60 protein-coding genes and 1 tRNA gene (2 of these 61 only partly in view) are annotated in these 54,102 nt (G+C 69.0%); 34 read left to right on the top strand and 27 right to left on the bottom strand.

What is annotated here, in order from left to right:
- The 3 genes from hemE to rho all read left to right on the top strand — a co-directional run.
- Positions 1-753: the 3' portion of a uroporphyrinogen decarboxylase gene (hemE, locus tag ACO2SS_RS18195; RefSeq protein WP_423279266.1), read on the top strand. The gene continues 222 nt to the left of window position 1, outside the view; 753 of the gene's 975 nt are visible here — the last part of the coding sequence; its start codon lies beyond the left edge, outside the window; its stop codon occupies positions 751-753.
- Positions 753-1,178 (top strand): protoporphyrinogen oxidase HemJ, encoded by a 426-nt coding sequence (hemJ, locus tag ACO2SS_RS18190; protein WP_423279179.1) that lies wholly within the window; start codon positions 753-755, stop codon positions 1,176-1,178. Before hemE ends, hemJ begins: the two co-directional genes overlap by 1 nt.
- 188 nt (positions 1,179-1,366) lie before the next feature.
- Positions 1,367-2,635 carry a transcription termination factor Rho gene (rho, locus tag ACO2SS_RS18185; RefSeq protein ID WP_423279178.1) on the top strand — a complete coding sequence of 423 codons (1,269 nt, stop codon included), beginning with the start codon at positions 1,367-1,369 and terminating at the stop codon, positions 2,633-2,635.
- 36 nt (positions 2,636-2,671) lie between these two features.
- Here the strand turns inward: rho and ACO2SS_RS18180 are convergent, their stop codons facing one another.
- The 3 genes from ACO2SS_RS18180 to ACO2SS_RS18170 all read right to left on the bottom strand — a co-directional run bounded on the left by ACO2SS_RS18180 (position 2,672) and on the right by ACO2SS_RS18170 (position 5,365).
- Complete coding sequence (locus ACO2SS_RS18180) at positions 2,672-3,010, bottom strand: DUF6883 domain-containing protein (protein WP_423279177.1); 339 nt, start codon at positions 3,008-3,010, stop codon at positions 2,672-2,674.
- On the bottom strand, positions 3,007-3,441 hold the full coding sequence (locus tag ACO2SS_RS18175) for a hypothetical protein (RefSeq protein WP_423279176.1): 435 nt from the start codon (positions 3,439-3,441) through the stop codon (positions 3,007-3,009). Before ACO2SS_RS18175 ends, ACO2SS_RS18180 begins: the two co-directional genes overlap by 4 nt.
- Before the next feature lie 643 nt (positions 3,442-4,084).
- A complete protein-coding gene (locus ACO2SS_RS18170) occupies positions 4,085-5,365 on the bottom strand; it encodes a serine hydrolase domain-containing protein (RefSeq protein WP_423279175.1) in 1,281 nt (426 codons plus the stop codon).
- A gap of 136 nt (positions 5,366-5,501) precedes the next feature.
- Here ACO2SS_RS18170 and mnmE point away from each other — a divergent pair, with 136 nt between their 5' ends.
- From mnmE to ACO2SS_RS18145, 5 genes are read left to right on the top strand one after another with little or no spacing between them, the layout of a single operon-like run.
- On the top strand, positions 5,502-6,827 hold the full coding sequence (mnmE, locus tag ACO2SS_RS18165) for a tRNA uridine-5-carboxymethylaminomethyl(34) synthesis GTPase MnmE (RefSeq protein WP_423279174.1): 1,326 nt from the start codon (positions 5,502-5,504) through the stop codon (positions 6,825-6,827).
- Between the two features lie 36 nt (positions 6,828-6,863).
- The gene (gene mnmG / locus ACO2SS_RS18160) at positions 6,864-8,735 is read left to right on the top strand and encodes a tRNA uridine-5-carboxymethylaminomethyl(34) synthesis enzyme MnmG (RefSeq protein ID WP_423279173.1); all 1,872 of its coding nucleotides are present in this window, start codon (positions 6,864-6,866) and stop codon (positions 8,733-8,735) included.
- Complete coding sequence (rsmG, locus tag ACO2SS_RS18155; protein WP_423279172.1) at positions 8,728-9,378, top strand: 16S rRNA (guanine(527)-N(7))-methyltransferase RsmG; 651 nt, start codon at positions 8,728-8,730, stop codon at positions 9,376-9,378. The genes mnmG and rsmG overlap by 8 nt, the downstream gene beginning before the upstream one ends.
- 2 nt (positions 9,379-9,380) lie before the next feature.
- Positions 9,381-10,211: a ParA family protein gene (locus ACO2SS_RS18150; protein ID WP_423279265.1), complete on the top strand. Its 831-nt coding sequence runs from the start codon at positions 9,381-9,383 to the stop codon at positions 10,209-10,211.
- Between the two features lie 26 nt (positions 10,212-10,237).
- Positions 10,238-11,116 (top strand): ParB/RepB/Spo0J family partition protein, encoded by an 879-nt coding sequence (locus tag ACO2SS_RS18145; RefSeq protein ID WP_423279264.1) that lies wholly within the window; start codon positions 10,238-10,240, stop codon positions 11,114-11,116.
- A gap of 24 nt (positions 11,117-11,140) precedes the next feature.
- Here the strand turns inward: ACO2SS_RS18145 and holA are convergent, their stop codons facing one another.
- Genes holA through leuS form a run of 3 tightly spaced genes read right to left on the bottom strand, consistent with a single transcriptional unit; the run spans position 11,141 to position 15,299 of the window.
- Positions 11,141-12,172 (bottom strand): DNA polymerase III subunit delta, encoded by a 1,032-nt coding sequence (gene holA, locus ACO2SS_RS18140; RefSeq protein ID WP_423279171.1) that lies wholly within the window; start codon positions 12,170-12,172, stop codon positions 11,141-11,143.
- Between the two features lie 6 nt (positions 12,173-12,178).
- Positions 12,179-12,703, bottom strand: coding sequence for an LPS assembly lipoprotein LptE (lptE, locus tag ACO2SS_RS18135; RefSeq protein ID WP_423279170.1), 525 nt, complete (start codon positions 12,701-12,703; stop codon positions 12,179-12,181).
- Between the two features lie 7 nt (positions 12,704-12,710).
- Positions 12,711-15,299: a leucine--tRNA ligase gene (leuS, locus tag ACO2SS_RS18130; RefSeq protein ID WP_423279169.1), complete on the bottom strand. Its 2,589-nt coding sequence runs from the start codon at positions 15,297-15,299 to the stop codon at positions 12,711-12,713.
- Positions 15,300-15,844: 545 nt separating this feature from the next.
- Here leuS and ACO2SS_RS18125 point away from each other — a divergent pair.
- From ACO2SS_RS18125 to ACO2SS_RS18105, 5 genes are all read left to right on the top strand, one after another.
- Positions 15,845-16,069 (top strand): hypothetical protein, encoded by a 225-nt coding sequence (locus ACO2SS_RS18125; protein ID WP_423279168.1) that lies wholly within the window; start codon positions 15,845-15,847, stop codon positions 16,067-16,069.
- Between the two features lie 6 nt (positions 16,070-16,075).
- Positions 16,076-16,273 (top strand): hypothetical protein, encoded by a 198-nt coding sequence (locus tag ACO2SS_RS18120; RefSeq protein WP_423279272.1) that lies wholly within the window; start codon positions 16,076-16,078, stop codon positions 16,271-16,273.
- Entirely contained in the window at positions 16,183-16,980 is a 798-nt protein-coding gene (locus ACO2SS_RS18115; RefSeq protein WP_423279263.1) for a dihydrodipicolinate synthase family protein, read from the top strand. The genes ACO2SS_RS18120 and ACO2SS_RS18115 overlap by 91 nt, the downstream gene beginning before the upstream one ends.
- 564 nt (positions 16,981-17,544) lie before the next feature.
- Positions 17,545-18,222 carry a YggS family pyridoxal phosphate-dependent enzyme gene (locus tag ACO2SS_RS18110; RefSeq protein WP_423279167.1) on the top strand — a complete coding sequence of 226 codons (678 nt, stop codon included), beginning with the start codon at positions 17,545-17,547 and terminating at the stop codon, positions 18,220-18,222.
- Between the two features lie 59 nt (positions 18,223-18,281).
- Positions 18,282-18,608, top strand: coding sequence for a hypothetical protein (locus ACO2SS_RS18105; RefSeq protein ID WP_423279166.1), 327 nt, complete (start codon positions 18,282-18,284; stop codon positions 18,606-18,608).
- A gap of 6 nt (positions 18,609-18,614) precedes the next feature.
- Here ACO2SS_RS18105 and ACO2SS_RS18100 read toward each other — a convergent pair whose 3' ends face one another.
- Positions 18,615-19,058 (bottom strand): MarR family winged helix-turn-helix transcriptional regulator, encoded by a 444-nt coding sequence (locus ACO2SS_RS18100; RefSeq protein WP_423279165.1) that lies wholly within the window; start codon positions 19,056-19,058, stop codon positions 18,615-18,617.
- A gap of 71 nt (positions 19,059-19,129) precedes the next feature.
- Here ACO2SS_RS18100 and ACO2SS_RS18095 point away from each other — a divergent pair, with 71 nt between their 5' ends.
- Positions 19,130-19,861 (top strand): DUF899 domain-containing protein, encoded by a 732-nt coding sequence (locus ACO2SS_RS18095; protein WP_423279164.1) that lies wholly within the window; start codon positions 19,130-19,132, stop codon positions 19,859-19,861.
- Positions 19,862-19,955: 94 nt separating this feature from the next.
- Entirely contained in the window at positions 19,956-20,735 is a 780-nt protein-coding gene (locus tag ACO2SS_RS18090) for an SDR family NAD(P)-dependent oxidoreductase (RefSeq protein WP_423279163.1), read from the top strand.
- Positions 20,736-20,738: 3 nt separating this feature from the next.
- Here the strand turns inward: ACO2SS_RS18090 and ACO2SS_RS18085 are convergent, their stop codons facing one another.
- From ACO2SS_RS18085 to ACO2SS_RS18075, 3 genes are read right to left on the bottom strand one after another with little or no spacing between them, the layout of a single operon-like run.
- Positions 20,739-21,683: a 2-hydroxyacid dehydrogenase gene (locus ACO2SS_RS18085; protein ID WP_423279162.1), complete on the bottom strand. Its 945-nt coding sequence runs from the start codon at positions 21,681-21,683 to the stop codon at positions 20,739-20,741.
- A complete protein-coding gene (gene deoA, locus ACO2SS_RS18080; protein WP_423279161.1) occupies positions 21,680-22,996 on the bottom strand; it encodes a thymidine phosphorylase in 1,317 nt (438 codons plus the stop codon). The genes ACO2SS_RS18085 and deoA overlap by 4 nt, the downstream gene beginning before the upstream one ends.
- Entirely contained in the window at positions 22,993-23,439 is a 447-nt protein-coding gene (locus ACO2SS_RS18075; RefSeq protein ID WP_423279160.1) for a cytidine deaminase, read from the bottom strand. The genes deoA and ACO2SS_RS18075 overlap by 4 nt, the downstream gene beginning before the upstream one ends.
- Before the next feature lie 381 nt (positions 23,440-23,820).
- Between ACO2SS_RS18075 and ACO2SS_RS18070 the strand changes: the two genes are divergently transcribed.
- From ACO2SS_RS18070 to ACO2SS_RS18045, 6 genes are all read left to right on the top strand, one after another.
- Positions 23,821-23,895: transfer RNA gene (locus ACO2SS_RS18070), tRNA-Val, on the top strand.
- Positions 23,896-24,077: 182 nt separating this feature from the next.
- Complete coding sequence (locus ACO2SS_RS18065) at positions 24,078-25,757, top strand: TadE/TadG family type IV pilus assembly protein (RefSeq protein ID WP_423279159.1); 1,680 nt, start codon at positions 24,078-24,080, stop codon at positions 25,755-25,757.
- 91 nt (positions 25,758-25,848) lie between these two features.
- Entirely contained in the window at positions 25,849-27,369 is a 1,521-nt protein-coding gene (gene glpD / locus ACO2SS_RS18060; RefSeq protein WP_423279158.1) for a glycerol-3-phosphate dehydrogenase, read from the top strand.
- Between the two features lie 26 nt (positions 27,370-27,395).
- Complete coding sequence (gene glpK, locus ACO2SS_RS18055; protein WP_423279157.1) at positions 27,396-28,892, top strand: glycerol kinase GlpK; 1,497 nt, start codon at positions 27,396-27,398, stop codon at positions 28,890-28,892.
- Between the two features lie 4 nt (positions 28,893-28,896).
- Entirely contained in the window at positions 28,897-29,907 is a 1,011-nt protein-coding gene (locus ACO2SS_RS18050; RefSeq protein WP_423279156.1) for a 4-hydroxyproline epimerase, read from the top strand.
- 17 nt (positions 29,908-29,924) lie between these two features.
- On the top strand, positions 29,925-30,728 hold the full coding sequence (locus ACO2SS_RS18045) for a crotonase/enoyl-CoA hydratase family protein (protein ID WP_423279155.1): 804 nt from the start codon (positions 29,925-29,927) through the stop codon (positions 30,726-30,728).
- Here the strand turns inward: ACO2SS_RS18045 and ACO2SS_RS18040 are convergent.
- A complete protein-coding gene (locus ACO2SS_RS18040; RefSeq protein WP_423279154.1) occupies positions 30,713-31,399 on the bottom strand; it encodes an RluA family pseudouridine synthase in 687 nt (228 codons plus the stop codon). The genes ACO2SS_RS18045 and ACO2SS_RS18040 overlap by 16 nt on opposite strands.
- 46 nt (positions 31,400-31,445) lie before the next feature.
- Between ACO2SS_RS18040 and ftsY the strand changes: the two genes are divergently transcribed.
- The gene (gene ftsY / locus ACO2SS_RS18035) at positions 31,446-32,891 is read left to right on the top strand and encodes a signal recognition particle-docking protein FtsY (protein WP_423279152.1); all 1,446 of its coding nucleotides are present in this window, start codon (positions 31,446-31,448) and stop codon (positions 32,889-32,891) included.
- Here ftsY and ACO2SS_RS18030 read toward each other — a convergent pair.
- Positions 32,883-33,275: a type II toxin-antitoxin system VapC family toxin gene (locus ACO2SS_RS18030; RefSeq protein ID WP_423279151.1), complete on the bottom strand. Its 393-nt coding sequence runs from the start codon at positions 33,273-33,275 to the stop codon at positions 32,883-32,885. The two genes, ftsY and ACO2SS_RS18030, sit on opposite strands and share 9 nt — an antisense overlap.
- Positions 33,272-33,532, bottom strand: coding sequence for a type II toxin-antitoxin system VapB family antitoxin (locus ACO2SS_RS18025; RefSeq protein ID WP_423279150.1), 261 nt, complete (start codon positions 33,530-33,532; stop codon positions 33,272-33,274). Before ACO2SS_RS18025 ends, ACO2SS_RS18030 begins: the two co-directional genes overlap by 4 nt.
- A gap of 61 nt (positions 33,533-33,593) precedes the next feature.
- Here ACO2SS_RS18025 and ACO2SS_RS18020 point away from each other — a divergent pair, with 61 nt between their 5' ends.
- On the top strand, positions 33,594-34,208 hold the full coding sequence (locus ACO2SS_RS18020) for a septation protein A (RefSeq protein WP_423279149.1): 615 nt from the start codon (positions 33,594-33,596) through the stop codon (positions 34,206-34,208).
- The gene (locus tag ACO2SS_RS18015; RefSeq protein ID WP_423279148.1) at positions 34,208-34,591 is read left to right on the top strand and encodes a restriction endonuclease; all 384 of its coding nucleotides are present in this window, start codon (positions 34,208-34,210) and stop codon (positions 34,589-34,591) included. Before ACO2SS_RS18020 ends, ACO2SS_RS18015 begins: the two co-directional genes overlap by 1 nt.
- Here ACO2SS_RS18015 and ACO2SS_RS18010 read toward each other — a convergent pair whose 3' ends face one another.
- The 7 genes from ACO2SS_RS18010 to ACO2SS_RS17980 all read right to left on the bottom strand — a co-directional run bounded on the left by ACO2SS_RS18010 (position 34,592) and on the right by ACO2SS_RS17980 (position 39,775).
- The gene (locus ACO2SS_RS18010; protein ID WP_423279147.1) at positions 34,592-35,200 is read right to left on the bottom strand and encodes a DsbE family thiol:disulfide interchange protein; all 609 of its coding nucleotides are present in this window, start codon (positions 35,198-35,200) and stop codon (positions 34,592-34,594) included.
- Positions 35,193-35,369 (bottom strand): heme exporter protein CcmD, encoded by a 177-nt coding sequence (ccmD, locus tag ACO2SS_RS18005; RefSeq protein WP_423279262.1) that lies wholly within the window; start codon positions 35,367-35,369, stop codon positions 35,193-35,195. Before ccmD ends, ACO2SS_RS18010 begins: the two co-directional genes overlap by 8 nt.
- Entirely contained in the window at positions 35,369-36,109 is a 741-nt protein-coding gene (locus ACO2SS_RS18000; RefSeq protein WP_423279146.1) for a heme ABC transporter permease, read from the bottom strand. Before ACO2SS_RS18000 ends, ccmD begins: the two co-directional genes overlap by 1 nt.
- 53 nt (positions 36,110-36,162) lie before the next feature.
- On the bottom strand, positions 36,163-36,822 hold the full coding sequence (gene ccmB / locus ACO2SS_RS17995) for a heme exporter protein CcmB (protein ID WP_423279145.1): 660 nt from the start codon (positions 36,820-36,822) through the stop codon (positions 36,163-36,165).
- Positions 36,819-37,415, bottom strand: coding sequence for a heme ABC exporter ATP-binding protein CcmA (gene ccmA, locus ACO2SS_RS17990; RefSeq protein ID WP_423279144.1), 597 nt, complete (start codon positions 37,413-37,415; stop codon positions 36,819-36,821). Before ccmA ends, ccmB begins: the two co-directional genes overlap by 4 nt.
- Positions 37,416-37,484: 69 nt before the next feature.
- Complete coding sequence (locus ACO2SS_RS17985) at positions 37,485-39,023, bottom strand: permease (RefSeq protein ID WP_423279143.1); 1,539 nt, start codon at positions 39,021-39,023, stop codon at positions 37,485-37,487.
- On the bottom strand, positions 39,020-39,775 hold the full coding sequence (locus ACO2SS_RS17980; protein WP_423279142.1) for an ABC transporter ATP-binding protein: 756 nt from the start codon (positions 39,773-39,775) through the stop codon (positions 39,020-39,022). The genes ACO2SS_RS17985 and ACO2SS_RS17980 overlap by 4 nt, the downstream gene beginning before the upstream one ends.
- Before the next feature lie 340 nt (positions 39,776-40,115).
- Here ACO2SS_RS17980 and ACO2SS_RS17975 point away from each other — a divergent pair, with 340 nt between their 5' ends.
- The 5 genes from ACO2SS_RS17975 (at position 40,116) to ACO2SS_RS17955 (ending at position 45,436) form a co-directional block, all read left to right on the top strand.
- Complete coding sequence (locus ACO2SS_RS17975; protein ID WP_423279141.1) at positions 40,116-41,546, top strand: L,D-transpeptidase family protein; 1,431 nt, start codon at positions 40,116-40,118, stop codon at positions 41,544-41,546.
- A gap of 327 nt (positions 41,547-41,873) precedes the next feature.
- Positions 41,874-42,722 (top strand): TorF family putative porin, encoded by an 849-nt coding sequence (locus ACO2SS_RS17970; protein WP_423279140.1) that lies wholly within the window; start codon positions 41,874-41,876, stop codon positions 42,720-42,722.
- 158 nt (positions 42,723-42,880) lie between these two features.
- The gene (locus tag ACO2SS_RS17965) at positions 42,881-44,803 is read left to right on the top strand and encodes a propionyl-CoA synthetase (protein ID WP_423279139.1); all 1,923 of its coding nucleotides are present in this window, start codon (positions 42,881-42,883) and stop codon (positions 44,801-44,803) included.
- 61 nt (positions 44,804-44,864) lie between these two features.
- On the top strand, positions 44,865-45,077 hold the full coding sequence (locus tag ACO2SS_RS17960) for an antitoxin MazE family protein (protein ID WP_423279138.1): 213 nt from the start codon (positions 44,865-44,867) through the stop codon (positions 45,075-45,077).
- Positions 45,078-45,085: 8 nt separating this feature from the next.
- Positions 45,086-45,436: a type II toxin-antitoxin system PemK/MazF family toxin gene (locus ACO2SS_RS17955; protein WP_423279137.1), complete on the top strand. Its 351-nt coding sequence runs from the start codon at positions 45,086-45,088 to the stop codon at positions 45,434-45,436.
- Between the two features lie 10 nt (positions 45,437-45,446).
- Here ACO2SS_RS17955 and ACO2SS_RS17950 read toward each other — a convergent pair whose 3' ends face one another.
- From ACO2SS_RS17950 to ACO2SS_RS17940, 3 genes are read right to left on the bottom strand one after another with little or no spacing between them, the layout of a single operon-like run.
- A complete protein-coding gene (locus ACO2SS_RS17950) occupies positions 45,447-45,659 on the bottom strand; it encodes a DUF1902 domain-containing protein (protein ID WP_423279136.1) in 213 nt (70 codons plus the stop codon).
- Positions 45,660-45,665: 6 nt separating this feature from the next.
- A complete protein-coding gene (locus tag ACO2SS_RS17945; RefSeq protein ID WP_423279135.1) occupies positions 45,666-46,616 on the bottom strand; it encodes an aldo/keto reductase in 951 nt (316 codons plus the stop codon).
- Between the two features lie 10 nt (positions 46,617-46,626).
- The gene (locus tag ACO2SS_RS17940) at positions 46,627-47,352 is read right to left on the bottom strand and encodes a DUF1013 domain-containing protein (protein ID WP_423279134.1); all 726 of its coding nucleotides are present in this window, start codon (positions 47,350-47,352) and stop codon (positions 46,627-46,629) included.
- 167 nt (positions 47,353-47,519) lie between these two features.
- On the opposite strand from ACO2SS_RS17940, the gene ACO2SS_RS17935 reads away from it, so the two are divergent.
- Together ACO2SS_RS17935 and ACO2SS_RS17930 are read left to right on the top strand one after the other, a co-directional pair.
- Entirely contained in the window at positions 47,520-47,714 is a 195-nt protein-coding gene (locus ACO2SS_RS17935) for a DUF1192 domain-containing protein (protein ID WP_423279133.1), read from the top strand.
- Positions 47,715-48,043: 329 nt separating this feature from the next.
- Complete coding sequence (locus ACO2SS_RS17930; protein WP_423279261.1) at positions 48,044-48,589, top strand: DUF1465 family protein; 546 nt, start codon at positions 48,044-48,046, stop codon at positions 48,587-48,589.
- A gap of 18 nt (positions 48,590-48,607) precedes the next feature.
- Here the strand turns inward: ACO2SS_RS17930 and gshB are convergent, their stop codons facing one another.
- Complete coding sequence (gshB, locus tag ACO2SS_RS17925) at positions 48,608-49,555, bottom strand: glutathione synthase (protein WP_423279132.1); 948 nt, start codon at positions 49,553-49,555, stop codon at positions 48,608-48,610.
- Between the two features lie 115 nt (positions 49,556-49,670).
- Here gshB and ACO2SS_RS17920 point away from each other — a divergent pair, with 115 nt between their 5' ends.
- Together ACO2SS_RS17920 and ACO2SS_RS17915 are read left to right on the top strand one after the other, a co-directional pair.
- Positions 49,671-50,216 (top strand): phosphonopyruvate decarboxylase, encoded by a 546-nt coding sequence (locus ACO2SS_RS17920; protein WP_423279131.1) that lies wholly within the window; start codon positions 49,671-49,673, stop codon positions 50,214-50,216.
- Positions 50,217-50,221: 5 nt separating this feature from the next.
- Complete coding sequence (locus tag ACO2SS_RS17915) at positions 50,222-50,809, top strand: thiamine pyrophosphate-dependent enzyme (RefSeq protein WP_423279260.1); 588 nt, start codon at positions 50,222-50,224, stop codon at positions 50,807-50,809.
- Here ACO2SS_RS17915 and ACO2SS_RS17910 read toward each other — a convergent pair.
- Together ACO2SS_RS17910 and rsmI are read right to left on the bottom strand one after the other, a co-directional pair.
- On the bottom strand, positions 50,806-51,186 hold the full coding sequence (locus ACO2SS_RS17910) for a YraN family protein (protein WP_423279130.1): 381 nt from the start codon (positions 51,184-51,186) through the stop codon (positions 50,806-50,808). The two genes, ACO2SS_RS17915 and ACO2SS_RS17910, sit on opposite strands and share 4 nt — an antisense overlap.
- Positions 51,183-52,142 carry a 16S rRNA (cytidine(1402)-2'-O)-methyltransferase gene (rsmI, locus tag ACO2SS_RS17905; RefSeq protein WP_423279259.1) on the bottom strand — a complete coding sequence of 320 codons (960 nt, stop codon included), beginning with the start codon at positions 52,140-52,142 and terminating at the stop codon, positions 51,183-51,185. The genes ACO2SS_RS17910 and rsmI overlap by 4 nt, the downstream gene beginning before the upstream one ends.
- A gap of 128 nt (positions 52,143-52,270) precedes the next feature.
- Between rsmI and ACO2SS_RS17900 the strand changes: the two genes are divergently transcribed.
- Complete coding sequence (locus ACO2SS_RS17900; protein WP_423279129.1) at positions 52,271-53,467, top strand: penicillin-binding protein activator; 1,197 nt, start codon at positions 52,271-52,273, stop codon at positions 53,465-53,467.
- Here the strand turns inward: ACO2SS_RS17900 and ACO2SS_RS17895 are convergent.
- Positions 53,447-54,102: the 3' portion of a GGDEF domain-containing protein gene (locus tag ACO2SS_RS17895; protein WP_423279128.1), read on the bottom strand. It continues 364 nt past the right edge of the window; only the last 656 of its 1,020 coding nucleotides appear in the window; its start codon lies off the right edge, out of view — the gene reads right to left on this strand; the stop codon is at positions 53,447-53,449. The two genes, ACO2SS_RS17900 and ACO2SS_RS17895, sit on opposite strands and share 21 nt — an antisense overlap.

Here is a 54,102-nt window from a genome sequence, read left to right as displayed (position 1 = left end):
CTGTCGCCGACCACCTCGATGGAGGAGTTGAACCGCCTCGCCCCGACGATCCCGCTCGAACGCCTCGCGCCCGTTTTCGAGACGCTGCAGCGCGTCAGGGAGGGGCTGCCGAGAGAGACGGCGCTTCTCGGGTTCTGTGGCGCTCCCTGGACGGTGGCGAGCTACATGATCGCCGGCAAGGGAACGCCCGATCAGGCGCCGGCCCGGACGCTCGCCTACCGCGATCCCGAACTGATGACGGCGCTGATCGATCGGCTCGTGGAGGCCTCGACCGCCTACCTGGTCCGGCAGATCGATTCCGGGGCGGATGCCGTGCAGATCTTCGAATCCTTCGGAGCCGCCCTGCCGCCGATCCTGTTCCGTCCGCTGTCGCTCGAGCCGATCTCCCGCATCGTCGCCGGCGTGAAGGCGGCACGGCCCGAGGCTCGCGTCATCGTCTTCATCCGCGGATCGGGAGGCCATATGACGCAGCTCGGCTGGAACTGCCCCGGGGACGCGCTCGGCCTCGATTGGACGGTGGACCTCGCCCACGTGCTGCCGACCTTCCCCGAGCACCTGCCGACCCAGGGCAATCTCGATCCGCTGGCGCTCCTGGCCGGCGGCGAGGCTCTCGATCGCGGCGTCGACACGATCCTGGATGCCGTCGAGGGTCGGCCTCACATCTTCAATCTCGGCCACGGCATCCTGCCGGAGACGCCGGTCGCGCATGTCGAGCGCATGCTCGCGCGGGTCAGGGCGGCGGCATCGCGCTGATGCTCTATCCGACCCTGAAGAGCCTTCACATCATCTCGCTCGTCGCCTGGATGGCCGGGATGTTCTACCTGCCGCGCCTCTTCGTCTATCACGTGGATGCGCCGGCCGGTTCGCCGCAATCGGAGACCTTCAAGGTCATGGAGCGGCGCCTCCTGAAGGCGATCATCAACCCGGCCATGGTGTCGACCTGGGTGTTCGGGCTCTGGCTCGCCTGGGAGATCGGGGCGTTCCGGGACGGCTGGATGCACGCCAAGCTCGTCTTCGTGCTCATCCTCTCCGGGCTGCACGGCGTGCTGGTGCGGCGGATGCGGGAATTCGCGGAGGACCGCAATACGCGTTCGGCGCGCTACTACCGGATCATCAACGAAGTGCCCACGCTGTGCCTGATCGCGATCGTGGTGCTCGTCGTCTTCAAGCCGTTCTGATTTTCCCACCCGCCTAGCTCTTGAGGGCAGGCGGGAAAGGCCCTATAGACAAGCTCTCCCAACCGACAGGTCGCTACGCGTGGTGGAGCCCTCGAGGCTCGTTTCCGCGAGCGCGCACAACCGGGCAGCCCTGTCGACCCCCCGCGTGACCTCGGCCCTCCTTCTTCTACCCGCGAGAGTGTTCCCCGATGAGGGAAGTGAAACTTGAGGACCTGAAAGCCAAGTCCCCGACCGAGCTCCTGGCTTTCGCCGAGGAATGCGAAGTCGAGAACGCATCGACCATGCGCAAGCAGGAGTTGATGTTCGCGATCCTGAAGCAGCTTGCGGCGCGCGAGACGGAGATCGTCGGGCAGGGCGTGGTCGAGGTGCTGCAGGACGGGTTCGGATTTCTGCGATCGCCGGATTCGAACTACCTTCCGGGCCCGGACGACATCTATGTGTCGCCCTCGCAGATCCGCCGCTTCGGCCTGCGGACGGGTGACACGGTCGACGGACCGATTCGGGGACCGAAGGAAGGCGAGCGCTACTTCGCGCTGCTCAAGGTCAACACGATCAATTTCGAGGACCCCGAGAAGCTCAAGCACAAGGTCCATTTCGACAATCTGACGCCGCTCTACCCGGACGAGCGGATTCGCCTCGAGGTGGTCGAGGAGACGGGCAAGCGCGATTTCTCCGCCCGCATCATCGACGTCGTCTCGCCTATCGGAAAGGGCCAGCGCGCCCTCATCGTCGCCCCGCCCCGCACGGGTAAGACGGTCCTTCTCCAGAACGTCGCCAAGTCCGTCACGGCGAACCATCCCGAGTGCTACCTGATCGTGCTGCTCATCGACGAGCGGCCGGAAGAGGTCACCGACATGCAGCGTTCGGTGAAGGGCGAGGTCATCTCCTCGACCTTCGACGAGCCTGCGGCCCGCCATGTCCAGGTCGCCGAGATGGTGATCGAGAAGGCCAAGCGCCTCGTCGAGCATGGCCGCGACGTCGTGATCCTGCTCGATTCGATCACCCGCCTCGGCCGCGCCTACAACACGGTCGTGCCGTCCTCCGGCAAGGTCCTGACCGGCGGCGTGGACGCCAACGCCCTGCAGCGCCCGAAGCGCTTCTTCGGCGCGGCCCGCAACATCGAGGAAGGCGGCTCGCTCACCATCATCGCGACCGCGCTCATCGATACCGGCTCGCGCATGGACGAGGTGATCTTCGAGGAGTTCAAGGGCACCGGCAATTCGGAGATCATCCTGGACCGCAAGGTCTCGGACAAGCGCATCTTCCCGGCGCTCGACATCACGCGCTCCGGCACCCGCAAGGAAGAGCTGCTGGTCCCGGCCGACGTCCTCAAGAAGATGTACGTGCTCCGCCGCATCCTGAACCCGATGGGGACGGTCGACGCGATGGAATTCCTGCTCGACAAGCTTCGTCAAACCAAGACGAACCAGGACTTCTTCGACTCCATGAACACCTGAGGGCGGTAATCCCCCTCGGGCGTGAGGCGGAGCGCCTCACTTCGCGTATGGATACGCGGTGGCCAGCCTGATGTCCCCATCTTGGTCCTGCACCCAAGCGGTCAGGATGGTGGGGTTGCGACCATCCGGAGAGGTTATCGGCCCAACGACCTCCACGTGGCGGCCCCAGGGGTCGTGCCAGATGTCGAGGATCGGTTGAGAGTCCCCATGCTCGAGTAGAGCCTCGATCAGTTCCTCCGGTCGATCCGGATGGAACCCAAAGGCCATGAAGAAGCGGGCTTTGCCCCGGCCGTCCGGGCTCGTGAGATCGAGGAGGTAACGGGTCACCTTCTCGCGCCTGACGATCCGGCCGGCGAGAGGATGATACGGCGTCAATCTCCCGGCCGAATGGCACGCACGCGGTGTGCGTCCAGCGTAAGCAGGGCCGGGAAGGGTTCGACGAACTCCACCATGTAGGCGTCGCCCTTGGCCAACACCTCGACGATCGTTCCGGCGGAGCGGGCAGGTACCAGCCGCCCGTCCCGTGTCTGCTCAGCGGAAAGCAGCTCGACGCGGCTCAGCTCCGGAAGAACGTTGGCGCCCGCTGGAGGTGAGCCGGAGCGCCGAAACTCTGCGAGATGAGCGCCTTTGCTCGTCATGCCCCGAAGATGAGGTGGGCCGCTTGAAAGGGCAAGCGGCGGCGAGCGTTCCTGTAGACCACACCGCCATGAACCACCTGACGGGACGCATTCCGGCGTGTGGCGAAGCACGCCGGTGCGCAGGTCCGGGGGCGTATCTTCTTCCGCCAGATCGGGGGAGAAGGTCATGGCAAGGTTCGATCTGGCGAGCTTCCAGCAGGCGCGGCTTCTCCGGAGCGACGAGGAAGGCGTCTGCGTCGCCCTGTGCGACTTCTGGCTCAGGACCTTTCCCGACCAGCCTTCCGTACTCCCCCGCCACCGGATGGTGTATCTGGCGGGCCTGATCGACCAGGCGAGGTCGCACAGGCCGCCTACGGCGGATTGCGCGCGGCACTCGGCCCCGAGGATGCCCGCCAAGAGGTGGGCCGGGGACTCGCATCATACGTCTCCTGTGTCGTCGGGAAGGTAGCAACTCGGGCGGCCTCCGTCTGCGGGTTACGTTGACTCCGCCGCCCGTCGGCAGATGATCGGGGTCAGCCGATGACCTCGGCTCACGTCGGCGACGAGCCGGCGAACCCGCTCGAAGGGAGGTCCGCATGGAGCCACCCGGTCAGGACGCTGCGTTTTGACGGCTGCCGAGCGCGGACGGGCGGCAGCCTAGCAGCAACAAACCCGCGTACGACGCGCCGGGAGCGGCCTCTCGAGCCGCACAGTGAGGCATGGCTCATCCTCGCCCCTCCCGGTGCTGTCTTCCTGCCGTCAGCCTCGACAGCCTCACGGCGGTGCTCGCGCACCGCCCGGCTCTCGTGCTTCGGGCCTGTGCCATCACACGCTATCGCTCGCCGTTGTCCGACACGAGCGCGCCGTACACCATGCTGCGAAGCACGGCCCGATAATGGAGGCGCTGCTTCGGCGATTGCATCCCGAGCACCACGAACATGCCGTTCTTCGGATCGGCCCAGTAATAGGTGCCCCCTGCGCCGCCCCAATTGTACTCGCCCTTTGTGCCGAACTGGGGAGAGATCCCGTCTGCCTTGCGCACGGCGAAACCGAGCCCGAACCCATATCCGTCGCCGGGCAGATAGGCGGCTCCCGTCGGGATCGCGCCGAGATGATCGGAGGTCATGTAGTTCACGGTCGCCGGGCTGAGCAGCCGCTTTCCGTCCAGCACGCCGCCGTTGAGGAGCATCTGGGCGAAGCGGGCGTAATCGCCGACCGTCGCGACCAGGCCGCCTCCGCCGCTCTCGTAGCGGCGCTGCACCCGCGGATCGAACATGTCGACACCCGCCCCGATATTGCGGTCCGTCTTGAAGGGCTCGGCCACGCGCGCGTGCTTGGCTGTGTCCGTCACGTAGAAGGACGTGTCCTTCATGCCGAGCGGCTCCAGGATGCGGGCCTTCTGGAATTCTCCCAGCGTCTGGCCCGAAACCACCTCCACCACGCGGCCGAGCACGTCGGTCGCGTGGCTGTATTCCCATGACGAGCCCGGGGGGAACATCAGCGGCATCTTCGCCAGCCGGGCGGAGAGCTCGGCATTGTCGAAGTCGCCCTCGAGCACGCCCCGCTCGCGATAGGCCTGCTTCACGAGGCTGTCCCCGAACAAGCCATAGGTCAGCCCGGACGTGTGCCGGAGCAGGTCCTGGATCGTCATGGCCCGCCGGGGCGCGACCTCTTCGAGGATGGGCTTGCCGTCCGGTCCAGGCTTCTCGACCCCCACCTTCACGTCCTTGAACTCGGGCAGGTGCTTCGAGACCGAGTCGCTCAGCGAGAGCCTTCCCTCCTCGACCAGCATCATGGCGGCCACCGACGTGATCGGCTTCGTCATCGAGTAGATGCGGAAGATCGCGTCCTTGGTCATCGGCGCGCGCGTCTCGGGGTCGAGCGACCCGAAGGTTTCCAGATAGGCCACCTTGCCGTGCCGGCCGATCAGCAGCGTCGCACCGGGGATCTGCCCCTTCTCGACGTCGCGCCTGAGTGCATCCGATATCCGCTGCAATCGTTCCGACGATAACCCGACCTCCTCGGGCTTTGCGGTCGGCAGGCCTTGCGCCAGTGCCGGCAAGGCGGCGAACAGGGTAGCCGCCAGGGTCATCGGCAGCAGACGCTTCATCATGTAAGGCCTCCCTAAGCCGGCCCGGGCGTTGGAGCTTCGCCCTGAGCTCTCCCCGGAGTACAGCCCGGCAGCGACATCCTGTCCACCGCAGTCGCGAGCCCTTGCGGCGACCGCACCGGGAGAATTCGGGCACGCCATGGTCAATTCGGGCGATACCATCTTCGCCCTCGCCTCCGGCTTCGGCCGGGCCGGCATCGCCGTGATTCGGCTGTCCGGCCCGGGCAGCCGCGGCGCGGTCGAGACGCTGTTGGCCGGCGGGCTGCCGGCGCCGCGCCGCGCCTCGCTGCGCCGCCTCCGCGATCCGGGGACGGGCGAGCCTCTCGACCAGGCTCTGGTGCTCTGGCTCCCGGGTCCCGCAAGCTTCACGGGCGAGGACCAGGCGGAGCTTCATATCCACGGCGGTGTCGCGGTCCGTGCCGCCGTGCTGCGAGCCCTGGCCGGACTCCCCGGCCTGAGGGCCGCCGAGCCAGGAGAGTTCACCCGGCGCGCCTTCCTGTCCGGCCGCATGGACCTTTCGGCCGTCGAAGGCCTCGCCGACCTGATCGATGCCGAGACCGAGGCGCAGCGGCGCCAGGCTTTCCGCCAGCTGGAGGGCGCCCTCGCAGGCAGGGTCGCCGATTGGCGCGAGCGCCTGGTCGATGCACTCGCCCTGGCAGAGGCGGGCCTCGATTTCAGCGACGAGGCGGATGTGGCGGAGGCGGCGAGTGCCGAGGCGGCTGCGATCTTTCATGCCGTCGGGGATGAGGTCGGCATGGAACTGGCCCGCGCGGGCACGGGCGAGCGCCTGCGGGAAGGCTTCGTGGTCGTGATCGCGGGGCCGCCCAATGCCGGCAAGTCGACCCTCCTGAACGCCCTCGCCCGGCGCGAGGTCGCGATCGTCTCGCCGCATGCGGGCACGACCCGCGACGTGATCGAGGTGAGGTGCGATCTCGGCGGGCTTCCCGTCACCTTCGTCGATACGGCCGGGCTGCGCGAGGCGGCCGACCCGGTCGAGCAGGAGGGCATCGCCCGGACGCGGAAACGTGCGCGCGATGCGGATCTCGTGCTATGGCTGCTTGCCCCCGGCGGGTCGGCCGAGCCCGACGGAGAACTTGGCGCGGCGCCTGTCGTCAGGGTCGCGACGAAGCGCGATCTCGCGCCGGCACCCCCGGGTGCCGATCTCGCCGTCTCGGCATTGACCGGCGCGGGGCTCGACGCGCTGATCGCGCTGGTCCGGGAACGGGCCGAGTTGGGCCTAACCGGGGCGGGCGACGCCGTCATCACGCGGGAGCGCCATCGGCGCGCCCTGGAGGATGTGGCCGCGGCTCTTGCCCGCGCCGCGGAGGCCCAGCGTATCGGGCACGAGGAGCTGGCCGCGGAAGATCTGCGGCTCGCCGTGCGGGCTCTGGGCCGGATCACCGGCCGCGTGGACGTGGAAGAGGTCCTGGACCGGATCTTCGGCCAGTTCTGCATCGGGAAGTAGGTAGCGTTTCACGTGGAACACTGGAGTGCAGATCGATTGCGCTACGACGTCGTCGTGGTGGGCGGCGGCCATGCCGGCGCTGAGGCTGCCTCGGCCGCAGCCCGGCTCGGGGCGCGGACAGCGCTCGTCACGCATGGGCGGGCGACCGTCGGTGCAATGTCGTGCAACCCCGCGATTGGGGGTCTCGGCAAGGGGCATCTTGTCCGTGAGGTCGATGCGCTCGATGGCGTCATGGGCCGAGCAGCTGACGAGGCTGGCATCCAATTCCGGCTTCTGAACCGCCGCAAAGGCCCGGCCGTGCGCGGCCCGCGGACGCAGGCCGACCGGAAACTCTACGCGCGAGCCGTTCAGCGGATTCTCGGCGAGACCGCGAACCTCGACATCGTCGAAGGTGCCGTGGAGGATCTCACGCTGGCCGATGGCCGCGTGAGCGGCCTTATCCTGGCGGATGGGCGCACCATTGCGGCCGGAGCGGTCATCCTCACCACGGGCACGTTCCTCGGCGGCCTCATCCATATCGGCGAGGTGAAGATCCCGGCCGGGCGCTTCGGCGAGGAGCCATCACTGGGCTTGTCCCGCACACTGGCGAGCTTCGGCCTGCCGCTTGGCCGGCTGAAGACCGGGACGCCGCCGCGGCTCGACGGCCGCACCATCGACTGGGCCTCGGTCGAGAAGCAGCCGGCCGACGACGAACCCGTGCCATTCTCCGCGCTGACCGGCCGGATCCGGGTGCCGCAGATCGAATGCGGCATCACGCGGACGAGCCAGGCGGTCCACGACGCGATCCGCGCCAATCTCCACCGTGCGCCGATGTTCTCCGGCGACATCAAGGGGCGGGGGCCGCGATACTGCCCTTCCATCGAGGACAAGGTGGTGCGGTTCGGGGATCGGGAAGGCCACCAGATCTTTCTCGAACCCGAAGGTCTCGACGACACGACCGTCTACCCGAACGGCATCTCGACCTCGCTCCCGGAGGATGTGCAGCGGGCCATCCTGGCCGCCATTCCGGGCCTCGAGCATGTCCGCATGGTCCGGCCCGGCTATGCCATCGAATACGACTACGTGGATCCGCGCAGCCTCGGCCCGACCCTGGAGCTGAAGCAGCTCCCCGGCCTTTTCCTGGCCGGTCAGATCAATGGCACGACCGGCTACGAGGAGGCGGCTGCGCAGGGAATCCTGGCCGGTTTCAACGCGGCCCTGCGCGCCTCCGGCCGAACTGACGGGGTCACGTTCGATCGCTCGGAAAGCTATATCGGGGTCCTGGTCGACGACCTGATCACCCGGGGGGTCAGCGAGCCCTATCGCATGTTCACCTCGCGCTCCGAGTTCCGGTTGAGCCTGCGCGCGGACAACGCGGATGAGCGGCTCACCCCCAAGGCTATTGAACTGGGTGCGGTTGGGCCTGAGCGCGGGGCCTGGTTCGATGTCTGGCAGCGGGACCATGAAGCGCTCCGCCGCCGGCTCGGCGAGTTGTCGCTGACCCCGAACGAGGCACGCCGCCACGGGCTGGCCCTCAACCAGGACGGCCAGCGCCGTTCGGCGTTCCAGCTGCTCTCCCATCCGGGCGTGACGCTCGAGCGGCTTGCCGCGATCTGGCCCGAGCTCGGCGGCGCCTCCCCTCGCCTCACCGAGCGGGTCGAGACGGATGCACGCTATGACGTCTATTTGGAGCGTCAGGCTCAGGATGCAGCGGCCTTCCGGCGTGACGAATCCTACTCGCTTCCGACCGGCATCGACTTCTCGTCGTTGGCCGGGCTCTCAGCCGAACTACGGACCAAGCTCGATCTCGTCCGGCCAGCCACGATCGGGCATGCAGCCCGTATCGAGGGGATGACCCCGGCTGCGCTCACGCTGCTCGCGGCTCATGCCAAGCAGCGTGGCCGCTCTCTCGACGGTCGGAATGGCTGAGTTGCACGGGCAGAGCGCGGCCGAGATCCTGGCCGGCGTTTCACGTGAAACCCGGGACCGGCTCGCCATCTACGAGGCCGAGCTCCGTCGCTGGCAGAAGGTCAAGAACCTTGTCGGCCCGAGCACGCTCGGCGAGATCTGGGACCGGCACTTTGCGGACTCGCTGCAACTCGCGGATCTCGCAGACGGCGAGGTATGGGCCGATCTCGGCTCCGGCGCGGGTTTTCCTGGCCTCGTGATCGCGATCGCCCGGCCGAACACGCAGGTTCACCTCGTCGAGAGCGACAGCCGAAAATGCGCCTTCCTGCGCCATGTCGCGCGCGCGACGGGCGCTCCGGCGAAGGTGTGGGAAGGTCGGATCGAGGCCGTGCTGCCGAGGCTCGATCCCGTCCCGCAGGTGGTGACAGCACGCGCCCTCGCGAGCCTCGATGAGCTTCTAGAGCTCGCCGCTCCCCTCCTCTCGAACGGCACGACCGGCCTCTTCCCCAAGGGGAGAGACCACCTGTCTGAATTGACGAAGGCCGCCGAATCCTGGATCTTTGAAGCGGATGCGATCCCGAGCGCCGTCGATTCCGGCGGCCGCATCCTTCGCATCCGACGCTTCGGCGGTCGTCTCGTATCTCGGCCCACGGATCCATCGTGACCATGCTCTCAGCCGGAACTCCCGCGTCCGGCGCCCCTCGCGTTCTGGCGCTCGCCAACCAGAAGGGCGGCGTCGGCAAGACGACGACTGCCATCAATCTCGGAACGGCACTCGCGGCGATCGGCGAGCGTGTGCTGGTGGTAGATCTGGATCCGCAGGGCAATGCGTCGACCGGCCTCGGCATCGACCGCAAGCGGCGGGCGCTCTCGACCTATCATGTGCTGACGGGCGAATCGGCGATGCGGGCGGTCATCCAGGAGACCGCCGTCCCCAACCTCTTCGTCGCACCCTCGACCATGGATCTCCTCGGCGTCGAGCTGGAAATCGCGAAGGAGCGGGACCGGGCGCAGCGGCTGCGTCGGGCCATCAACGAGCTGTCGCTGATGGTACCGGAGGCCGAGCGGATCACCTACGTACTGATCGACTGCCCGCCCTCGCTCAACCTTCTCACCATCAATGCCCTCACGGCGGCCGATGCGGTGGTCGTTCCGCTGCAATGCGAGTTCTTTGCGCTCGAGGGCTTGAGCCAGCTCATCAAGACCGTCGAGCAGGTGCGGTCGAACCTGAACCCGAAGCTCTCGATCCATGGGGTCGTGCTGACGATGTTCGATCCCCGCAACAACCTCGCCAACCAGGTCGTGGCGGACGTGCGCGAGTTCATGGGACCGACGGTCTACGACACGGTCATTCCCCGGAACGTGCGGGTGTCGGAAGCGCCCTCGCACGGCAAGCCCGTGCTGCTTTACGACCTGCGCTGCGCCGGCTCTCAGGCGTATCTGAAACTTGCCTCAGAGGTGATCCAGCGCGAGCGTGCGCTGCAGAACGCCGCCTGAGCTGCTGCATGGAGACGGACGCCACCATGGCCGAGGAACTTGCGCGCTCGCGGCTCGGCCGCGGCCTGGCCGCCCTGATCGGGGAGGTCGACGAGGAACCGATCGTCGAGCGCGCCCGCGGGCAGCGCAAGGTCCCGATCGAGTTCCTGCGCCGCAACCCGCGTAACCCCCGCACGCAATTCGCCGAGGCCGAGCTCGAGGACCTTGCCAGCTCCATCAAGGAGCGCGGCATCATCCAGCCGATCGTGGTCCGGCCGCTGCTGAACCTGCCGGACGCCTACGAGATCATCGCGGGCGAGCGCCGCTGGCGCGCGGCGCAGCGCGCCGGCCTGCACGACGTGCCGGTCGTCATCATCGAGGCCGACGACAAGACGGCCCTCGAACTCGCCATCATCGAGAATGTCCAGCGCTCGGACCTCAACGTGCTCGACGAGGCCGCGGGATACGAGAAGCTCATCGCCGACCACGGCTATACCCAGGCCGATCTCGGCTCGGTTCTCGGCAAGAGCCGCAGCCATGTGGCGAACACGCTTCGGCTGCTGAAACTGCCGAACTCCGTGCGGGATATCGTTGCCAAGGGCGACATCACGGCCGGCCATGCGCGGGCGCTGCTGTCGGTCCGCAATCCGGAGGCAGTCGCCAAGAGCATCGTCGAGCAGGGTCTCAACGTCCGCGATGTGGAGCGGATCGCCAAGGCCGAGGCGGAGGAGGCGGCGGGCCCGGGCGAGGCGCCCAAGCGCCAGCCGCGCACCGTGGATGCCGATACGCGGGCGCTGGAGATCGCCCTGCAGGACGTGCTCGGGCTCGTCGTCAAGATCGACAATCGCGGCTCGTCGGGCGAGCTGCGGATCAAGTATCGCTCGCTCGAGCAGCTCGACGCGCTCTGCCAGCGCCTGAAGGCCTGAAGCGCGCGCCGGCCCGCCCCTGCCCTAGCGGGAGGCGGCCGCTCGCGCCCGCGAAGCCAGGACGAACAGGGCGTGCGAGGCGGCCGCGTCGGCCAGCCCCGGCGTCTGCCGGGTCGCAAGCGCCGCCGCCTGCAGGGCCTCGATCACCTTCGCCAGACGATCCGGCGTCCAGAGCTTGAGCTGGCGCGTCGCGGCGGCCTTGCGGCGGAAATGCAGCCCGCGCCAGTTGCGGAGCGCCCCCTCGACATCGCTGCCGCCGCCGAGCCTGACCACGTGGCCCAGCAGCGTGAGCCCGTGCCGCAGTGCCAGGGCGATGACGGCGGCCGGTGCCGTCCCGTGATGCGACAGCTGCTCCAGCCCGGCCTGCAAGGCGAGGCGGTCGCCCAGGAACGCGGCGTCGATCACGGCGTCGATGCTCGGGCCGGAGACGTCGCTGACGACGGCCTCCACGTCCTCGCTGGTGACGCTTCCCTGGCCATGCGCGTAGAGCGCCAGCTTCTCCAGTTCGCCGCGCGTCGCCAGGCGATCGCCGCCGAGGCTGTCGGCCAGGAGATCCCGAACCTCCGGATCGATCGCAAGGCCGTAGCCGCGGAGCGTCTCCGTGATCACCGTCGCGAGATCGCGCCCGTCGTCACTGTAGCAGGGCAGGGCGAGTGCGCGCGGAGATCCTTCGCAAGCGGTTCGCAGCGGCGCGTTCTTGGCGAGATCGCCGGCCTCGACCACGACCAGCGTATCGACGAGGGCCACATCGAGGCAGGCCGCCACGGCCGGCGTGATGTTCCGGCCGGTCGGCCGCACCCAGATCGCGCGCTTGCCCCCGAAGAGGCCGAAGGTCGAGGCCTCCTCGACCAGCCGGCCCGGCTGCTCGGCAATGCTGTCGCCGTCCAGGCGGATGAGCTGGAACGGATCGCTCGGATCGGCGACGGCGTTCCGGGCCGCCATCCGGGCGCGCTCCGTCACCCGGCCTGCATCGGGCCCGTAGAAGAGGAGAAGGTTGACGTCCGACCGGCGGTTGGCGACGGCCCGGTCGACGTCAGCGGCCTTGACGGCGACCATCTCGCGTCAGGGAGAGGTGGCGAAATAGGCGGCCAGGCGCTGCTTGATGTCGTCGGCGATCTGCGCCGCGACGCGCATGTCGGCATTGCGCGCCGCCCGGACGGCGGCGAAGCGCTGCTCGTCGCGCTGGTAGCTGGCATCCGCGCGGGCGAGGCCCGCGAACACGGTCTTCCCGGTGGCATCCTTGAGGACGAACTTCACAGTGCCGTTCAGCATGGCCTGGTCGGCCCGGCCCGTCAGCATGTCGACCGAGACGGGCTGAATCGTCTCGGCGGCGTCCAGCGATAGCTTGTAGCGCTTCGGGCTCGGCTTGCCGGAGCCGTCGAGATCGAAGATCAGCTCGCTCCGGAGATAGTGGCCGAACCGCTCCTGGCCGGGCGGGGTCACGGCCATCTCGACGTCGATCGCGGCGAGAACATCCTGCAGCTTCTCCCCGGTGGCCGTCGGCCCGTAGAGCGGGCGGAAGCAGCCGGCGAGCGCGAGGGTGAGGGCGCCGAGCAGCGCAAGATTACGCGGCGCGCGGCGGCTCACGCTTTTCTCAAGCCACGACATTCACGATCCTCTGGGGGACGACGATGACCTTACGGGCGGGCTTGCCTTCCATGGCACGCTTCACGGCCTCGTGCGAGAGCGCCGCGGCCTCGATCGTGCCGTTGTCCGCATCGCGGGCCACCGTGATGTCCGCCCGCTTCCGGCCGTTCACCTGGACGGGGAGGGTGATCGTGTCCTCCACGAGCAACTCGGGCACAACCTCGGGCCATGCCGCCTCGGCGACGAGCCCCTTATGGCCCAGCACCCGCCAGCATTCCTCGGCGAGGTGCGGCATCATCGGGGCGATGAGCTGGACGAGAATGCGGGTCGCCTCGCGGGCCGCCGCCGAGCCGCCATGGCCGGCCTGGAGCTCGCTCCCGATCGCATTGGCGAGCTCGTAGATCCGGGCGACCGCGCGGTTGAAGCGCAGGCCGTCGATATCCTCCTGGATGGCGGCGAGCGTCTTGTGGGCGGCGCGACGCAGGCTTTCCGGCCCTGCCCCGCCATCCGTGCCGGCCTCGGCCACCTCGCCTACCAGCCGCCACACGCGCTGGACGAAACGCCAGGCGCCCTGCACGCCCTCCTCCGTCCAGATGACGTCGCGCTCGGGCGGCGAGTCGGACAGCATGAACCATCGGGCGGTGTCGGCACCGTAGCTGGCGATGATGTCGTCTGGGTCGACCGTGTTCTTCTTCGACTTCGACATCTTCTCGATCGAGCCGATCTCGACCGGCTCGGATGTTTTCACGTGAAACGCTCGCCGGGCTCCGCCCTCGGCTTCGATGCGCACCTCGGAGGGCTGGACCCAGTTGCCGGCCTGATCGCGGTAGGTCTCGTGGACGACCATGCCCTGGGTGAAGAGCCCGTCGAAGGGCTCGTCCACGCCCGTCAGATCGACGCGGCGCATCGCGCGCGTGAAGAAGCGCGAATAGAGCAGGTGCAGGATCGCGTGCTCGATCCCGCCGATATACTGGTCGACCGGCAGCCAGCTATCGACGGTATCCGGGTCTGTCGGCGCGTCGGTCAGCGTCGGGTCCGTGAAGCGCGCGAAGTACCAGGACGAATCCACGAAGGTGTCCATCGTGTCCGTCTCGCGCCGGGCCTCGCCGTGGCATTTCGGGCAGGTCACCTTCAGCCAGGCGGCATGGCGATCGAGCGGGTTGCCCGGCTGGTCGAACGACACGTCCTCCGGCAGCGTGACGGGCAGGTCCTCCTTCGGCACGGGTACGACGCCGCAGGAATCGCAATGGATCACCGGGATCGGGCAGCCCCAGTAGCGCTGGCGCGAGATGCCCCAGTCGCGCAGCCGGTAATTCACCTTGCGCTCGCCGACGGGCCGGTTGCCGCGGGTCTCGGATTCGAGCCGCCGCGCGACCTCTTCCTTGGCCTCGGCGATGGTCATCCCGTCCAGGAAGCGGGAATTGATGAGGGTTCCCTCCCCGTCATAGGCCTCGTCCGTGATGACGAAGGTGGCGGGGTCCTGGCCGGGCGGGCACACGACGGGCGTGTTGCCGAGCCCGTACTTGTTCACGAAGTCGAGGTCGCGCTGGTCATGCGCCGGGCAGCCGAAGATGGCGCCCGTGCCGTATTCCATGAGGATGAAGTTCGCCACGTAGACGGGCAGCTGCCAGTTCGGGTCGAAGGGATGCGTCGCCCGGATGCCGGTGTCGAAGCCGAGCTTCTCGGCCTTGTCGATCGCCTCCTGCGCCGTGCCCATGCGGCGGCATTCCTCGGCGAAGGCGGCGAGCTCCGGATTGTTCGCGGCGGCCGCCTTGGCAAGCGGATGGTCCGGCGCGACGGCCAGGAACTTCGCGCCGAACAGCGTGTCCGGGCGCGTGGTGTAGATGTCGAGCGAGTCCTCGCCCGCAGGTGTCGTCGCCGGGTCGAGCGCGAAGCGGACGAGCAGCCCTTCCGAGCGGCCGATCCAGTTGCGCTGCATCAGCCGGACCTTCTCCGGCCAGCGCTCCAGCGTGTCGAGGCGGGAATCGAGGTCCGCCGCGTAATCCGTGATCTTGAAGAACCACTGCGTCAGCTCGCGCTGCTCGACGAGCGCGCCCGAGCGCCAGCCCCGGCCATCGATCACCTGCTCGTTAGCGAGCACGGTCTGGTCGACCGGGTCCCAGTTCACCTTGGCGGTCTTGCGCGCGACCAGCCCGGCCTCGAGGAAATCGAGGAACATGCGCTGCTGGTGCTTGTAGTAGGACGGATCGCAGGTCGCGATCTCGCGCGACCAGTCGAGGGAGAGGCCCATCGACTTCAGCTGCTTCCGCATGGTGGCGATGTTGGCGTAGGTCCATTCCTTCGGGTGGACCTTGTTCTGCATGGCGGCGTTTTCGGCCGGCATGCCGAAGGCGTCCCATCCCATCGGATGGAGCACGTTGAAGCCACGCGCCCGCTTGTAGCGGGCCACCACGTCGCCCATCGTGTAGTTGCGGACGTGGCCCATATGGATGCGCCCCGACGGGTAGGGGAACATCTCCAGCACGTAGTATTTCGGCCGGGGATCGTCGTTGTGGGTGCGGAAAAGCTCGCGCTCTGACCAGACCTCCTGCCAGCGCGGTTCTGTTTCCTTCGCGTTGTATCGCTCGACGGCCATTTTCACTGTGCTTGGAATATGGGGGCTGGGCGCCTCTATGTCATTGTCGGGGAAAGAAATCGACCCATTGCGGTGCCTTCCGCATAGGCGCTGCCTTTATACGAGCGGGCCCGTAGCCACCTCGAAACACTATGGCGGGGCGCGTAGCGCCAGGCATCTCATCCGGTTGCCCTCCCGCCATGGCTCGTGTCGATGTCCAGACCCTCCTCTGCCCGCGCTGCGGCCTTCTCACGCGGGCCCTCGAAGGGGACGCCGTCCTCGTCCTCATGATGGACCAGCCCGCCTGGGCCCACGCCTGCTGGCACCGCGCAGAGGCCCGTTCTCCGCTGGGCTGCGCCCATTATCGCAAGGGCGTCTCGAATAGTTTTGCGCCTGACAAGAACAGCGCCGGTGTAGCGGCGATGAACGTATGTAGATCACCGTTAACCATAGCGTGAATGTTAATGGGGCGCTTATGAAACACCCATCTGCTCCCGCTCGATTCTTTATGCCGCGGCCATGATTTTTCGGCGGCGGCACAAGAGGCCGCGAAGCAGGTGATCTTCATGGCATCGCAACGCGAAATTGAACCGGATCCGTACCAGGCGCCGAAGACGGCGTTCGTGGTCGGCCGCGATGGCGAGGGGCATTGGCTGGCGGTGGAAACGCACGGGCTGGGGGGCGGCCTGTTCACGAACCAGGATGCGGCCCTGCGCTATGCGCGGTTCGAGACCGAAGGGCGCGAGGGCGCCGTCCGGCTCGTCGCCGAGCCGATCGCCCTGCGGCTCTGAACGCGGGTGTCACCCCTTCTTGGCCGGGCCGCCCTCGCCGGCCCGATCGTCATGGCCGTGACACCCTTCTATGGCGCGGGCGTGGACGAGCGGAGCTTCGCGGAACTGGCCGCCTGGCAGGTCGACGCGGGCTCTTCCGGCCTCTGTGTGGCGGGACCGGCGGGCGAGGCCCCACCCTGGCGACGCGGGAGCGCGAGCGCCTGATCGCGATCGCCCGGGAGAGCGCAGGCGGGCGCGCAGTGATCATCGCGGGCCTGTGCACCAGCAGCACCGAAGCCGGCATCGCCCTGGCCCGCTCGGCCGCCGCCGCCGGGGCGGATGCGCTTCTGGTCCAGACACCGCCCTACAGCCGGCCGGCGCAGGAAGGGATCTGCCGCCACATCGAGGCTATCGCCCGGGCTACGGATTGCGCCGTCCTGGTGCAGAACGATCCCGGGCGGACGCGCGTCGACCTCGCGCCATCCAGCGTCGAGCGGCTGTCCCGGCTCGACCGCGTGGTCGGGTTCGTGGATGCCGGCCCCGGTGCGACTGTGCCGCCGGCAGCCAGGGGAAAGCTGAGCTTCACGGCCCGGGATGAACAGGCTGCCCCGTTCCTGCTGGCGGGCGGCTCCGGCCTCCTGTCCGTCGCGGCGAACGTGGTGCCGGGCCTCTGCGCCGCGCTCCATCGCGCCTGCCGCGAGGGGCGGGGAGGCGAAGCCATGCGGCTGCAGCATCGCCTGCTCCCCCTGGTGGACGCGATCGGACCGGACGGGGATGCGGCCCCGGTCAAATACGCCCTGTTCCTGCTGCGAAGCGGCTTCAGCCCCGACCTGCGCCTCCCGCTGGTCAGGTGCTGCGCCGAGCGCGCGCGCCGGATCGCCGAGGCCCTCGAAATGCTGGGCCTGAGGGCAGGAGGTCTTGACAAGCGCTGAATATTATCCTATATCTTTGCCTATCCCGGCCCATTGAGGGGCGTGTGCGCAGCGTGGCTCATGCGGGCCGGGAACGGTGGTCCGGGGAGGTCGGCGTCACGCACCGGCACCCCGGGCGGCCCAAATCGGCAATCCCGGCTGGCTGAGCCTGCCGGTCACTGTCCCGGGACCCTCGTGGGTCCAGGAGGACGCAGCGGGAGGATAGAAAGGTCACCCTCCCGGGGGTTCGCCGAAGCAAGCCTCAAACACCGTGTGCGGGAGGTCCGGGCGATAGCGCCCGCGGGTTCCGACACTCACTTCCGGCATCCGATCCGCCCGTCGGAGCGGTGCCGCCCGACCTCCCGCACCACCCTCTCGGGATCCCCGAGGGGAAATCTCGGCGTGGGCAGCGCCGTCCGACCTTCCCCGCACGAGAGAGTGTGACCCGCTCATCCCGGCGAAAGCCGGGATCCACCCCTCGCCTGGACACCGGCTTGCGCCGGTGCGAGCGGAGGGGAGCGAAGCGCCCGCCCCTGGAAGGCCGCAGGCCTTCGCCACCGGGCTGCGAGTCGCTACATAGGGGCCATGTCCGACACCGCCCACAACCTCGCCGAAGTCCAGGCCGCCATCCGCCGTGCCGAGGCGGATTACGGCCGCGAGCCGGGCTCGGTCAGCCTCGTGGCGGTCTCCAAGACGATCCCGGCCGAGGGCATCGTGCCGGCGCTCGAGGCCGGCCAGCGGGTCTTCGGCGAGAACTACGTGCAGGAGAGCGCCGGCAAGTGGCCTGCCCTCCGCGAGCGTTTTCCGGATGTCGAGCTGCACCTGATCGGCCCGCTGCAATCGAACAAGGCGCGCGAGGCCGTGGCCCTCTTCGACGTCATCCACTCGCTGGACCGCCCGTCCCTTGCGGCCGCCCTCGCCAAGGAGGTCGGGCGGGCCGGGAAGTCGCCGCGCCTGCTCGTCCAGGTGAATACCGGCGAGGAGCCGCAGAAGGGCGGCGTTCTTCCCGGGGAGGCGGATGCCTTTATCAAGGCCTGCCGCGAGACCTATGGGCTGCCGGTCGAAGGCCTGATGTGCATCCCGCCCGCCGAGGACCTGCCCTCGCCCCATTTCGCGTTCCTGGCGAAGATGGCCGCCCGCAATGGTCTGAAGACGCTCTCCATGGGCATGAGCGCGGATTTCGACCCTGCCATCCAGCTCGGTGCGACCCATGTCCGCGTCGGCACTGCGATCTTCGGCGCCCGCACCCGCAAGGACGGCTAGCCGAAAGCGCTCGTCCTTTCGGCGGAGGTGGGAAGGCAACACGGAACCTTTTTCCCGGAATGATGGTTGCCTCCATCCCGCCCTGGCATGTCGAATGCTCCCGTCAAGCGCACGAAGACGCTGACGAGGGGCAGGGCAAGATGTTCGAGATGCTGGTCGGAGGCTTCCTCCTCACCGGGTCGGTCTGCGCGATGGATGGCAGCGCCTACCGCGATTGCCGCGAGATCCCGGTCGCGCAGTTCGGCAACAAATATGTCTGCGACAAGCGGGCCGAGACGATCCGGGAGAGCTTCCCGGCCCTCGATCCCGAGCGGCTCGGCTTCGACAAGGGCGAGCTCCTGAAGATCCAGGTGACCTGCACGGCCGCCCATATGGCGCGGATCTGACGACGGTCAGGACAGCGCGCGCAGCTCGCCTCTGAGGCGCTCCGGCTCGCCGCCGCCCAGCAGGCCCTCGATCTCGGCCTGCGTCGCCTCCCAGACCGGAAGGGCGCGCGCCAGCAGCGAGCGCCCGTCCTCCGTGAGCAGGAGGCGCCGGCTGCGGCGATCCTTCGGGTCGGGCGCGATCTCGACCAGGCCCCGCCGCTCGAGCGGCTTCAGGGCGGCCGTCAGCGTCGTGCGGTCCATGGCGAGCAGGTTCGCGACCGGTCCCATGGTGGCCGGCTCCGGCCGGTTCAGCGACATCAGCAGCGAGAACTGTCCGTTGGTGAGCCCGAAGGGCCGAAGCGCCTCGTCGTAGCGCCGCCCGACTGCGCGGGCCGCCCGCTGGACATGCAGGCAGAAGCATTGGTCCCGAACCCGCAGCGTGGTGTCGAAGGGCAGCTCCGGCTTTGACATGAATGATGATGTGTTGATATCAACATGCCAAGTCAAGCGTCAGGCAAGTCGAGCGTCAGGGAGGAAGCCGGATGGATGGGCATGCCGTCGTGTCGCGCGAGGAATGGCTCCAGGCCCGGAGCGCGCTCCTGGCGCTTGAGAAGGAGGAGACCCGCCTCCGTGACCGCGTCCGGGCGGAGCGGGCCGCCCTGCCCTGGGTGCGCGTCGAGAAGGATTACCGCTTCGACACGCCGACCGGACCGAAGAGCCTCGCGGACCTCTTCGAAGGCCGCAGCCAGCTCATCGTCGACCATTTCATGCTGGGACCCGGCTGGGGCGAGGGCTGCACGGGCTGCTCCTTCCTGGCGGATCATCTCGACGGCGCCCTGCCCCACCTCAACCATCACGACGTGACCCTGGTCGCGGTCTCGCGGGCGCCCCTGCCGGAAATCGAGGCCTACAGGCGCCGGATGGGCTGGCGTTTCCCCTGGGTGTCGTCCTTCGGCACCGACTTCAATTTCGACTTCCACGTCTCCTTCACGAAGGAGGACCTGGCCAAGGGAAGCGTCTTCTACAATTACCGCCAGACGCCCGCCGAGCATGCCCATGATGAGCTGCCCGGGCTGAGCGCCTTCTATCGCAACGAGGCCGGCGAGGTATTTCACACCTATTCGAGCTATGCCCGCGGCGGCGAGGAAATGGTCGGCACCATGATGCTTCTCGACCGGGCCCCGAAGGGCCGGAACGAGGGCACGATCATGGATTTCGTCCGCCGGCACGACGAGTACGAGGGAGCCGCGAAGGGGGCCTGCTGCGCCGCCTGACCGCGCGGCCGTCCGCCACGGCACCGGCCTCTCCCTTGCGGAACCGGGCCGGCGAGAACCTGTTGCCCAGCCATCCTCCTCGGAGCACTGGGCCATGGCAAAACCCCTCGCAATCGTCACCGGCGCCTCGACCGGCATCGGCTACCACCTGGCCGACATCGCGGCCGGGAACGGCTACGACCTCATCGTCTGCGCCGACGAGGCCCAGATCGGCGAGGCCGCGGCGGAGTTCCGGAAACACGGGGTCGAGGTCGAAGCCGTCCAGGCGGATCTCGCGACCCTCGCGGGCGTCGACAAGCTCTACGCGGCGATCCGCGGCCGGCCCGTGGAGGCCCTCATGGCCAATGCCGGGCGCGGGCTCGGGCGCGCCTTCCTGGACCAGGATTTCGGCGAGGTCCGCCGCGTGGTCGACACCAACATCACGGGCACGATCTACCTGATCCAGAAGGTCGGCCGCGACATGCGGGCCCGCGATGCGGGGAAGATCCTGATCACGGGCTCGATCGCCGGCTTCATGCCGGGCAGCTTCCAGGCGGTCTACAACGGCACGAAGGCCTTCATCGATTCGTTCTCCTTCGCGCTCCGCAACGAGCTGAAGGAGACGAAGATCACCGTCACCTGCCTCATGCCGGGCCCGACGGAGACCGCGTTCTTCGAGCGTGCCGACCTGATGGATACCAAGGTCGGCACGCAGAAGAAGGACGATGCGCGGGCGGTGGCCCAGACCGGCTTCGACGCCATGCTGAGCGGCGAGGCGGATGTGGTCTACGGCCTCAAGAACAAGCTGCAGACCACGATGGCGACCGTCACGCCGAACACCCTGCTGGCCGAGATGCACCGCTCGATGGCGGAGCCGGGCACGGCCGAGCAGTAGGGTTCAGTAGCCGACCACCGGGTCGACGATGTTGCGCCAGGGCTCGCCGGCCTCGTGCCGGCGGATCTGGGCGGCCACGGAGGCGGCGATCGCGTCCGGGTCGCTCGCGGCCGCATTGTGCGGCGTGATCGTCACGCCCGGATGCGTCCAGAGCGGCGAGGAGGCGGGCAGGGGCTCGGTGGCGAAGACGTCCAGCGTCGCGGCCTTCAGGGTGCCGTCGTCGAGGCAGGCGATGATGTCCTCCTCGACCTGCAGCCCGCCGCGCCCGGCATTGATGATGGCAGGCCCGCCGAGGCGGCCGTCGCGCGCGAGCTTCGCGAACAGCCTCCGGTTCAGGATCCCGCGGGTCGCGGGCGTCAGGGGCAGCAGGCAGACCAGGATGTCCGTCCGTCCCAGGAAGGCGTCGAGTTCCCCCTCCCCCGCATAGGTTCGGATCCCCTCGATCGCCTTCGGCGAACGGCTCCAGCCGGCGACGTCGAAGCCCATCACCTTGAGCTTGCGGACGGCGTCGCCGCCGAGGATCCCGAGGCCCAGCATCCCGACCCGAAGCTCGCGCGCCGCCGGCTGGTCGCGCTCGTCGTACCAGCGGCCCTCGCGCTGCTGGGCGTCGTATTGCTTCTGCCGCCGCAGGTGGATGAGGCAGTGCATGACGACATATTCGCTCATGCGCTCCGTCAGGTTCTGGTCCACGACCCGGACGATCGGGACGGACGGCAACTCCGGGTCGCCGATCAGGTGGTCGACCCCCGCCCCGAGCGACAGGATCGCCCGGAGGTTGGGCAGGGAGGCGAGGCTGCGCGGCGTGTGCTTCCAGGACGCGACGTAGTGGATCTCCGCCGGGTCGAAATCCTCGCCCGCCGCCACGATGCGCTTCTCCGGCAGGAACCGGCGGAAGCGGTCCATCCAGGGCGAAACGTCCCAGCCATTGATGGCGACGAGAAGGGTCATGGTGTCCAGGATCCGCGAATGGTTGGCGTCTTGGCCGCGTCGAAATCGGCAATGCTGTAGGCGCGCCGGACCGCCTCCGCGGCCCGATCGGCGGCGGCCTCGTCCCGCGCGTGAACGACAGCGAGCGGCTTCCCCTGCCCTGCCCATCGCCCGATCCCGGCGAGTTCCGTGAGGCCGACCGCCGGGTCGACCGGGTCCTCCGGCCGGGTGCGGCCGCCGCCGAGCGCCACGACCGCGAGCCCGACCGCGCGGGTGTCGATCGCCGCCACGATGCCCGGCCTGTGCGGCTCGACCGCCCGGGTGATCGGCGCGCTCGCGAGATGCCGGCCAGGGTTCTCCACCAGGTCCAGCGGCCCGCCGAGCGCCGCCACCATGCGGGCGAAATACTCGGCCGCGACGCCGCTCGCGATCGCCTCCTCCACCCGGGCGCGTCCGTCCTCCTCGTCCGCGGCAAGCCCACCGAGGCGGAGCATCTCGCCCCCGAGGGCGACCGTCACCTCGTGGAAGCGCGGCTCGCGCCGTCGTCCCGTCAGGTAGTCGATCGCATAGGCGACCTCGACGGCATTGCCGGCCACGGATGCGAGCGGCTCGTCCATGTCCGTGAGGAGGGCGGAGGTCCGGAGCCCTGCCCCATTCGCCACCGTGCCGATCCGCTCGGCGAGCGCCTTCGCGTCCGGCAGGTGCAGCATGAAGGCGCCGCTGCCGACCTTCACGTCCATGACGAGCCCGTCGAGCCCGGCCGCGAGCTTCTTCGACAGGATGGAGGTCGTGATGAGGTCGATCGATTCGACCGTGCCGGTCACGTCCCGGATGGCGTAAAGGCGCCGGTCCGCGGGCGCGAGGTCCGGGCTCTGGCCGACGATCGCGCAGCCGACATCCGTCACGACGCTGCGGAAGGCGCCGAGATCCGGCTGCGTGCGGTAGCCGGGAATGGCGTCGAGCTTGTCGATCGTGCCGCCCGTATGGCCGAGACCGCGGCCGGCGATCATCGGGACGAAGCCGCCGCAGGCCGCGACGGCCGGCGCGAGCGCGAGGCTCACCGTATCCCCCACCCCGCCGGTCGAGTGCTTGTCCAGAACGGGGCCGGGCAGGTTCCAGCTCAGCACAGTGCCCGAGCGGGTCATCGCCTGGGTGAGCGCCACGCATTCGGGCAGGGCGAGGCCGCGCCACAGGATCGCCATGGCGAGCGCTGCAGCCTGGGCGTCCGTCACACGGCCGGCCGTCAGGCCCTCGATGAAGGCCGCGATCTCGGCATCGTCGAGGGTCCCGCCGTCGCGCTTCCGGCGGATCACCTCCTGCGGCAGGAACGTCATGCGCCCTCCCCCGCCTTGGCCAGGTTGTCCGGCCCGAACGCCAGCGGCAGCAGCTCGCCCAGTGTGACCGTGCGTCTCACGCCGCCGGTATCGGCGAGATGCACGGGGGTCGAATCGATGCCGAATTCGCGGATGCGCTGCCGGCACGCGCCGCAGGGCGCGACCAACGCCGGCCCGTCCGCCACGACGAGGATCGCGGCGATCCGGCGGCTCCCGCCGGCCGCCATGGCGGCGACCGCGCCGGCCTCCGCGCAGGTCCCGACCGGGTAGGCGGCATTCTCGACATTGCAGCCGGCGAAGACGCGGCCGTCCTCGTCCACCAGCGCGGCGCCGACGCGATAGCCCGAATACGGCGCATAGGCGCGCTCGCGCGCGGCCAGGGCAGCTGCGAAGAGGGCCTCGATGTGGGGCGCCGATGTCACGCCCGAGGCATAATGCGCCACCGCGCCCCAGGCTAGCCGCCGCGCGCCGGCGAGCGCTCAGGCCGTAGGCTGCGGGCCGATGGGGATCGAAGGACCGGGAACGCTTGGAGGCTCAACATTCGGGCCCGGCGACGGCGCGGGTTCGGGAATGCCGATCGGCTCGCGGGTCGGGGGCGCCGGCACCTCGGGCGGTATCGGCGCCTGGGGATTGGGGGACGGCGTCGTCGGCTGCGGTTCCTGCGGCTGCGGTGTCCGGGGTTCGCTCATGTCCTCGCTCGAAACTATTCGAGGGGGACAATGGGGGGGCCGGGCACGCAGTTCCGATGATCGGCTTTGAGACGCTTGCGCCGCCGCGCTCAAGCCCCTATACGGGCCGCTCCCGGCGAACACTGGTGCCGAACAGGGCGCGTAGCTCAGCGGGAGAGCACTACGTTGACATCGTAGGGGTCACAGGTTCAATCCCTGTCGCGCCCACCAGTCGCCTCACCAGCAAACATTCAGAGTCGCCACTGCCTCGTCGAGGATCGATTCTCGAAACGTCGGGGGTCGGCGCAAGATTTCGTTGAGTACGCCCCTTGGGGCGGCGTTAAATCGTCTGCCCTAGAACTCACCCGCAACTTGCAGTCGCAGAAGCGACGCGAGCGGGAGAGCGGACCTCGATGTCTTGCGACAGCATTCGTCCTGGCATCCGGGACACGATCCGCGCGTTCGGCAACTGCCGGCGCGGGGGTATCGGCATCATTCTCGGCCTGACCCTCGTGCCGCTGGTCTTCCTCGCCGGCGCTGCGGTCGATTATTCGGGCGCCTCCAACCTGAAGGCGAAGCTCCAGAGCGCGACCGACGGGGCCAACATGCAGCTCTGCATGATGCCCGTGACGTCCACGACCGCGCAGTTGCAGGCGGCCGCCCAGATCTACCTCCAGAGCTACATGGAAGGGCGGTCGTTCACGATCGACTCGGTCCTGCCGACGACCTCGCCCCGCCAGATCCAGCTCACCACGAGCGCCACCTTCCCGACCGCGATCGTGCGGGCCGTGAACTCGAATTTCGCGACCATTCCCATCAAGGCGACGGCCCGCTGCTTCTCGGAGCAGCAGAGCTTCGAAATCGCCCTCGTGGTCGACAACACGGGGTCCATGAGCAGCTCGAGCGGGGGCCAGAGCAAGCTCCAGGCGCTCAAGAACGCGGCGACGAACTTCGTGACCTCCGTTTTCACCGATCCGGCCATGCAGGGGCACACGAAGATGTCGCTCGTGCCCTTCGCGGCGACGGTCGCCGTGAACCCGAGCACGTACCGGACGGCGAACTGGATCGACCAGAACGGCAAGGCCGCCCACCACTGGTCCTTCATCCAGGGTGGCGCCTCGGCGCTGGCCCCCTACGCCTCCTTCGGGATCAAGAGCCGGCTCGACGTCTTCAACTACCTGAAGGCGAGCGTCCCGGCCTGGGACTGGAACGGCTGCTTCGAGGCCCTGCCCTACCCGCTCAGCACGCAGGACGTCGCGCCCGTCCCGTCCAACAAGGACAGCTACTACGTGCCCATGTTCGCGGCGGACGAGGCGGGGGATGGCGGGGCTTCGACGCACAAGACCCCGGCCGGGGCAACCGTCAACAGCGCCAACAGCTACATCGATGATTCGAACAGCTCCTGCCCGGCCAGCACCGACGAGGCGACGCGGACCGGCCAAGCGTGCAAATACGTCCAGCTCAGCAATCCGCAGAGCTCCGGAGGGCGGGGGCCGAACTTCGCCTGCACAACCCGGCCGCTGACGCGGATGACGACGAACCAGGCGACTCTCAAGACCGAAATCGCCGCCCTCACGGCCAACGGCAACACCAACGCACACGAAGGCTTCATGTGGGGCTGGCGGACCATCTCTCCGAACAGCATCTTCGCCGACGGCGCGGCCTATACGAAGCCGTACAACAACAAGATCATCGTCCTGATGACGGACGGGATGAACGCCTGGAACGATCAGCTGAGCAACGTCCTGAAGTCCAGGTACTCGGCCTACGGCTTCTTCAAGAACCCGGACGGCAGCACCGTGAATGCCCGCTTCCCGGCCGCGAACGCCAATCCGGCGAACAGCGCCGCCGCACGCAACGCCATCGACGCGATGACCCTCGACGCCTGCCGGAACGCCCGCAATGCCGGCGTCACGATCTTCACGATCGGCTTCAGCGTCGCGAGCGACCCGATCGACCAGAAGGGCCTCGACCTCCTGAGGAACTGCGCCGGGAATGCGAGCCGCACCTTCGTGGCGACCGATTCCACGACGATCAACCAGGTCTTCCAGCAGGTCGCGCAGAGCATCGGCCAGCTTCGCCTCTCCATGTGACCCAAGCCGCCGCGGGGCGCCCGCTTGACCGGAGCGGCGCGTCCCGGCACGGGTGCCCGCGCAGGGCGGGTGCCCGCCGGGAGATTGCCGATTGAGTCACGCCGCGGCCCGGGCCGATTACGACATCGCGATCATCGGGGGTGGCGTGAATGGCTGCGGCATCGCCCGCGACGCTGCCGGCCGGGGCGCGCGGGTCGTGCTCTTCGAGGCCGAGGATCTGGCGCGCGGCACCTCCTCGGCATCCACCAAGCTGATCCATGGCGGCCTGCGCTACCTCGAATATTACGAGTTCAGGCTGGTCCGCGAGGCGCTGCAGGAGCGCGACGTGCTGTGGGGCATGGCGCCGCACATCATCTGGCCGCTCCGCTTCGTGCTGCCGCATCGCCGCGACATGCGGCCCGCCTGGCTCCTGCGCCTCGGCCTATTCCTCTACGACCATATCGGGGGCTCGTCGCTGCCCCGGACACGCAGCCTCGACCTGCGGCGCGACGAGGCCGGCAAGCCGCTCCAGGGCGGGATCACGCGCGGCTTCGAATATTCGGATTGCTGGGTCGAGGATGCGCGCCTCGTGGTGCTCAACGCGCGCGACGCCGCCGAACGGGGCGCCGCGATCCACACCCGCACGCGCGTGACCTCGGCGGAAAGCCGGGACGGGATCTGGCATCTCCGGGCCGAGAAGCAGGATGGCGGCTTGGTCGAGGCCTCGGCCCGGATCCTGATCGACGCCTCCGGCGCCTGGATCGGGTCGGTGACGGGCGGGAAGGGCAAGAAGCGGCCGGTGCGGCTCGTGAAGGGCAGCCACATCGTGGTGCCGCAGCTCTTCACGCATGACCGCCCCTACATCTTCCAGAACGCGGACAAGCGGATCGTCTTCGCGATCCCCTACGAGCGCGACTTCACCCTGATCGGCACGACGGACATCGACTACACGGGCGACCCCGCCCGCGCGGAGGCGACCCCGGAAGAGGTCGAGTATCTCTGCGCCTCGGTGAACCGGTATTTCTCCCACCGGATCGGGCCGCAGGATGTCGTGTGGAGCTATGCGGGCGTGCGCTCGCTCTACGACGACGGCGCCTCCAGCGCGCAGGAGGCGACGCGCGACTACGTCCTCGACCTCACGGAGGAGGGCGGGGCGCCGCTTCTCTCCGTGTTCGGGGGCAAGATCACGACCTACCGCCGGCTCGCCGAGGGAGCCATCGCGAAGCTCAAGGACCACCTGCCCGAAGCCGCGAAGCCCGGCTGGACGGGTGACGTTCCGCTGCCCGGCGGCGATTTCCCGAAGGAAGCCTTCGGGCCGCAGGTCGCGAGTCTTCGGGCTCGCTATCCGTTCCTGGACGCGCCTCTCGCGCGGCGGCTCGTCCGCGCCTACGGGACCCGCGCCGAGCGCATCCTGTCGGGGGCGAGCGGGATGGCGGATCTCGGGCGCGTGTTCGGTTCCAACCTGACCGAGCGTGAGGTCCGCTACCTCATGGAGCAGGAATGGGCGGCGACCGCGGATGACGTCCTGTGGCGACGCTCCAAGCTCGGGCTCCGGCTGACGCCGGCCCAGGCCCGTTCACTCGACGCGTTCATGCAGAGCGAGGTCGCGCGCCTGGCGGCCGCGGCGGAGTAAGACAAACCATCGAAGGGGAGGGGACCGTGCCGTTTGTGCTGGCGATCGACCAGGGGACCACCTCGTCCCGCGCGATCCTGTTCCGGCCCGACACGTCGATCGCGGCGCTGGCGCAGCAGGAATTCCCGCAGCATTTTCCGGCGCCGGGCTGGGTGGAGCACGAGCCGGAGGACCTCTGGACCAGCACGGTCGAGACCTGCCGGGAGGCGATGCGCCGCGGCGGCATCTATGCCTCCGACATCGCGGCGATCGGTATCACCAACCAGCGCGAGACGGCCGTCGTCTGGGACCGCCGCACGGGCGAATCGGTCGGCCGCGCCATCGTCTGGCAGGACCGCCGCACCGCCGCCCATTGCACGCGCCTGAAGGAGGAGGGGCACGAGGCCCTGATCACGGCCCGGACGGGTCTCCTGGCCGATCCCTATTTCTCCGCCACCAAGGTCGCCTGGATCCTCGACCAGATCCCCGGCGCCCGGGCTCGGGCGGAGCGCGGCGAGCTCCTGTTCGGCACCGTGGACAGCTACCTGCTGTGGCGGCTCACGGGCGGTAGGGTGCACGCAACGGACGCGACCAACGCCTCCCGCACCATGCTCTTCGACATCCATCGGGGCGCCTGGGACGATGATCTGCTCCGGCTCCTGCGCATCCCTGCCTCCATGCTGCCCGAGGTGCGCGACTGCGCGTCCGATTTCGGCACCACGGATCCGGAGCTGTTCGGCGGACCCATTGCCATCCGGGGAATCGCGGGGGACCAGCAAGCGGCCGTCGTGGGGCAGGCCTGCTTCTCGCCCGGCATGGTGAAGTCGACCTACGGCACGGGCTGCTTCGCGCTGCTCAACACGGGCGAGACGCCGATCGCCTCGAAGAACCGGCTCCTGACCACGATCGCCTACCAGCTGGGCGGCAGGCGCCATTACGCGCTCGAGGGCTCGATCTTCGTCGCCGGCGCAGTGGTGCAGTGGCTCCGCGACGGACTCGGCATCATCGGGAGCGCGGCCGAGAGCAGCACGAAGGCCAGGGCGGCCGATCCGTCGCAGGAGCTCTATCTCGTGCCCGCCTTCGTGGGGCTCGGGGCGCCCTACTGGAACCCGGAAGTCCGCGGCGCGCTGTTCGGCCTGTCCCGTGGCACCGGTCCGAACGAACTCGCCAAGGCCGCGCTCGAAAGCGTCTGCTTCCAGACCGTGGACCTGCTCGTCGCCATGAAGGCGGATTGGCAGGACGGCGACGGGGCCGGCACGGTGCTTCGCGTGGACGGCGGCATGACGGCATCCGACTGGACCATGCAGCGCATCGCCGACCTGATCGGTGCGCCCGTGGACCGGCCGGAGATCCTGGAGACGACGGCGCTCGGTGCCGCCTATCTGGCCGGGCTCCAGGCCGGCATCTATCCGGAGCCGGAGCGCTTCTCCGATACGTGGCGGCTCGACCGGCGGTTCAGCCCCGCGCTGGACAAGGACAGCCGCGAGCGCAAGATCGCCGGCTGGCGCAAGGCCGTGCAGGCGGCGCTCTCGACCGCGAGCTGACCCGATGCCCCGCGCCACCTTCACCTGCATCGACGGGCATACCTGCGGCAACCCGGTGCGGGTGGTGGCCGGAGGTGCCATCCCGGTCCTCCGGGGCGCCACCATGTTCGAGCGCCGCCAAGACTTCCTGGCGGAGCACGACTGGATCCGCACTGCGCTCATGTTCGAGCCGCGCGGGCACGACATCATGTCGGGCTCGATCCTCTACCCGCCGACGCGCCCGGATTGCGATCTCGGCATCCTGTTCATCGAGACCACGGGCTGCCTGCCGATGTGCGGCCACGGCACGATCGGCACGGTCACCATCGCCCTGGAGCACGGGCTCGTGACCCCGCGCGAGCCGGGCGTGCTGCGGCTCGACACGCCGGCCGGCCTCGTGGAGGCGCGCTGCGTCCAGAACGGCCCCTATGTGGAGAGCGTGCGGCTCACCAACGTGCCGGCCTTCCTGTACGGGCGCGACTACCGCGTGGAGGTGGAAGGGCTCGGCGAACTGACGGTCGAGGTCGCGTATGGGGGGAACTTCTATGCGATCGTGGAGCCGCAGGAGCTGTTCTCCGACGTCTCCGACGTGCAGCCCTCCGATCTCATCCATTGGAGCCGGAAGCTCCGCGCCGCCTTCAACGAAGCGCACCGGATCGCCCACCCGGAGAACCCCGCCATCGACCGGCTGACCCATGTCCTCTGGACGGGCCGGCCGCTGAGCCCGGAGGGGAGCGCTCGCAACGCCGTGTTCTACGGCGACAAGGCGATCGACCGCTCGCCCTGCGGCACCGGCACCTCCGCCCGCATGGCGCAGCTCGCCGCGACGGGCCGGCTCCGCGAGGGCGATGTCTTCGTGCACGAATCGATCATCGGCTCGACCTTCGCGGGCCGGATCGAGGGCCGCACCCGGGTCGGCGAGTTCGATGCCATCGTTCCCTCCATCGAGGGCTGGGCGCGGGTGACGGGGCTCAACACCATCTTCGTGGACGACCGCGACCCGTTCTGGCGCGGCTTCTCGGTCGCGGATCGCTGAGGCGAGGGGGGGCGAACATGCCGGACGGACTTCCCGATCTTCCCCCCTCCCTCTCGGCGGAGCGCGACGGCGAGGTGCTTCGCCTTCAGCTGAACCGGCCCGAGAAGCGCAACGCCCTGAACGACCCGACGGTGCTCGGCCTCGATGCGCTGTTTTCTGCGCTGCCGACCGACGTCAGGGCCGTGGTGCTGGAGGGGGAGGGGGCGCATTTCTGCGCCGGGCTCGACCTTTCGGAGCTGACCGAGCGGGATGCCACCGCCGGGGTCCATCACTCGATGATGTGGCACCGGGCGTTCGAGAAGATCCAGTTCGGGCCGGTGCCGGTCATCGCGGTCCTGAAGGGTGCCGTGATCGGGGGAGGGCTGGAACTCGCCTGCGCGGCCCATATCCGGGTTGCGGAAAGGAGCGCCTTCTATGCCCTCCCGGAGGGGCAGCGCGGCATCTTCGTGGGCGGCGGCGCCTCGGTGCGGCTGCCGCGCCTGGTGGGCGTCGCCCGCATGATGGACATGATGCTGACCGGCCGGACCTATTCGGCCGATGAAGGTGTGCCGCTCGGCTTCTCGCAATACCTGGCCGAGCCGGGAGAGGGCGCCGCGAAGGCGATGGAACTCGCCCGCAAGGTCGCCGGCAACGCGCCCATGACGAACCTCGCCCTGCTGCAGGTCCTGCCCCGCATCGCCGAGGCCAATCCGGCCACGGGCTTCGTGACGGAAGCCCTGATGGCGGCCATCGCCCAGAGCGACCGAGAGGCAAAGGCGCGGCTGCGCGACTTCCTGGACAAGCGCGCCGCCAAGGTCGCACCGCCTCAGTCCGGCGCGTAACCGCAGGCCTTCAGCCGCTCCGCCATGTGCTCGGGCGGGGGCGCCTCGACATGGATCGGGGGCTTCTTCGGGTAGAGCGGAACCGTAAGGCTTCGGGCGTGCAGATGGAGGCGCTGGCCGCCTCGCCCCGGAACGACGCCGTAGATGCCGTCGCCGAGGATCGGCCAGCCCTGCGCGGCGCAATGGACGCGGAGCTGGTGCGTCCGGCCCGTGACCGGCCGAAGCTCGAGCCATGTCTGACCTCCGGCCCGGCCGAGCACCCGCCAGCGGGTCAGCGAGGGCTGGCCGGCCGGATCGGCCTTCATCAGCCAGCTCTTCGGATCGGGAGAGCGCGGTGCGAGCGGCAGGTCGATCTCGCCTTCCTCCGCATCCGGGCCGCCTTCCACCACCGCCCAGTACACCTTCTCCACCGTCCCGCTGGCGAACAGCTTCCCGAGGCGGATCAAGGCCTGGCGATGCCGGCCGAGCACGAGGCAGCCGGAGGTTTCCTTGTCGAGGCGATGGGCCACCTCCGGGCGCCGGGGCAGGCCGAAGCGAAGCGCGTCGAGCGAACCCGTCAGGTTCGGCCCGCCGCCCGGGCCGGGATGCACGGCCAATCCCGCAGGCTTGTCGATGACGAGCATCAATGCATCGCGGTAGAGGAGGGGAGGCACTATTTGTGTCGAACCCATCGTCACTGCGCTATCCCGAGCCCCGCCGGCCCGGCAAGGACACTTCATGGCATTGCAAGGCAGGAAGCCCGGCTGGTTTCTCGACAAGCTCCTCGGGCGCAATACCGAGGAGCGGCTTCGTCAGGAAGCGGAAGCCGAGCATGTGGCCGACATGGCTCCGGCCGCCGCTCCCGAGGAGCCGCTGCCCGAGCCGCCGGCGCTCTCTCCCGCCTCGGTATTCGAAGGTCAGCCGGATTTCATCCCCGCGGCCGAGCCCGGCGAGCTCCCGGCTGCCCCCCCGACCGTCACCGAAGCCTCGCCGGACACCGTCCCATTCGACAAGCCCGTCGCCGAGCTCGATGGCGCTTCCCTGCAGCCGGTGGAGGGCCAGCCCGAAGGCGGGGGCCCGACGGAGCCTGTCCCGCGCCTGGCGACGCCGGCAGGATCGCCCGCCATCCAGCCCGCGCCGGCGTCGCCTATCGCTGTTCCGGCGGCTTCCCCGCCGGCCCCCATCGTGGCGCCGGCGCCGCCACCCGCTCCTGAACCGGTCGCTCCACCTCCCCCCGAGCCCGCCGAGCAGCGCGGCTGGTGGCGGCGTCTCACCGAGGGCATGCGCCGGACCTCCTCGTCCATCGGCGACAGCGTCACGGGCCTCTTCACGAAGAAGAAGCTCGACCGCGCGACGCTCGACGACCTGGAGGATGTGCTGATCGGCGCCGATCTCGGGATCGAGACCGCGACCCGCATCACCGAGGCCGTGGGCGCCGGCCGCTACGACCGGGAGATCTCCCCCGACGAGGTGAAGAAGATCATGGCCGGGGAGATCGAGAAGGTTCTCGCCCCGGTGGCGGTCCCGCTCTCGGTCGATCGCGGCAAGAAGCCCTTCGTCCTGCTCATGATCGGCGTGAACGGGGCCGGAAAGACAACCACGATCGGCAAGCTCGCCCAGAAATTCCGGCGTGACGGCCTCTCGGTCGTGATCGCGGCCGGCGACACGTTCCGGGCGGCCGCGATCGAGCAGCTCAAGGTCTGGGGCGAACGCGTCGGGGCGCCCGTGATCGCGAAAGGCCAGGGCGCCGACGCGGCGGGCCTCGCCTTCGACGCGCTGACGGAGGCGCGCGAGCGCGGCGCCGACGTCCTGATGATCGACACGGCGGGCCGCCTCCAGAACAAGGCCGGGCTGATGGCCGAGCTCGAGAAGATCATCCGGGTCATCCGCAAGGTCGATCCCGAGGCGCCGCATGCGAGCCTGCTCGTCCTCGATGCAACCGTGGGCCAGAACGCGCTGTCCCAGGTGGAGCTCTTCGCCAAGACGGCCGGCGTGACCGGGCTCGTCATGACGAAGCTCGACGGCACCGCACGCGGCGGCATCCTGGTGGCGCTCGCGGCGAAGTTTGGCCTGCCCGTCCATTTCATCGGGGTGGGAGAGGGCGTCGAGGACCTGGAGCCCTTCACGGCCCGCGACTTCGCCCGCGCGATCGCCGGGCTCGACCAAAGCCCGACGCTACACTAGCGCCGGCTCGATATCGGTCCTGGCGAAGTCGCCGCCCTTGAACAGGAGCGGCGCCCGCAGGTGCCTGGCGAGCGCGTAGGCGAAGCAATCGCCGTAGTTGAGGCCGGCGGGGTGCCGGCCCTTGCCGAAGCGGATGAAAGCGTCGGCGCCAAGGACTGCAAGATCGCGGTCCACGGCCATTAGGTCGATGCGGCGCAAGGCAAGCCACTCGTCCAGGTCGGCTCGACCGCCGAGCCGGCGGCCCGCCATAACCATCGCACATTCGAGGTAGTTGCCGGCGGACATGCACCGCGACGACGCTCGCAACAATGCCCGTCTGACGTCATCCGCCTCGGGCTCTTCCAACATGATGCTCAGAACGGCCGAGGTATCGACGACGATCATACGGGCAGGCCGTCCTCGTCGTAGGCGAGAAACTCGTCGATGGGTCGCGGGTCGACGAGCGGCCGGCTCTTCCACCGCTCCACGATGCGCCTGTCCTGCTCGCGGGCCTCGCGCAGGCGGGCCTCGAAGTCGGCGTCGACACGCTCCTTCTCGCGCCGCAGCAGGTCGAGCAGCAGGTCGGTCGTGCCCTTCCCGGTCTTCTTCGTCAGCTCCGCGACGAGACGCTCGGCTTCCTCGTTCTTGACGTCGATAGACACCCGGCCGATCTCCCCGGTAGAGAACCCTCAGCCCAGTTTTCGTATAGCAGACCAGGACCTTATGGACGAGCCGGGGCCGTCGCGCCTGAATCCCGTCGCAAAACTCGCGCTCGAGCTCGGGCCGCTGGTGCTGTTCTTCTTCGGCAACGCCTATGGCGACCGGTTGGGTTTCCCGGAGGCGCAGCGCATTTTCGTCGCCACCGGCCTCTTCGTGGTCGCGACTCTGGTCTCCCTGGGCGTGCACTTCGCGCTGGTCCGGCGGCTGCCGATCATGCCGCTCGTCTCCGGCGTCGTGGTGCTGGTCTTCGGCGGTCTGACGCTGCTCCTGCAGGACGAGCTGTTCATCAAGCTGAAGCCCACCATCGTGAACACGATGTTCGGGGTCATCCTGCTCGCCGGGCTTTATTGGCGTAAGCCGATCCTGGCCGTGGTCCTCGATTCCATGCTCGACCTCACGGAGGAGGGCTGGCGCAAGCTGACGCTCCGCTGGGCCTTGTTCTTCTTCGTGCTGGCGATCCTGAACGAGGTCGTCTGGCGCACGCAGACGACCGACCTCTGGGTGAAGTTCAAGGTCTTCGGCATCATGCCACTGACCGTCATCTTCGCGCTCGCCCAAACGCCGCTGATCATGCGCTACGAGGCGAAGCGCGACCCGGCCCCCGCCGCGCGCTCCTGATGCGCGGACGCGGCTCGCGCCGTCAGGCGGAGGCGCAGGGTCCCCTCGAGGATCCGTCCCCGCCGGATGCGCCAGGGCCGGAGATCTGCCCGCTCTGCGACCGGCCTATCCCGCCGGGCGCGAAGGCGAGCCGGCACCATCTCGTGCCGAAGCTGAAGGGCGGGGCGAAGAAGTCGACGGTCCGGCTGCACCAGATCTGCCATTCGGCCATCCACGCGCGGTACTCGGAGACCGAACTCGCCCGCCGCCTCTCCGATCCGGACAGCCTCAAGGCCGAGCCGGACCTCGCACGCTTCCTCGACTGGGTCAGGACCAAGCCGGCCGGCTTCCACGCCCCGACCCGCATGACGACGAAGCGGAAGGCGGAGCGCCCGCGGCGCTGATCAGCTCGCGGCAGCCCGCCGGACGTGCTCCATGAAGCCGGGCAGCGTTTCGGGCGTGAGCGGCCCGACATGCTTGTGCCGGATCGTGCCGTCCCGGCCGATCACGAAGGTTTCGGGAACGCCGTAGACCCCGAATTCGATGGCCGTGCGGCCGGTCCCGTCGGCCCCAACGGCCGTGAAGGGATTGCCGAAGGTACCCAGGAAGCGGCGGGCGTTCTCCGGCTTGTCCTTGTAGTTGAAGCCCAGGACCCTGATCGACTGGTCCTTGGCGAGGTCCATCAGGACAGGATGCTCGATCCGGCAGGGCGCGCACCAGGAGGCCCAGACGTTCAGGATCGTGACCTTGTCGCCCTTCAGGTCGGCCGTGGACAGGCCGGGCAGCGGCTCGCCGGTCGGGCCGCGAAGTCCTTCCACGGCGGGCAGCTCGAAGGTCGGAATCGCGCGGCCGATCAGGGCGGAGGGCAGCTTCGAGGGGTCGCCCGAATGGAGGCGGGCCATGAACAGCGCCGCCAGCCCCGCGAAGATCAGGACAGGAACGAGATAGAGCAGGTGCGAGGAGCGGCGGGGTGCCGTCTCTGGGGCCACCGCGGGCGAGGGGGCGTCAGCCACGGTCGATCCCCCGGCCCGGCGGCACGGCCCCGGAGGCTTCCAGGCGCGCCAGGGCCCGGCGCTGCGCCCGGTGGTCCAGTACGGCCCGGATCACGAGCCCTAGCGCGATCAGGGTCGTGACCCCGTAGGCCGACCAGATGAAGACGGCATGTCGCCCGGCCTCCCCCATCACGCGGCCACCCGCTCGAGCCGCTCGGCCTGGAGCAGCGTCAGGGTGCGGACGCGCCGGCGCAGGATTTCCGTGCGCATGCCCGCGAGATGGAGCGCGGTCCCGAAAAGCGTGAAGGCGAGCGCCATGGCGAAGAGAGGCTTCAGCATTGCCGGGTCGATCGTCGGGCCGTCCATGCGGAACACGGAGGCGCCCTGGTGAAGCGTGCTCCACCAATCGACCGAAAACTTGACGATGGGGATGTTCACGGCGCCGACCAGCGTCAGGATCGCGACGGCCCGGGCTGCCCGGCCCGGATCGTCCAGCGCGCGCCAGAGCGTCAGGATCCCGCAATACATGAGGAAGAGCACGAGCACGGAGGTGAGCCGCGCGTCCCAGACCCAGTAGGTGCCCCACATGGGCTTGCCCCAGAGGGAGCCGGTGACCAGGCAGACGAGTGTGAAGGCGGCCCCGATCGGGGCGGCGGCCCGCTGCGAGACGTCCGCGAGCGGGTGTCGCCAGACGAGCGTTCCGAGCGCCGAGACGGCCATGATCGAGTAGAAGAACAGCGCCAGCCACGCCGCCGGGACGTGGATGTACATGATCCTCACCGTCTCGCCCTGCTGGTAATCAGCCGGGGAGGCCAGGAAGGCGAGATAGAGACCGTAGGCGCCGAGCAGCGCAGCCGCGATCGCGAGCGGCGGGAGCGCGTAGCCCGACAGGCGCATGAAGGTCGCAGGATTGGCGAGCCGCGTCAGCATGATGGGTGGCTAATCTGGGGAGGGCCGGTCCGCAATGGAACCCGGAGAGTTACTTAGTCGCCTCCCCTGAGGGCGGCCGCCGCCCCGAGACAACCGACCGCGGCCCCGGCGAGCGTCAGGGCGGCCAGGATCGTCAGGGCCTGGCCGCTCCCAGGATTGGCCGGATCGGCGGCCGCGACGCCGAAGATCAGCGTCGGCACCATCAGGGGCACGACCAGGATCGCGATCACAAGGCCGCCGCGCCGGATCGAGGCCGCGAGGGCGGCCCCGATCGCACCCGCGAAGGTCAGGGCAGGGGTGCCGATGAGGAGCGACAGCGCCGTGCGGAGCAGGGCCGCCGGCTCGAGCGCCACCAGCAGGCCGAAGAGCGGCGCGAATAGCGCGAGCGGCAGTCCGGTCGCGATCCAATGCGCGGTCGCCTTGGCCAGGACGACGAGTTCGAAGGGCGCCGGCGAGAGCCGCATGAGGTCGAGGGAGCCGTCCTCCTCGTCCGCCTGGAAGAGGCGGTCGAGGCCGATCAGGGTGGCCAGGACGCCGGCGATCCAGAGGATCGCGGGGCCGATCCGGGAGAGGAGGTTCAGGTCCGGCCCGAGCCCGAACGGGATCAGCGTCACGACCATCAGGAAGAAGACGAGGCTGAGCCCGCCCGCCCCGCCGACGCGGGTCGCGAGCGCGAGGTCGCGGCGGACGAGCGCCAGGAAGATGCGCATCATGCGCCGAGCCTCAATTCGCGCGCATTCTCGAGCGGCAGGGGCGCGTGGGTGGCGGCCAGGATCAGCCCCCCGCCCGCGAGGTGCTCGGCCATGATGCCGGCGAGGAGCTTCTGGCCCGACGTGTCGAGCGCCGTCAGCGGTTCGTCCAGCAGCCAGAGAGGACGGCGGGCGACGAGGAGCCGCGCGAGCGCCACCCGGCGGCGCTGGCCCGCCGACAGGTAGGCGACCGGGAGATGCGCCGCGCCGGGGAGCCCGACCCGGGCCAGAGCCTCGGCCGGTGCGAGCGACGGGCTTCCGAGGAGATCTGTCGCGAAGGCGAGGTTTTCCTCGACCGTCAGGGAGCCCTTCAGGCCGTCGCGGTGCCCGACGAGGTGGAGCGACTCGGGAAGCGTGCGCTCGCCGATCCCTGATGCCCGGATCTCGCCCGCATGGCGCTGCACGAGCCCGGCGATCGCGGCGATCAGGGTCGACTTGCCGGCGCCGTTCCGGCCCGTGACGGCGAGCGCCTCCCCGGCCCCCAGCGTGAAGGACAGGTGCTCGAAGACGCGACGGCCGGCACGCCGGCAGGCGAGATTGTCGACCGCAAGCTGCAAGACGGTGCCTCGGACGGGATGAACCGTCCCGATACAGCATTCGGACCCCGTGGCGAACGGGGGCAGCCCCTAGGTTGCCGTGGCCCGCGGGCTCATGGCCCTCACCCCGAGCAGCATCAGGCCGCAAAGACCCGCCGTGAAGATCGCGACCGGCCAGATTCCCTGCGCCGCGAAGGCGGCCGCGCAGGCCCAGAGGATGGACGAGAACGCCTCCGCGAAGGTCGCGATGCGGGAGGAGGTCTGGCGGCGTCGGAACTGGCTTCGCCGCGCCTGCGACCGGAACCAGAGCTGGATGGCCGTGGCGGAGGCCGCCGCGATCGCGATCCCGCCGGCGGCGACGAGCGCCGTCTCGAGCGACAGGACGGAGACCACCACGATGATGGGTGCGACCGCGATCCCGACGATTCCGAGCACGGCCTCGATCTTGGCCCGCACGATCTGCCGCGGCGCGATGGGAGCGGTCTGGACGAGGTCCGGCGCGTCCTCGCCGGAGACGGCGAGCCAGGCGAGGCCACCGGCGAGCTGGCCCGACGCCATGACGAGCACGGGAACCAGCACGGCGAGCGCATTCGCGCCCTCCCCGAAGCTCCGCCAGAGGAGCAGGGCGGCGGGAAGCAGATAGAGGATCTGCATCAGGGTCTGCGAGATCAGCCATGGGTCGCGCCGGAGCAGCACCCATTCCTTCTCCCGCAGCACGCGGGCGGGCGGGCGGGCCCGGAAGACGGTCCGTTTCCGGATTTGCGCTGCCGTTTCGGCCAGGGCTGTTCCGCGGGCCGCGATGGCCTGCGAGGCAAAGCCTGGAGCGACGACGGCCACGACGGCCCCGAGCAGGGCGAGTGATGCGAGAAGCAGCACTGCGAGGCTCGCCGGATCCCGGAGGAGGGCCTTCGCGGGCAGCCAGACGATGCTCTCCGCGGATGGTGCCCGCGACACGAGCCAGTCGGAGGTGAGCACGCCGAGGCGCGACGGATCGTCGAAGGAGAGGATCGCGGCCGCCTGGATGGCGATAGCGAAAGCCGCCCCGACGATCGCGGCCACGACCTGCGCGACGGAGCGCGTCCGCACGGGGCCGAGTAGCCGGAACAGCGCGGCCGTGGTCCCGACCGCGACGGCCGCCGCCAGGATGCCGAGGGCGGAGAGCGCCAGGTGGCTGAGCAGCCAGCCCGGACCGTCGAGGATGACCAGGACGTCGATGACGGGGGTCGCGAGCAGCATCGCCATGAGCGAGGCTCCTGCCGCGATGCCGGCGATCCGCACGGCGAAGAGGCTTTGCGCCGGCATTGGCGAGGACAGGATGAGGTCGAGGTCGCCCCGGGCGTAGAAGGCCCGCGTCACGGACTCGATCGCCTGGGACAGCAGCAGGCACCAGGACAGGAGGGCGCAGCCGGTGACGAGCGTGAGGGTGCGGAGATCCGGCACGATGCCGTCCCTGAGCGCCGCGCTGACGAAGCTGTAGGCCAGCAAGTGAAAGAAGCCGAAGAGCAGCGCCAGGACGGAGCCGCCGATGATCCGGCGCTTGAGCGAGCCGCCGAACAGGATCGCCGAGGCGTCGCGCCAGGCGAGCCTGATCTCGTGCCGGGCGAACCAGGCCAGGGAGGCGAAGCTCATGCGGCGACGCCGGGCGCGCCCACGAGGTCGAGGAATACGTCCTCCAGGCTGGTCCCGCCGCGCCCTGCCAGGCGGCGCAACTCGTCCAGCGTGCCTTCCGCGATCAGTCTTCCGCGGGCGATCACGCCGATCCGCTCGGCCATGCGCTCGGCGACCTCCAGGATATGCGTCGTCATGATGACGGTGACGCCGGTGCGCACGCGCTCCAGCAGCACGTCCTTCACGATCCTGGCCGCGGCCGCATCGAGGCCGGTGAGCGGCTCGTCGAGGATGATCAGCCGAGGCTGGTGGATGAGGGCGCCGGCGAGTGCCACCTTCTGGCGCATCCCCTTGGACAGGCCTTCGCAGCGCCGGTCCGCCTCGCGCTCCAGCCCCAGGCGGACGATCAGCTCCCGTGCGCCCCTTTCCGCCTCGGCCGGGTCCATGCTCCAGAGCCCGGCGACGAATTCCAGGTACTCGAGCGGCGTGAGCTTGTCGTAGATCATCGGCTCGTCGGACACCCAAGCGACGAGGCGTCTTGCCTCGACGGGGTCGGCGAGGGCGTCGAGGCCGCAGATCCGGATCGAGCCGGCATCGGGGCGGATCAGGCCGGCGACCATCCTGAGAGTGGTGGTCTTCCCGGCGCCGTTCGGTCCCAGCAGCGCATAGAAGCTCCCCGCTCCGACCACGAGGTCGAGCCCGTCCACGGCCGGGCGATCGAAGGATTTCGTGAGGCCCCGGATCTCGAGAGCGGACGCGGCAGGCGGCGACATGACGTCTCCGGACGGATATGGCCGAACGATCTCACGAGCCGGTTGCGTGCCCATGAATCGAATAGCCGCGATTCACGCGAGGCTTTTCAGTGCCGGTGTGACAGATTCGCCACGCAGGCCGACCGAGGCGGATGGGGAGATGATTTGCCTAGCTATCGCCGCAAAATCCCGCCAACGACCAAGATCGCGCAAGTAAAGCCGGACGCGGCGGAGTGTTAACGACACGTTAACCATCCGTCCGGGATGGGTTGCGCCGCAGTAAGGTCTGCGTAAGGCTAACGAACCTAAGTATCGGGGCTTGAGGTCCGGACCCGACCGGACCCGAGTAGCGGGGTCAGTCATGAAGCGCCTCCTGATCGGAGCGGCACTCTCGCTCGCGCTTGCCGCCTGCAACGATCAATACGCCTCGACCGGTCGGTCGCTTGCGCCGATTCCGCCCCAGACCCAGGCCCTGATGGCCTCGAAGGGCATGTCGAAGAGCGACCCCATCCTGGTCCGCGTCTTCAAGAAGGAATCCGAGCTCGAGGTCTGGAAGCGCACCGTCGACGGCGAATACGCGCATCTGAAGACCTACCCGATCTGCCGCTGGTCGGGGCAGCTCGGGCCGAAGCGCCGCGAGGGCGACCGCCAGGCGCCGGAGGGTTTCTATACGATCACCCCGGGCCAGATGAACCCGAACTCGTCCTACTACCTGTCCTTCGATACCGGCTTTCCGAACGCCTATGACCGCGCCCATGGCGGGACCGGCTCCTACCTGATGGTGCATGGAAGCTGCTCGTCCCGCGGCTGCTACGCCATGACGGACGAGGGCATCGCGGAGGTCTACGCCCTGGCGCGCGAGGCCTTCGCGGGCGGCCAGCGGGGTTTCCAGTTCCAGGCCTACCCGTTCAAGATGACGGCCGAGAACCTGGCGAAGTTCCGGAAGGATCCGAACATCGCCTTCTGGCGCAACCTCAAGGAAGGCAACGACGTCTTCGAGATCACGAAGCGCGAGGCCAAGGTCGCCGTGTGCGGCGGCCGCTACGCCTTCAACACGGTCGGGAACGGCTGCAGCCCCGATCCGACCCTGGCGCCCGCGCTGGCGCAGAAGGAAGAGCAGGACCGGCAGGCGGTCGCCGACCTCGTCGCGAAGGGCACCCCGGCCACGCGCCTCGTCTACTCCGATGGGGGCCAGCACGAGAGCTTCCGGCAGACCTCTCTCGCCGCCTTCGGCGGAGATTCCGGCTTCGCGATCCTGGACACGCGCAAGCCCCGGAACCTCGGCGACGTGAGCCGTCCCGAGGCCCTGGCGCAGGGTCCGCAGGAGATCCCGATCGGCGAGCCCGCCACCGCGTCCGGCCGGGCGACGACGGTTCTGGCATCAGCCACCACCCGCAAGCCCGCTGGTCGGGCGACGGCCGAGGGTCAGGCAACGCAGGCTTCGCCGATCGTGGTGGCGAGGGCCGAGGCCCAGCCCGCCGCGCAGGCCTCCTCTTCGGAGGAGCGTCCGTTCTACGAGCGCATGCTCGGTGGTGTCTTCGGCAGCGGCGAACCGGCGAAGAAGCCCGACGCCGCCTCTGCCGAGGGTTCCGCCGGCGCGGGTTCGGCAGCGTCGCCGCTTCCGCCACGCCGGACCTCTGCGGCCGTCCCGGCCGGGCGCACGCAGCCCGCTGCCGCGCCGGCAAAGCCGCAGGCCTCGACCGCCAAGCCCGAGCGTCACGTCGGCGCGCCGAGCTTCGTCCGCTCCGCGGCCTATGTCGGCCCGGCTCCGGCCGGCTTTGCCCGCAACTAGCCGCTGCAGGCAGCTCGAATCAGGTCGGAAAGGGCGCCTTGGGCGCCCTTTTTCTTGCGCGCCGCCGCGGCCCCCGCCAGGGCTGTGGCAGATCTGTGTCGCAGTTCTGCAACATCCGACTGAGAACAAGTTGAGCAAAACATTGTTTGCTCAATAAGGCGGCAAGTGCTCGTTCTTTGCCTTTGTCGATTTGTGAAACGCCCATCACGGTCAGCAAATCACAGACGCCGCGACGCGTCGAAGGAGCTGAAGATGGGGTCCGGGCGGGTTAGCAAAGTACTTTTCGGGCTGGGGCTTGCGGCTGGGCTCCTGGCGGGCAGTCAAGTGATGGCCGCCGACCTGCCGGCGAAGACTCTGCCGCCGGAGGCGGTGCCGGCCGAGGCCCCCTTGATCGACTTCGTGTTCGGCGCCCGCATTCAGTCGAACTACATCTTCCGCGGCATCAGCCAATCCGACAATCGTGAGAGCGGCCAAACCTATTTCGAGGCCCAGTATCTCGACAATCTCTTCTACACGGGTTTTGCGACCTACAAGGTCGATCTGCCGACGCGGCCCTCGATGGAGTTCGACCTGACGGCCGGTATCCGGCCGAAATGGGGGCCGGTGACCTTCGACTTCGGCATCATCTACTACAACTACCCGGGCGAGACCCCGCTCTTCGGGGCGCCTCCGCTGGCCAACACGGACTTCCTGGAATTCGCCGCCAAGGCGAACTGGGCCGTGAACGACGCCTTCTCCATCGGCGCGAACGTCTTCTACGCGGGCAACTGGCTCGGCACCCATGCGGACGGCACCTACGTGTCGGGAACGGCCAAGTACGTCATCCCGGCAGACCTCATCGGCCTCGAGGGCTTCTCGGTCTCGGGCGAGTTCGGTCACTACTTCCTGGGCCGAACCGCAGCCCATCAGGGCGGCGTCAACCTCGTCGACTACAATTACGGGAACATCGGCGCGTCCTATACCTGGAAGGCCCTCACGCTCGACGTGCGCGGGCACTTCACGGACCTGAACAAGACGCAGTGCTTCATCAACACAGGCGATCCCCGCGGCATCATCAACGGCACCGGGCGCTCGAACTGGTGCGGCGACGCCGTCGTGGCGACGCTCTCGGTCGATTTCCAGGCCAGCAAGTTCTACGAGCTGATCGGCCTCGAGACGCCCGCCGTGCCACGGTAATCCCCCTTCTTCTCTGGGGGTGGTCCAGGGGGGCGGCGCGACGAGCGCCGCCCCTTTTTCATTGACCGAATGGATGACCCGGCGGGGCTTGCGTTAGCGCAAGACGCGGCGGCACTCCCTCGCGCATAGTTGCGCAAAGCACGGCAGGGAGGCCGCCCATGACCGCATTCTCGGGGAGCCGCTATCGCGAGGTCTATGCGCGGGCCGCGCAGGACCGCGAGGGCTTCTGGCTGGAAGCCGCCCGGGCGGTCGACTGGTTCGAGGCGCCGGCTCGGGCCTTCGATCCGGATGCAGGCATCTACGGCCGCTGGTTCCCGGGCGGCGTGACCAATACCTGCCACAACGCCCTGGACCGGCATGTCGCTTCCGGCCGGGGGGAGCAGGCGGCCATCATCTACGACAGCCCGGTGACGGGCGCGACGCGGCGCATCTCCTACGGCGAGATGCTGGCCGACGTGAAGGTGCTGGCGGGCGTGCTGGCCGAGCTCGGCGTCGAAAAGGGCGACCGGGTCGTCATCTACATGCCGATGATCCCGGAGGCGCTCGCCGCCATGTACGCCACCGCCCGCCTCGGCGCGGTGCATTCGGTCGTCTTCGGCGGCTTTGCGTCCCGCGAGCTCGCGGCCCGGATCGAGGACGCCCGGCCGAAGGTCGTCCTCACGGCATCCTGCGGCATCGAGACGAACCGGGTGGTGCCCTACAAGCCGCTCCTCGACGAGGCGCTGCGCCTCTCGGAGCACAAGGTCGATACCTGCCTGGTCCTGCAGCGGCCGCAGCTCGGGGCTGAGCTTCACGCCGGCCGCGATCTCGACTGGGGCGAGACGGTCGCGGCCGCAGCGGCGCGCGGGGTCTCGGCCGAATGCACGCCGGTGGCGTCCACGGACCCGCTCTACATTCTCTATACGTCCGGCACGACCGGGCGGCCGAAGGGCGTGGTGCGGGACACGGGCGGGCATCTGGTCGCGCCGCTCTGGTCCATGCCGAACCTCTATGGGATCAGGCCGGGCGAGGTGTTCTGGACGGCCTCCGACATCGGCTGGGTCGTGGGGCACACCTACATCGTCTATGCGCCGCTCTTTTTCGGCGCGACCAGCATCCTCTACGAGGGCAAGCCGGTCGGGACGCCGGATGCGGGCGCGTTCTGGCGCGTCTGCGAGCAGCACGACGTCGTGACGCTGTTCACGGCGCCGACCGCGCTCCGCGCCATCCGCAAGGAGGATCCGGAGGGCCGCCTCGTGCGCGAGCGGGACCTGTCCCGTTTCCGGGCGCTGTTCCTGGCCGGCGAGCGAGCCGATCCGGATACGGTCGCCTGGGCGGAGCGCACCTTCGGCGTGCCCGTGATCGACCACTGGTGGCAGACCGAGACGGGCTGGCCGATCGCCGGCAACCCGCTCGGCCTCGGCGGCCTGCCGGTGAAGCGCGGGTCGCCGACGGTGCCGATGCCGGGCTACCTGCTCGAGACGCTGGACGAGGGCGGCAAGCCCCTGCCGCCGAACCAGATGGGCACGCTCGCCATCAAGCTGCCCCTGCCTCCCGCCTGCCTGCCGACGCTCTACAACGACGACGAGCGCTTCCGGCAGACCTACCTGTCGACCTTCCCGGGCTACTACACGACCTCGGATGCCGGCTACCTGGACGAGGACGGCTACGTCTACGTGATGGGCCGGACGGATGACGTCATCAACGTCGCCGGCCACCGGCTGTCGACGGGCGCCATGGAGGAGGTGCTGGCCTCGCACCCGGCCGTCGCCGAATGCGCCGTGATCGGCGTGAAGGACGGGCTGAAGGGCGAGGTCCCGGCCGGCTTCGTGGTGCTGAAGACCGGCATCGACAAGGCGCCGCAAGCCGTCGAGACGGAGCTCGTCCAACTCGTGCGCGACAGGATCGGCCCCGTCGCGGCCTTCAAGATCGCCATCACGGTCGGGCGCCTGCCCAAGACCCGCTCGGGCAAGATCCTGCGCGGGACGATGAAGAAGCTCGCCGACGGCGACAGCTGGACCGTGCCCGCGACGGTCGACGATCCGGTGATCTTCGACGAGATCGCGGAGGCGCTGACCTCGCATGGCTTGCCGGCCACGTGAGGTCGCGATGGCCAAGTCGAGAGGCAGCGCCTAGGTTACATGTAAGGGCCTGGAGCGGCGCATGACGGCAACCCCGAAGCCTCGACTATCGCGTGAGAAGGTGAGGGCGCACCGTGAGCGCCTTCGGAAGCAGGGGCTCAGGCCGGTTCAGGTTTGGGTGCCCGATACCCAAGGGCAGGCATTCAGGGCCGAGGCGCGCCGGCAATCGGCTGCGGTGGCGCGAAGCGAAGGTGGGGAGGACGATCAGGCGTTCATCGACTCGATCTCCAACTAGAAGCCCGAGTGAAACGCGGAGAGGTTTGGACCGTAGCCGGGGCGGGAGACTATGCGGGCAAGCCGCGGCCGGTGGCGATCGTCCAGGACGACGCTTTCGATGGCACAAGTTCGGTGACGGTCTGCGCCTTCACGACAGACCCGACCGAGGCCCCACTACTGCGCGTCCCCGTCGAACCGAACGAACGTAACGGCCTGCGGGCTGCCTCGTCGCTGATGGTGGACAAGGTGACCACAGTGCCACGGTCGAAGCTCCGTGAACGCATAGGCAAGCTCAAGCCCGCCGACCTGCAGCGCCTCAATCAGGCGCTTCTTGTCTTCCTCGGACTGGCGACCCCGGTCCGGAAGCGGTCAGCGTGACGACCTCGCGTCAGGGCAGCCGCGCCTGCTGAATGAGGAACGGGAGCTCGTCGAGAAGCTCCTCTCGCGTGTCGGCGGTCGCCGCGAGGCCCGGCACGCTGCTGGTCTGGACGAACCAGCTTTCTCCGTCCGGATCGTAGCCGATCACGACCTTTTCGCCTGCGATATCCAGGACCGCGTTGTGGCGCTCCGCCCTGAGCGGGCTGTCAGTCCGGTTCGACATGCGCCCTCAGGGGCCGGTGGCGTCGAGCCTCGCCATGTCGTCCGGCGAGAGCGCCAGCCGCGTCGCGGCGACCAAGGTCTCGAGCTGCTTCAGGGAGGTGGCGCTGGCGATCGGGGCGGTGACAGCGGGTTTCGCCATCAGCCAGGCGAGCGCCACGGCGGCAGGCTCGGTGCCCTTCGCGACCGCGATCTCGTCGAGGGCAGCCAGGATCTTCATGCCGCGCTCGTTCATGTAGCGCGGGATCGAGCGCTCGCCGCGCGGGCTCTTCGCGTAATCGGCCTCGGACCGGTACTTGCCCGTCAGGAACCCGGCCGCGAGGGAGAAGAACGGGATGACGCCGACCTCGTTCTCGCGGCAGACCTGCTCGAGCGGCCCCTCGAAGACGGAGCGCTCGTAAAGATTGTATTCGGGCTGCAGGCTCTCGTAACGCGGCAGGCCCTTTGTCTCGGCGAGCCGGAGCGCCTCCGACAGCCGCTCCGCGGAAAAATTCGAGGCGCCGACCACGCGCACCTTGCCGGCCTCGATCAGCTTCGCATAGGCGCCGAGGGTCTCCTCCTGCGGCGTCTCCGGGTCGTCCTTATGCGACTGGTAGAGGTCGATGTAGTCGGTCTGCAGCCGCTTCAGCGAAGCCTCGACGGCCTGTGCGATATAGCCGGCCTTCAGGCCGACCCGGCCTTCGCCCATGTCCATCCCGACCTTGGTGGCCAGGATGATCCTGTCGCGGTTGCCGCGCGCCTTCATCCAGCGCCCGATGATCGCCTCGGACTCGCCGCCCTGGTGCCCGGGCGCCCAGCGCGAATAGACGTCCGCCGTATCGAGGAAGTTGATCCCGTGCTCGAGCAGCGCGTCGAGGAGCGTGAACGAGGTCGCCTCGTCCACCGTCCAGCCGAAGATGTTGCAGCCGAAGCAGAGCGGCGGCACCTGCAGAGGTGACCGGCCAAGGCGACGCAGCTCCATGGTGGGCTCCTCAGACGTCTTCGTCTTCTTCCGTGCGCTTCAGCTGCTTCAGCTTGGCGAAGACGGAGTCGACGTCGATCTTCTCCTCCTCGTTGGTGCGGCGCGGCGACATGTCCCGGAAGCCCTCGTCTCCATGGCGCTCTGCCGCGGTCGACACCTCGGCCGGAAGCAGCGTCTGGCCGGATTCGGCCGCCTCGACGGCGGGCCGGTCCTTGGCGGCGCGCTGCACTTCGAAATCGAGATCGATCTGCGAGCAGAGGCCCAGCGTGACCGGATCCATCGGCTGGAGGCTGGCCGAGTTCCAGTGCGTGCGCTCCCGGATCTGCTGGATCGTCGTCTTGGTGGTCCCGACGAGCCTGATGATCTGCGCGTCCTTGAGCTCCGGATGGTTGCGGATCAGCCAGAGAATGGCGTTCGGACGGTCGTGGCGGCGGGAGACCGGCGTATAGCGCGGGCCGCGCTTCACGCTCTTCATCTCCGGCAGCTTCACCTTCGGGGGAGCCATCTTGAGCCGGTAATTGGGATCGCGCCCGGCCCGATCGATCTCGTCGCGCGTCAGCTGGCCGCTCGTGATCGGGTCGGCGCCCTTGATGCCTTGCGCGACCTCGCCATCCGCAATGCCCTTCACCTCCAGCGGGTGCAGGTGGCAGAACTCGGCGATCTGGTCGAAGGTCAACGAGGTATTCTCGACGAGCCAGACGGCGGTCGCCTTCGGCATGAGCGGTGTCTGAGACATCTTCTTCTCCTCGCAGGGCGCGGGCGGTCCTCGGCAGCCGGACCTCGCTCGTGCCCCGGCTGCGGCTCGACCGGAGCCATCGTCCCTAATTGTGACGGAAGTCGCACCTTCATATAGGCAAGGGCCGGGTCGGCGCAATCGAGCCTTCGGCGAACGGGAGAGGTGCCATGCGCGAGGACGAATTCGGCTTCACGCCGAAGAAGCGGGTTGCACACGAGGTGGGTTGCGACCTCTCGGCCCTGTCCGAGCACGAGCTCGTGGAACGGATCGATCTGCTGAAGACCGAGATCGTGCGACTCGAGGAGGAAGCGCGCCGGAAGGCAGCCTCCCGGGAGGCCGCAAGCGCATTCTTCAAGGCCTAGACTAAGTCCCTAGACCAGCATCCCGCCTGTACTGTTCTGGATCAGACCATCGGGCAGCTTAACAGCTCTTTAAGCTTTCCATTTCATAACTGAATGCGTCCAGTTTTCTGGATCTCGAGTGGCCTGCCACTCTGTTTGATGCCTCCCTGTTAACCACTTCGAGCCGCCCGAAAGGGCGGCTTTTCTTTAGCTCGCCCGCCCTGTTAACCTTGACGATGGGTAAACGAGGCGCCTTCGAGTTGACGGCGCTAGAGTTGCCCTTCGCCGATGGATTCGCGCCGGCCGTCTCGAATCGAGCCGCGATCCGTCACGTGGAGGGGCGTTACGTGTTGAGCCAGCCAGAGTTCGCGTATGAGGCCGATCCGGCTCTCGTCCGGTTCGGAGCGAGCTTCGTCAAGTCAGAAGCGTTCAAGCTCCTGTTTCGCGAGGGGATGGCGCTTGTCGAGGATACGGCAGAGTATCTCGACGGAGCCGGCCGGGCCGATTCGAGCCGGCTGCGGCGCTCCGGCGCTTTGACCTACGCCAGCGAGAGCATGCGGCTGACGACCCGGCTGATGCAGATCGCCTCCTGGCTCCTGGTCCAGAGGGCGGTCGCGGAAGGTGAGATCACGGCCGCGCAGGCCCAGCGCGAGAAGGATCGCGTGCGACTGGCCTCCCAGGAAGCGAGCGTCAGCCCGCAGGAATTCGACGAGCTTCCCGAGCGGTTCCGCGAGCTGGTCGCCCTGTCCCTGCGCCTGCACGCCCGCGTCGTCCATCTGGACACGCTGATCGCCCAGGCGGAGGAGGCGCCGCGTCCGCGCCGTCTCGCGAGCCCGGTCGCGATCCAGCACGACCTCCTGAAGATGGCGTTCGGGGCGAGCCAAGCCGCCCGCTGACGTCGGCGGGTGGAGCTGTCAGCTCCGCCCGAGCCGCCCCTCGATCGCGTCCCAGATCGAGGCCGCGATATCTGGTCCTCCGAGCCGCCTTATGGCCCGGATGCCGGTCGGCGAGGTGACGTTGATCTCGGTCAGATTGCCGTCGATCACGTCGATCCCGACGAAGATCAGTCCGCGCGCCCGGAGCTCGGGACCGATCGTGGCGCAGATCTCGCGCTCGCGTTCGGTCAGCTCCGTCGCGTTCGCGGCGCCACCCCGCACCATATTCGAGCGCAGGTCGTTGACGGCCGGGACCCGGTTCACGGCGCCCAGCGGCTCGCCTTCCACGAGCACGATGCGCTTGTCCCCTTCCGTGATGCGCGGCAGGAAGCGCTGGATTACCCAGGGTTCCCGGAACGTCACCGAGAACAGGTCGAAGACCGAGCCGAAATTCGGATCGTCCGGCATGATGCGGATCACGGCCGCGCCGCCATGGCCGTGCAGGGGCTTCATGACCACCGCGCCGTGCTCCTGGCGGAACTCCTCGATCTCGGCCTTGTCGCGGCTGATCAGGGTGGGCGGCATCAGCTGCGGGAAATGCGTGACGAAGATCTTCTCCGGCGCATTCCGGACGGAGGCCGGATCGTTCACGACCAGCGTCTTTGGGTGGATCCGCTCGAGCAGGTGCGAGGCCGTGATGTAGGCGATGTCGAAGGGCGGATCCTGGCGCATCAGCACGACGTCGGCCTCGGCGAGGTCCATCCGGAACGGCTCGCCCAGGGTCGCGTGGTTGCCCTCCTGGTCGCGGACACGAAGCTCCTCGACCCGAGCGGTCACCCGGCCATCCCGCATGGACATGCGCTCGGGCCCGTAATGGAGCAGCCGGTGGCCGCGCCGCTCGGCTTCGAGAAGCAGCGCGAAGGTCGAATCGCCTGCGATCTTGATGGTCTGGATCGGGTCCATCTGGACCGCGACGGTGAGGGACATGGAGAAGCTCCGGGCAGTTGCGCCGGACAATAGCGGCTCGGGCGCCCGGCGCCAGCGGGTGGGCATTTCCACGGGCCCGGCTTCGCATTAGGGAGAGCCCAGAACGGGAGGAAAGATGGTGGGGGCAGTAGCCGAAGGAGGCGCGTCAGCGGCTCCGGCCGCATGGCCGGGGGAGTTGCACCGGGTGCTCAAGGGGGCGGGTGTCGGACATATGTCCTATGTGCCGGACGCCGGGCACACGGCCCTGATCCGGCTGCTCGAAGCCGATCCCGACGTCGTCTGCAACGTGCTCACCACCGAGGAGGAGGGCATCGCGGTTGCGGCCGGCGCCTGGCTCGGCGGGCAACGCTCCGTGCTGCTGATGCAGTCGAGCGGCGTGGGCAACTGCATCAACATGCTGTCGCTGCCCGCGATCGGCCGCTTCCCGCTCCTGATGCTGGTCACGATGCGGGGCGAATGGGCGGAGTTCAATCCGTGGCAGGTCCCGATGAGCCGGGCAACGCAGCCGACGCTCGAGGCGATGGGCGTCCGCGTGATGCGGGCGGAGACGCCGGAGGATCTGGTCGAGACCGTGGGGGCGGCCGCCGCCCTCGCCTACGAGGCTGACGGGCAGGTCGCGGTTCTTCTCGGCCAGCGGCTTCTCGGCCGAAAGAAGTGGTGAGCGCCATGCCTGAACAGGGATTGCTGGACCGTCGCGAGGCCGTCGCGGCACTATTGGCCGAGCGCGGCGACCTCCTGGTCGTCACGGGCCTCGGCTCGCCCACCTACGACGTCCATGCCGCGGGCGACCATGACGGGAATTTCTATCTGTGGGGCGCGATGGGCGGCGCCGCGCTGGTCGGTCTCGGCCTCGCGCAGGCCCAGCCCGGTCGCCCGGTGCTCGTGGTGACGGGGGATGGCGAGCAACTCATGGGGCTCGGGGCGCTAGCCACGATCGGCGTCGCCCGGCCCCGGAACCTCACGATCGCCGTGCTGGACAACCAGCATTATGCCGAGACCGGCATGCAGGCGAGCCACACGGCCAGCGTCGACCTGGTCGGCATCGCCGAGGCCTGCGGCTTTGCCGAGGCTCGAACGCTGCGGACGGCTGACCAGATCGCCGCGGCCAGTGCCTCGCTCGGCCGTCCTGCCGAGGGGCCGCGTCTCTTGGTGGTCAGGATATCCCCCGAGAACCCCCCGCGCTCGCTCCCTTCCCGCGACGCGGTCCATGTGAAGAACCGCTTCCGGGCGCATCTCGGCCTGCCCCAGGGCTAGCCGCCGAGATCGAGCTGGAAGGCTCCCGGCATGTGCCGGGGAAACGACCCCGGCGCGAGGAAGACGGCGTCCGCCCGCAGCGTGAGCCCGGCGAGTTTGGGGTTGCGCGTCAGCCAGGCCCGGGCGGCGCGGCCGAAGCGGCGCCGCTTCGCGCCATCGATGGAGCCGAGCGCCGCCTCCATGCTCGCGCGGGCCTTCACCTCGACGAATGCGATCGTGCCGCCGCGCCGGACGATGAGGTCGATTTCGCCGCCCGCGGCGGAATAGCGGCGGGCGAGGGGGACGTATCCCTGGGCCAACAGCCACAGGAGCGCCACGCGCTCGGCCCCGCGGCCCCGCAGATAGGTGAAGACGCGGCGGCCGGCGGCCGTCCTCACCCCAGCGCTTCCTTCGAGAGCGCGAGCGCGCGTGCATAGACGTCGCGCTTCGGCAGTCCCGTCTCGCCGGCCACGAGGGCGGCTGCGTCCTTCACGCTATGCTGCTTCATCGCCTCGCGCAGCTTGTCGTCCATCGTGGCGCGCGTCTCGGCCTCGCGCGTCTCGGCAGTGGCTGGCGCGATCAGAAGCACGATCTCGCCTTTCGGCTGCGGCTCCTCCGCATAGGCGGCCGCGAGTTCGGCCAGCGTCCCGCGCCGCACGGTCTCGTAGAGCTTCGTCAATTCGCGCGCGACCGTCGCGGCCCGAGGCCCCAGCACGGCGGCAGCGTCGGCCAGCGACTCGGCCAGACGATGCGGCGCCTCGTAGAGGACGAGGGTCCCAGGAATGTCGGCGAGCTCCGCGAGGCGCGTCTTTCGTGCGGCCGACCTCGCGGGCAGGAAGCCCTCGAAGAAGAACCGGTCCGTCGGCAGCCCCGAGACGACGAGCGCGGCCAGAGCGGCCGAGGCGCCGGGCAGGGGTACAACCGGGAGGCCTTCCGCGATCGCGGCCTCCACCAGCCGGTACCCGGGGTCGGAGACGAGCGGGGTTCCGGCGTCGGAGACGAGCGCGAGCGCCTGCCCTTCGCGGATCCGGTGGATCATCCGCTCGCGCACCGCTTCGTTCGAATGCTCGTGATAGCTCACGAGGGGCGTCGTGATGCCGTAATGGGCGAGGAGCGTCCGGGTCACCCGCGTATCCTCGGCCAGGACCGCGTCCGCGGCCGCGAGGATCTGGAGGGCGCGCAGGGAGATATCGCCGAGATTGCCGATCGGGGTTGCGACGACATAGAGGCCGGCCGCGATCGGCTGTGCCTCGGCCGCCAGGCCAAAGGCCGTGAAGGTTGCCGGGCCTCGGCCAGGGGCAGGGCGCCCCTCCTGCCCGGGGCGGCGCGTGCGATTGTCGATGACCTGGACCATCGGGCTTGTGTGCCATGCCGCGCGACCGAACGGAACGGCATGGACTTTCATCCTTTTTTGTCCATGTCGCCGGATAATGTTCCGGTCTACCCTGGTCAGAAGGGGAGAAGGGTTTTGACGAGGACACCGTGACCGCCCCCCTCTCGCGACGAATCGCCCTGTCCGGGCTCCTCGGGGCCTCGGCCGCCGCACTTGCATCCTGCGGCGGCGTGATGGACCCGGGCCGCGGCCGCCCGAGCGCTGCCATCGACCCCCTCGCGGATACCCCGCCATCTGCCGGCCCGACGATCGGCACCGGACCCGTGAAGGTCGCCCTGATCCTGCCGCTGGGCGGTACGGGGCAGGGCGCTTCCGCCGCCGCCTCGCTGCGGAATGCGGCGGAACTCGCGATGTCCGAAACGCAGAATCCGGAGCTCACGATCCTGGTGAAGGACGATCGCGGCTCGGCGGAGGGCGCCCGCGAGGCCGCGAACGCGGCTCTGGGAGAGGGCGCGGAACTGGTTCTCGGCCCGCTCTTCGCGCCGGCCGTGGCGGCCGCCGGAACGGTGGCGCGCGGGCAGAGCAAGCCCGTCATCGGGTTCTCGACGGATGCCGGCGTCGCCTCGCGCGGCGTCTACCTGCTCAGCTTCCTGCCCCAGAACGAGGTCGACCGCATCATCGATTACGCGGCGTCGCAGGGCCGCCGCTCGATAGCGGCGCTGGTTCCGGAGACGACCTACGGCACGGTGGTCGAAGGAGCCTTCCGCGAGGCGGCTTCCCGTCGGGGCGTGCGGGTTGCGGGGCTTGAGCGCTATGCGCCGGGCCAGCCGGCTGCCGCCGTGTCGCGGCTCGCGCCGCTCTTCTCCGGGCAGATCGATGCGATCCTGATCCCCGCCCCCGGCGACGACCTGCCGGCCATCGGCTCCGCTCTCCAATCCGCCGGCTTCAACCCCTCGCGCGTTAAGCCGCTCGGGACCGGGCTGTGGAATGATCCCCGGATTGCGAGCGTGCCTGCCATACGGGGCGGGTGGTTCGCGTCGCCGGACACGGCCGGCTTTGCGGCCTTTGCCGGGCGATATCGCGCGCGCTTCAATGCGGAGCCGACCCGCATCGCAACCCTCGCCTATGACGCCGTCTCGCTTGCTGCGGCACTGGCCCGGCAGCAGGGCGCAGGGCGGTATTCAGAAGCCGTGCTCCAGGCCCCGACGGGGTTTTCGGGCGTGGACGGCGTGTTCCGCTTCAGGCCTGATGGGACGAACGAGCGCGCGCTCGCCGTCAATGAGGTCCGGGGCGAGGGGGCCGTCGCGATCAGTCCGGCCCCAAGATCATTTGCCTCCGCGGGCTGAGCTCGCTCTGCGAGTGCGGCTTGGCCGGAGGGCCGGCCCGCTCCAGGTGACCTGCAGGGCGGCCTTGCCCGGTTCGGCGGGATCGCCGAACAGGCGCACGCCGTTCCGGCCGGCCGATTTGGCGGCGTAGAGGGCCTCGTCTGCCTCGGCGAACAGGCCCGAAAGCCTGCGAAGATGCGGGCGACCGATCGGGGCGGCGCCGATCGACACGGTGAGGTCGACGAGATGGCGGTTCCACAGGATGGGCTCGCGCAGGGCGTTGCGCGCTCGTTCCAGTACGGAGCGGGTCCTCGCCGGCTCGAGGGGCGCGCGCAGCAGGACCGCGAACTCGTCTCCGCCGATGCGCGCCAGCGTGTCCGCATCGGGAAGATTCTTTCGCAGCCGCTCCGCGACTTGCCTGAGGCACTCGTCTCCCGCCGCATGACCGTAGCGGTCGTTGATCTGCTTGAAATTGTCGAGGTCGATCAGAGCCAGTGCGGCGACATCGCCGTGGCGGATCTCGTCAGCAACTACCTGCCGGTAGCGGGTATCGAAGACACGGCGATTGAGGAGACCCGTCAGAGGGTCGTAATCTGCCAGGCCACGAAGGCGAGCCCAGGCCTCCTTTTCACGCGTGATGTCCTGCTTGGCGCCGA

Origin of the sequence: Enterovirga sp. CN4-39 (assembly GCF_049446235.1) — a bacterium.
Taxonomy (GTDB): Bacteria; Pseudomonadota; Alphaproteobacteria; order Rhizobiales; family Beijerinckiaceae; genus Enterovirga.
This window is presented reverse-complemented; position numbering and strand designations above follow the sequence as displayed.

Excerpts from the sequence above, each read along its gene's own strand:
- hemJ (WP_423279179.1), top strand. The coding sequence starts at position 753 with ATGCTCTATCCGACCCTGAAGAGCCTTCACATCATCTCGCTCGTCGCC.
- rho (WP_423279178.1), top strand. The coding sequence starts at position 1,367 with ATGAGGGAAGTGAAACTTGAGGACCTGAAAGCCAAGTCCCCGACCGAG.
- ACO2SS_RS18175 (WP_423279176.1), bottom strand. The coding sequence starts at position 3,441 with ATGACCTTCTCCCCCGATCTGGCGGAAGAAGATACGCCCCCGGACCTG.
- ACO2SS_RS18170 (WP_423279175.1), bottom strand. The coding sequence starts at position 5,365 with ATGATGAAGCGTCTGCTGCCGATGACCCTGGCGGCTACCCTGTTCGCC.
- mnmE (WP_423279174.1), top strand. The coding sequence starts at position 5,502 with ATGGTCAATTCGGGCGATACCATCTTCGCCCTCGCCTCCGGCTTCGGC.
- rsmG (WP_423279172.1), top strand. The coding sequence starts at position 8,728 with ATGGCTGAGTTGCACGGGCAGAGCGCGGCCGAGATCCTGGCCGGCGTT.
- ACO2SS_RS18150 (WP_423279265.1), top strand. The coding sequence starts at position 9,381 with ATGCTCTCAGCCGGAACTCCCGCGTCCGGCGCCCCTCGCGTTCTGGCG.
- ACO2SS_RS18145 (WP_423279264.1), top strand. The coding sequence starts at position 10,238 with ATGGCCGAGGAACTTGCGCGCTCGCGGCTCGGCCGCGGCCTGGCCGCC.
- holA (WP_423279171.1), bottom strand. The coding sequence starts at position 12,172 with ATGGTCGCCGTCAAGGCCGCTGACGTCGACCGGGCCGTCGCCAACCGC.
- leuS (WP_423279169.1), bottom strand. The coding sequence starts at position 15,299 with ATGGCCGTCGAGCGATACAACGCGAAGGAAACAGAACCGCGCTGGCAG.
- ACO2SS_RS18125 (WP_423279168.1), top strand. The coding sequence starts at position 15,845 with ATGGCATCGCAACGCGAAATTGAACCGGATCCGTACCAGGCGCCGAAG.
- ACO2SS_RS18110 (WP_423279167.1), top strand. The coding sequence starts at position 17,545 with ATGTCCGACACCGCCCACAACCTCGCCGAAGTCCAGGCCGCCATCCGC.
- ACO2SS_RS18105 (WP_423279166.1), top strand. The coding sequence starts at position 18,282 with ATGATGGTTGCCTCCATCCCGCCCTGGCATGTCGAATGCTCCCGTCAA.
- ACO2SS_RS18100 (WP_423279165.1), bottom strand. The coding sequence starts at position 19,058 with ATGTCAAAGCCGGAGCTGCCCTTCGACACCACGCTGCGGGTTCGGGAC.
- ACO2SS_RS18095 (WP_423279164.1), top strand. The coding sequence starts at position 19,130 with ATGGATGGGCATGCCGTCGTGTCGCGCGAGGAATGGCTCCAGGCCCGG.
- ACO2SS_RS18090 (WP_423279163.1), top strand. The coding sequence starts at position 19,956 with ATGGCAAAACCCCTCGCAATCGTCACCGGCGCCTCGACCGGCATCGGC.
- ACO2SS_RS18085 (WP_423279162.1), bottom strand. The coding sequence starts at position 21,683 with ATGACCCTTCTCGTCGCCATCAATGGCTGGGACGTTTCGCCCTGGATG.
- deoA (WP_423279161.1), bottom strand. The coding sequence starts at position 22,996 with ATGACGTTCCTGCCGCAGGAGGTGATCCGCCGGAAGCGCGACGGCGGG.
- ACO2SS_RS18065 (WP_423279159.1), top strand. The coding sequence starts at position 24,078 with ATGTCTTGCGACAGCATTCGTCCTGGCATCCGGGACACGATCCGCGCG.
- ACO2SS_RS18050 (WP_423279156.1), top strand. The coding sequence starts at position 28,897 with ATGCCCCGCGCCACCTTCACCTGCATCGACGGGCATACCTGCGGCAAC.
- ACO2SS_RS18045 (WP_423279155.1), top strand. The coding sequence starts at position 29,925 with ATGCCGGACGGACTTCCCGATCTTCCCCCCTCCCTCTCGGCGGAGCGC.
- ACO2SS_RS18040 (WP_423279154.1), bottom strand. The coding sequence starts at position 31,399 with ATGGGTTCGACACAAATAGTGCCTCCCCTCCTCTACCGCGATGCATTG.
- ftsY (WP_423279152.1), top strand. The coding sequence starts at position 31,446 with ATGGCATTGCAAGGCAGGAAGCCCGGCTGGTTTCTCGACAAGCTCCTC.
- ACO2SS_RS18030 (WP_423279151.1), bottom strand. The coding sequence starts at position 33,275 with ATGATCGTCGTCGATACCTCGGCCGTTCTGAGCATCATGTTGGAAGAG.
- ACO2SS_RS18020 (WP_423279149.1), top strand. The coding sequence starts at position 33,594 with ATGGACGAGCCGGGGCCGTCGCGCCTGAATCCCGTCGCAAAACTCGCG.
- ACO2SS_RS18015 (WP_423279148.1), top strand. The coding sequence starts at position 34,208 with ATGCGCGGACGCGGCTCGCGCCGTCAGGCGGAGGCGCAGGGTCCCCTC.
- ccmD (WP_423279262.1), bottom strand. The coding sequence starts at position 35,369 with ATGGGGGAGGCCGGGCGACATGCCGTCTTCATCTGGTCGGCCTACGGG.
- ACO2SS_RS18000 (WP_423279146.1), bottom strand. The coding sequence starts at position 36,109 with ATGCTGACGCGGCTCGCCAATCCTGCGACCTTCATGCGCCTGTCGGGC.
- ccmB (WP_423279145.1), bottom strand. The coding sequence starts at position 36,822 with ATGATGCGCATCTTCCTGGCGCTCGTCCGCCGCGACCTCGCGCTCGCG.
- ACO2SS_RS17985 (WP_423279143.1), bottom strand. The coding sequence starts at position 39,023 with ATGAGCTTCGCCTCCCTGGCCTGGTTCGCCCGGCACGAGATCAGGCTC.
- ACO2SS_RS17980 (WP_423279142.1), bottom strand. The coding sequence starts at position 39,775 with ATGTCGCCGCCTGCCGCGTCCGCTCTCGAGATCCGGGGCCTCACGAAA.
- ACO2SS_RS17975 (WP_423279141.1), top strand. The coding sequence starts at position 40,116 with ATGAAGCGCCTCCTGATCGGAGCGGCACTCTCGCTCGCGCTTGCCGCC.
- ACO2SS_RS17970 (WP_423279140.1), top strand. The coding sequence starts at position 41,874 with ATGGCCGCCGACCTGCCGGCGAAGACTCTGCCGCCGGAGGCGGTGCCG.
- ACO2SS_RS17965 (WP_423279139.1), top strand. The coding sequence starts at position 42,881 with ATGACCGCATTCTCGGGGAGCCGCTATCGCGAGGTCTATGCGCGGGCC.
- ACO2SS_RS17960 (WP_423279138.1), top strand. The coding sequence starts at position 44,865 with ATGACGGCAACCCCGAAGCCTCGACTATCGCGTGAGAAGGTGAGGGCG.
- ACO2SS_RS17950 (WP_423279136.1), bottom strand. The coding sequence starts at position 45,659 with ATGTCGAACCGGACTGACAGCCCGCTCAGGGCGGAGCGCCACAACGCG.
- ACO2SS_RS17945 (WP_423279135.1), bottom strand. The coding sequence starts at position 46,616 with ATGGAGCTGCGTCGCCTTGGCCGGTCACCTCTGCAGGTGCCGCCGCTC.
- ACO2SS_RS17940 (WP_423279134.1), bottom strand. The coding sequence starts at position 47,352 with ATGTCTCAGACACCGCTCATGCCGAAGGCGACCGCCGTCTGGCTCGTC.
- ACO2SS_RS17935 (WP_423279133.1), top strand. The coding sequence starts at position 47,520 with ATGCGCGAGGACGAATTCGGCTTCACGCCGAAGAAGCGGGTTGCACAC.
- gshB (WP_423279132.1), bottom strand. The coding sequence starts at position 49,555 with ATGTCCCTCACCGTCGCGGTCCAGATGGACCCGATCCAGACCATCAAG.
- ACO2SS_RS17920 (WP_423279131.1), top strand. The coding sequence starts at position 49,671 with ATGGTGGGGGCAGTAGCCGAAGGAGGCGCGTCAGCGGCTCCGGCCGCA.
- ACO2SS_RS17915 (WP_423279260.1), top strand. The coding sequence starts at position 50,222 with ATGCCTGAACAGGGATTGCTGGACCGTCGCGAGGCCGTCGCGGCACTA.
- rsmI (WP_423279259.1), bottom strand. The coding sequence starts at position 52,142 with ATGGTCCAGGTCATCGACAATCGCACGCGCCGCCCCGGGCAGGAGGGG.